We start from the raw sequence: 56256 nt of genomic DNA, 5'->3' as shown, positions 1-56256 counted from the left end.
GCGAAGCACTGTGGGAAGGCTTCAGTGCCGACCAGGTACTGTCGCTGGAAGAGGCATTCCGCGCCGGTCGCGAAACCATCGAACGCGCCGCCGTGGTGCTGATCGAGCAGGGCGCGCCCCAGCCAATCGTCGTCAAGCGCGCCCACGTGGCGCCGATCTGATGCGGATGGATGCCCCGGCCAGCCCCAGGCATGCCGCGGGCGCCCATCTGTTGTCAGGTAGCAGAGCGTAGGGCCGTCCGGCCTTGCGTGCCAGCCGGCACCGCCGGCGCAGGCAGATCCCAGTTTCCCCGTTTTTTTTCAGTTTTCTTGCAGCCGCATCATTGCTGAGCGCTCGCGCGTGCGGGCGCTTCAGTTCATGCGAGCGCGGGCTGTGCTGTCGCAGCCGCGGCGCCCGGCCGCGACGCGCACTCCTCAAAGATCCGCACCGTGCATTGCGTGCAGATGTCCGGCGAGAGCTGGCCGATGATCGTGTGCAGCGCCTGCCGCTTGGTCGGGAAGATATGGTCGGCGCCGAGCTTGTCGGTAAAGCCGGTCTGCGCCCAGGTCTGCAGCACCTGTGTGCGCGGGCGGTGGAAGTACAGGTCGCCACCCAGCGCGCGCCGCTCGGTCAGTTCGTATTCCCACATCTCGGCGCCGGCCATGTCGATGAAGTTCATGCTCTTGGTCATCGCCAGCAGGTGCGTCTGGCCGGCGTTGACCGTGCGCAGCCAGTGCAGGCGATCCGTCACGTACTGCACGGCGCCAAAGTAGATCGCGCCTTCCATGCGCAGCAGCTTCAGCTGCGGGCATTCCGGCTGCGGGCGGCGCAGCTCGTCCAGCGGCGTGAAACGCCGGTCGGGATCGTCGGCATCCGGCACCAGGCTGCGCACCGCCGGCCGCGAAGTGCGGTACAGGTAGGCCACCAGCGACAGCACGGTGCCGAGCAGCACCGCCATCTCCAGCCGGATCACCAGCGTGGCGGCGAAGGTGCCGATGGCAATGGCGAACTCTGTGCGGCTGAGCGTGAAGATGCGGCGCAGCCGCGCGATGTCGAGCAGGCCCCACGCCACCAGCAACAGCATCGCGGCGATCGCCGCCATTGGGATCTGGGCCAGCAGCGGGGCGCTGACAGCCACCAGCGCCACCAGCCACAGTGCCGAGAACACGCTGGCCAGCGGCGTGCGCGCGCCGGCTTCGAAGTTGGGCACCGAACGGTTGAGCGAGCCGCACGAGATATAGCCGGAGAAAAAGCCGCCCGCGATGTTGGACAGGCCCTGGCCGATGAATTCGCGGTTGGCGTCGATATGCTGGCCGGAGCGCAGCGCCACCGCCTTGGCGATCGAGATCGACTGGCCCAGCGCGACGATGGTCAACGCCGAGGCGATGCCGAGCAGGTCGGGCAGCTTGCGCCAGTCCACGTCGGGAAGATGGAAGTGCGGCAGCGCCGACGGAATCGGCCCGACCACATTGACGTGCTGGCCGCCGCCCAGGCCGGCCTGGTTCAGCAGCAGCGCCACGCCATAGCCCGCCAGCAGGCCCACCAGCATGAACGGCAGGCGCCGCCACAGCCGCTTGCACAGCAGCGTCACCGCGAGCGTGACCGCGCCTACCGTGGCCGCGCCCCAGTTGATGGTGTCGAGGTTCCCGAACAGGTGGCGCAGCACGCCGAACGCGCTGGTGCCGGTCGGCACCGCCAGCCCGAACAGGTCCTTGAGCGCATACAGACCGATCAGCGTCGCCGCGCCGCAAGTAAAGCCAAGCAGCACTGACGGCGAGATAAAGTTGGCCAGCGAGCCCAGCCGCAGCGTGCCCACTGCCAGCTGCAGCACGCCCACCACGATGGTGACCGCCAGCGCCAGCCCGATATAGGCCGGGCTGCCGGCAAACGCGAGCGGGCTCAGCATCGCGAACAGGGCCAGCGAATTGGCGTTGGTCGGCCCCGACATCACATGCCAGCTTGAGCCGAACAGCGCCGCCACGATGCACGGCACCACCGCGCTGTAGATGCCGTATTGCGGCGGCAGGCCGGCCAGCGTGGCGAAGGCCACCCCCTGCGGCAGCACCAGCACGGCGCCCAGCAGGCCGGCCACCAGGTCGGCGCGCAGGGTGGTCTTGTCGACGCGCTGGCTCCATGGGAACAGGCGCGGCAGGAGGGATCCGGATCGGGGCGCAGGCATTGGCAATGAAAGGGAAAACTGGCTCAGCCGGCCTCGTCGACGCGATCAGGCGGAGGCGCGGCAAGGGATTCTGGCGGGTATGTGGGCAGCTTTGGCTGCGGCGCCAGGCCGGCCAGCATGGCGTCGAGGGCGCGGTAGACCTCGGTCAGCCGCTCGGCGCCGACCCGCTGCGCCAGTTCCTGGTAGCGTGCATCGATCAGCGGCTCCATCTGCACGATGATGGCGCGCGCCGACGGCGTCAGGCTGACCAGCTGGCGGCGCTGGTCGGTGGCGGAGCGGGTGCGTTCGACCAGCCCGGCGTCTTCCATGCCGCCCAGCATGCGGGTCAGGCTGGGGCTCAGGATCAGGCAGGCATCGGCCAGCTGGTTGGGCTCCATCGGCTCGCGTTCGTTGAGCGTGCGCATCACGCGCCATTGCTGCTCAGTGATGCCGAACTGCCGCAGGATCGGGCGAAAGCCGGCCAGCAATGTCTCGCGCGCTTGCAGCAGCAGATGAGGAAGGTTGCGATGGCGGAACATGGCCTGGCTGGTGTGGCTCATGCCCGCAGTGTAGCGGGCACGGCGCCGCGGGGCGAGCGGGGCTTGTCCGGACTTGCCCGAACCCGCGCGCGGCGCCAGAGCGGCTTCAGCGGCAGTCGATCGTGGCGACCACGGGCGTGTGGTCCGACGGCTGTTCCCACGTGCGCGGCACGCGGTCGATCACGCAGGCGCTGCAGCCGTTGGTCAATGCCGGCGACAGCAGGATGTGGTCGATGCGCAGGCCCGCGTTGCGGCGGAATGCCATCATGCGGTAGTCCCACCACGAGAAGGCCTTCTCGGGCTGTTCGAACTTGCGGAACGCATCGGCCAGGCCGAGCTCCACCAGGCCTGCAAACGCGGCGCGCTCCTGCGGCGAGACCAGGTTCTGGCCTTCCCATTTCTTGGGGTCGTGCACGTCGCGGTCTTCCGGCGCGATATTGAAGTCGCCCAGCAGCGCGAGCCTGGGGTAGCGCTGCATCTCCTCGCGCAGCCAGGCCGTCATCGCATCCAGCCACTTGAGCTTGTAGACGAATTTGTCCGAGTCCAGCGCCTGCCCGTTGGGAAAATAGGCGCAGACCAGTCGCAGGTCGCCGTACGTGGCCGCGATCACGCGCTGCTGCGCGTCCTCGAAGCCGGGGATGTTGCGCACCACGTCGACGGGGCCGGGCATGCTGGCATCGCGGGCGAGAATGGCCACGCCGTTGTAGGTCTTCTGCCCGGTGAAGATGCTGTGGAAACCGGCGCTTTCCAGCTCGGCCAGCGGGTACTTGTCGTCCGGCAGCTTCAGTTCCTGCAGGCACAGCGCGTCGATCGGCGCGCCGGCCTGGTCCTGCTCGGCCAGCCATTGCAGCACCTGCGGCAGGCGCACCTTGAGGGAATTGACATTCCAGCTGGCGATCCGCAGCGGACCGCTCACAAGCAGGGCCGCCGCGCTCATGCCGTCATCCCGCCGTGACGCAGCAGCGCGTCGATCTGCGGCGCGCGGCCGCGGAAGGCGACGAACGAGTCCATCGCCGGGCGGCTGCCGCCCACCGACAGGATCTCGCGCTGGTAGCGCGCACCGGTCTCGCTGTCGAGCACGGTGCCCGACAGTTGCGCGGCCTCCTCGAACGCCGCGTACACGTCGGCTGACAGCACCTCGGCCCACTTGTAGCTGTAGTAGCCCGCCGCATAGCCGCCGGCGAAGATATGGCTGAAGGTATTCGGCCAGCGCGACAGCGGATGCTGCGGCACCACGTGCGCGCGGTCGTTGATCTGGCGCGACAGGTCCAGCACCGAGGTGGCGCCGGCCGGGTCGAAATCGGTATGCAGGTGCATGTCGAACGATGAGAACACGATCTGGCGCAGCGTCATCATGCCGTTCTGGAAGTTCTTGGCGGCCAGCATGCGGTCGAACAGCGCGCGCGGCAGCGGCTCGCCGGTGTCGACGTGCCGGGTCATGCCGGTCAGCACCTCGTATTCCCAGCAGAAGTTCTCCATGAACTGCGACGGCAGTTCCACCGCGTCCCACTCCACGCCGTTGATGCCCGACACGCCCAGCTCGCCGACCTGCGTCAGCATGTGGTGCAGGCCGTGGCCGAACTCATGGAACAGGGTGATCACTTCATCGTGCGTGAACAGCGCGGGCTTGCCGCCCACCGGTGCCGAGAAGTTGCAGGTCAGGTAGGCCACCGGGGTCTGCACGCCGCCTTGCTCCAGCACCTTGCGCCCGCGCGCGTCGTCCATCCAGGCACCGCCGCGCTTGCCTTCGCGCGCGTACAGGTCGATGTAGAACTGGGCCAGCAGCGTGCCGTCGGCGGTGGTGACGCGGAAGAAGCGCGCATCCTGGTGCCAGGTCTGCGCCTGCTCGGGCTCGATGCGCACCGAGAACAGCTTCTGCACGACGCCGAACAGGCCTTCGAGCACCTTCGCTTCCGGGAAGTACTGCTTGACCTCGTGCTCGGAGAACGCATAGCGCTGCTGGCGCAGCTTTTCCGAGGCATAAGCCACGTCCCACGGCGCCAGCTCGGGCAGGTTCAGCTCGGCGGCGGCAAAGGCCTTGAGCTCGTCCCAGTCCTGCTCGGCGTAGGGGCGCGCCTTGACGGCGAGTTCGTCGAGGAACTTCAGCACCTCGGCCGGCGATTCGGCCATCTTCGGCACCAGCGAGACTTCGCCGTAGCACTGGTAGCCGAGCATCTGCGCCTCTTCGCGGCGCAGCGCCAGCTGCTCGCGCATATTGGCGGTGTTGTCCCAGTCGGCCTGGCTCTGGCCGTGCTGCGGGCCCAGCTCCGAGGCGCGCGTGACGTTGGCTTCGTACAGCGTCTGGCGCAGCGCGCGGTCGTCCGCGTACTGCAGCACCGGGAAGTAGGAGGGGAAGTGCAGCGTGAATTTCCAGCCGGCCTTGCCTTCCCTCTCTGCGGCATGGCGGGCGGCTTCCCTGGCGTCGTCGGGCAGCCCGGACAGGCGGGCTTCGTCCTCGACATACAGCCCGTAGGCGTTGGTGGCGTCCAGCACATGGTCGGAGAAGGCCTTGGACAGCTGGGCCTGCTGCTCCTGGATCCCGGCAAAGCGCGGCTTCTTGTCCTCGGGCAGCTCGGCGCCGCCCAGGCGGAAGCCGCGCAGCTCGTTCTCGATCAGCTGGTGGCGCGCCGCGCTCATGCCGGTGAACTCGGGGCTGGCGGCCAGCGCCTTGTACTTGTCGTACAGCGCCAGGCTCTGGCCGAGCGAGGACCAGAACTCGGTCATGCGCGGCAGGTTTTCAGTGTGTGCGCGGCGCAGCTCGGGTGTGTCGGCCACCGCGCTCAGGTGGCTGACCACGCCCCAGGCGCGGCCCAGCGGCTCGGTGGCGGCTTCCAGCGCCTGCACGGCGTTGGCCCAGTCGGCGGGCGTGGCGGGGTCTTCGGCGCGCGCGACGGCCTGCTGCGCGCGCTCCAGCAGCACGTCCAGCGCCGGGCTGATGTGCTCAGGCCGGATCTCGGCAAAGCGGGGCAGGTCGGAAAAGTCCAGCAGAGGATTGGTAGCGTTGGCGGCTTGGTCCATGGCGTGTTCTCGGTTGGCTGGCCTCGGTCAGGCAATATTCCCGCAGATGGGGCCGGGGCGCCGGATTTTCCAGTGCCCCGGGTGGCGTATCGTACGCCGGGCGTTGCGCCGGACCTCAGCCGGCGGCGCGCTCGGCGGCTTCCAGCGTGTTGACCAGCAGCATGGTGATGGTCATCGGGCCGACACCGCCCGGCACCGGCGTGATATAGCCGGCCACTTCACGCACGCCGGCAAAGTCGACGTCGCCGCACAGCTTGCCGTTGTCGTCACGGTTCATGCCCACGTCGATCACCGCCGCGCCGGGCTTGACCATGTCGGCCGTGATCAGGTTGCGCTTGCCGACCGCGGCCACCACCACATCCGCGTCGCGGGTGTGGGCGCCGATGTCGCGCGTCTTGCTGTTGCAGATGGTGACGGTGGCGCCGGCCTGCAGCAGCAGCATCGCCATCGGCTTGCCGACGATATTGGAGGCGCCCACCACCACGGCGCGGGCGCCGCGCAGCGGGAACTGGATCGATTCCAGCATCTTCATGCAACCGTAGGGCGTGCACGGGCGGAACAGCGGGGCGCCGGTCATCAGCGCGCCGGCATTGGCCACGTGGAAGCCGTCGACGTCCTTTTCCGGGGCGATCGCTTCGAGCACCTTGTGGCTGTCGATATGCTTGGGCAGGGGCAGCTGCACCAGGATGCCGTGGATGTTCGGGTCCTGGTTCAGTGCCTCGATGCGGGCCAGCAGTTCCGCCTCTGACAGGTCGGCCGGGTAGCGGTCGAGCGAAGAGTGAAAGCCGTTGTCCTGGCACGCCTTGACCTTGTTGCGTACGTAGACCTGGCTGGCCGGGTCCTCGCCGACCAGGATCACGGCCAGGCCGGGCCGGTGACCGCGCTCGGTCAGGCGGGCGGCGCGCAGGGCGGCTTCGGAGCGGATGTGTTTGGCAAGGGCGTTGCCGTCGATCAGTTGGGCAGGCATGGAGGCAGGGCGGGATTGTGGCCGGGAGGTGGAGGCGCCGCCCCGCGCCGGGGCGCGGGAGGGCCAAAGGCGGAATTATAAAGGGTGCGTGGGGCTTGCCGCACGGAGCTTGACCCGATGCAAGGGCTGCGCCGCGGGAGCGCTGGTAGCATCGGCCGCATGCACACCACGCTTGCGTCCCTGCTGTCCTACCCGTTGCTGGTCTTGCTGTCCCTGGCAGGGCTGCTGTGGGCCCTGACGCGCCGGCCCTGGCAGCTGCTGCGGCGCAATGCGCTGCAGAACGCCTGGCTGGGTGCGATGGTGCTGGTGGCGCTGCTGTGGACGGTGCGCGCAACGCTGGCCGGCGGCCTGGTGATCCAGCTGCTCGGCGCCACGCTGATGGTGACGCTGTTCGGGCTGCCGCTGGCGCTGCTTTCGCTGTTCGTGGTGGATGTGCTGTCGCTGCTGGGGCTAGAGTACCTGGCCGGCCACGGCTGGGCCCAGTTCGATTGGGCCTCGCTGTGGGCGCGCTACGTCTGGCTGGCGCTGCTGCCGGCGCTGATCTCAGCGGCGCTGCAGGCGGTAATGCGGCGCCTGCTGCCGCGGCATCCGTTCGTCTTTATTCTCGGACACGGGTATTTCACGGCTGGCCTGGCCGCGCTGGGCGCCGGCGCGGCGCAAGCCGGCTGGCGGCACCTGATGGTGCCCGGGTCGCCCCTGAGCGTTGCCGACACACTGGTGGCGGCCATCATTCTGGCCTTTGGCGAGGCTTTCCTGACCGGCATGCTGGTGGCTATATTTGTGGTCTATCGGCCACAATGGGTGATCACATTCCGGGACGAGGAATACCTGAGCGGCTGACGGGGAAGACAGGAAGCGGCAGGAAGGCGCGGCACCGGATGGTGCGCGGGGAGGGCAGGCGGTGCGGCCGCGGGCCGCACCGGGTAGTGCAGAGGCGGGCGCCAGCCGCTCAGCTGTTGCGCGACAGCGCCAGGCGCAGCAGGTCGGCGACGGTGTTGACGTTGAGCTTTTCCATGATATTGGCGCGGTGCGCCTCGACGGTCTTGATGGAAATGCCCAGGTCGTCGGCGATCTGCTTGTTCAGGCGGCCGGCCACGATGCGCTCCAGCACCTGCTGCTCGCGCGTGGTCAGCTTGCCCAGCAGGTCCTTGGCGGCGCGCTGCTCGCGCGCGGTGGAGTGGTCGGTGCGGGCCTTGGTCAGCATGCGCTCGACCAGCGCGCGCAGCTCGGACTCATCGAAGGGCTTTTCGATGAAGTCGATCGCGCCGCGCTTCATCGTCGATACCGCCATCGGCACGTCGCCGTGGCCGGTGATGAAGACGATGGGAATGTCGATCTGCTCGGCCAGCATGCGCTCCTGCAGCTCCGGACCGCTCATGCCGGGCATGCGCACGTCCAGGATCAGGCAGGACACCTGGCTGGCATCGTAGGCGGCGAGGAACTGCTCGGCGCTGGTGAAGCTGCGCACCTGATAGCCATTGCCCTCCAGCAGCCAGGTCAGCGAGTCGCGCATGGCTTCATCGTCGTCGACGATGAATACGGTCTCGCCGCGGTGGGGCGTGGGGTTTGGCGTTGCGGTCATGTAGTCTCCTGGGGACAACAATTCATTGCTGCGAAGTGTAACCGGCAGCGGCCCTCTGTGGCGAGACAGGCCCCCCACAACCGTGGAGGAATCGGGGCGGCCGGAATTTTCTGGAATCCCTTGGCAGGTCCGGGGCGCGACGGCGCTCTGCGGTCCGGCTTATTGTTCGGCCAGCGCCGATTGCAGCGGCAGCATGATCTTAAATGTACAGCCGATGCCGTCGACATTGTTCTCCACCCACAGGCGGCCCTGGTGCGACTCGATGATCGAGCGGCAGATGTTCAGCCCCATGCCCATGCCGTCGGACTTGGTGCTGAAGAAGGGTTCGAACAGCCGCTCTTTGGTGGTCTCGTCAACGCCCGGGCCCTGGTCGATCACGTCGATATGGACGTTGTCGCCAATCTCGCCTGGCTCCACCCGCGCGTGCAGCCGCACCACGCCGCCGGCGCGCAGGGCGGGCAGGCCGGCCATGGCCTCGACCGCGTTCTTGAGCAGGTTTACCAGCACCTGTTCGATCAGCACCGGGTCGACATAGACCGTCAGCGGCGGCGTCGGCAGGCGGGTCAGGATGGTGACGCGGCGGCGCGTGGCCTCCAGGTCGGCCAGGCCCACCGCGTCGGCGACGATGTCGTGCAGCGCGGCCTCGCGCCGCTGCGGCTGGCTGCGCTTCACGAAGCCGCGGATGCGGCTGATGATGGTGCCGGCGCGCACTGCCTGCGCCGAAGTCTTCTCCAGCACCGGGATCAGGTCCTCCGGCGTGCTGCGGCCCGAGTGCAGCCGCGCCACCGCGCCCATGCAGTAATTGTTGATGGCCGCCAGCGGCTGGTTCAGCTCGTGCGCCAGCGACGAGGCCATCTCGCCCATGGTGGTCAGCCGGCTGGTGAACTGCAGCCGCTCTTCATGCTGGCGCGCCATTTCCTCGGCGGCCTTGCGCGCGGTGATGTCGGTGGCGATCTGCATCTGCGCCAGGTGGCCGTCGACCCACTGGATATAGCGGCGGCGCACTTCGAACCATTTCTGCATGTCCGGCACGAACACCTCGCGCGCGTCCGACGCGTACGGCATCAGCTCGGACGCGGGCAGGCCGGCGTAGGCGTCGACGTAGTCGGTGTTGTCGCTGGAGACCTGGTCCTTGTCGAGCTCGTCGCCGGCCAGCTTCAGGTGGCCCTCGGCCTCCCAGCCGAACAGCTGCCGGTAGTAGCGATTGGCAAAGAGCAGTTCGGCCTTGTCGGTGGCCAGCACCGACACCGCGGCGTCCAGGCTTTCCAGCACCGTGGTGAAGCGGTCGTGCGCGGCGGCCAGTTCCTCGCGCGCGCGCTTGGGCTCGGTGATGTCCGTCATCGAGCTCATCCAGCCGGTATGGCGGCCGCGGCTGTCCACCAGCGGCGACACGTACATGCGCGCGTAGAAGCTGCTGCCGTCGCGGCGCATCACGCGCATCTCATAGCCGCCGGCGGGCGACTTGCCCTGCAGCGTCAGGTCGATCTGCTTCTGCATTTCCTGCTGGTCGTTGGGCGGCCAGTAGGGGAAGGGCGGCAGGCGCCCGACCAGGTCGTTCTCCTGCCAGCCGGTCATGCGGCAGAAGGCCGGGTTGACGTAGGTGATGCGGCCGTTCAGGTCGAGCGCGCGCAGCCCGATCAGCATCGAGTTTTCCATCGCGCGCCGGAACGAGGTTTCGGCCAGCAGCGCGCGCTGCGCCTCGGAGCGGCGGCTGGTGTGGCGCCACATGCTCCACAGGCTCCACAGCAGGAAGCAGGACAGCCCCACCACCAGCCACAGCAGCATGTTGTTGGGCAGGTTCGATGCCGGCGGGTAGGCGTCGGCGCGCAGCGACAGCGAGTGGCCCGGCGGATCGAGCAGCACCTCGTACGACAACGCATTGCCCGGCACCGGCCGCAGCGAGGTGCTGGCGCGGGTCTGGTTGTTCTTGTCGATCAGCGAGAAGCGGTAGCGCTCGGTCAGTTCGGGCGGCAGCAGGTGGGTCAGGATGCCGTTGATCGAGTACAGCGCACCCAGCGTGCCGAGGAACTCGTTGTCGCGCACGATCGGCACTTCCATCAGCATGAAGCTGTCGCCGCGGTCGTTGACCAGCGGGCGCGAGTAGACCACGCGCTGGGTCTCGCGCGCGGCGTCGAAGGTGTCGAGCACTTCGGGCTCGAGCGGCTGGTCCTGGTTCTCGCGCAGGCGGCTGGCGAATTCCGAGGTCGACGGCAGCGACCAGCGGCCGCGCTTGGTGGCATCGAGCCAGTTGATGAAGACGATCTCGGGGTTTTCGCGCAGGATTTCCTGCGCCGCGGTGCGGTAGGCGCCTTGCTCCAGCTGCGCGGCGGCGATGTCGCGCGCCAGCGAGGCCAGCTGGTCCTGGTTGCTCAGCAGGGACAGGCGCACGCGCTGCTGCGCCCAGGCGGCGTCGCGGTACAGCGCGTCGCGCTGCTGCTGGCGCTCGGTCTCGTGCAGCGACCACAGGATCACGCCCATCGCCACCGTGAAGAGCACAATGGCAACCAGCGGGATGAACATGAACCAGCTGGTGGCCACCAGGTTGCGCGAGCGCAGCCACCACAGGCCGCGCGGCGGCGCCACGGGGGCATTGTCATCCGGGCCCAGCACCTCGATCGGACCCAGCCCGGCCGCCGGGGAAGGGGCGTGCGGGCCGTGCGGGCCATGCGCGGGGTCGCCGCCGGCCGCCTTGGCTGTACCCGACACGTCGGAGGGAAGCGCGGCTGTACGCAGGCTGCGGAAAAAACGATCGAGGCGGCTGAAAAACGGCATGGGAGGGATTGACGGCTGACCGACCAGTGTACCGAGATTATTGCGGTGCGTCGCTTGGGGAAAGCGCCAATGAAATTCCGGCGGTGCCGGTCGCGGCAGGCAGGCTTGTGGGGTAGGGCAGGCGGGGCTGGCGGTGATTCTTTGTGCGCCGCCACATAATTCCACATTATAAAAAACGATATCGCAATTTGAAAATTTCGCTTGTGCTCGACTTTCGCCTTCCATAGAATCGGTTCGACCCAAGAATGCGGGCGGTAGCCATGCGTCTGCCACGCGGAGGAACCGGAACAGTTTCCCCGGCGGCGGCCCCGATGCAAGGCAGCATGGCGCCGGAATCCGCAAGTCGGTGCGAGTCATACGTAGAGTCGTGTCCGGGCGCTGCCAGCGCGGGCGCGGAAGCAAAGAATTCACCCAGGAGACAGTCATGTCCGCCGTACCAGAGCAGATTCTCGGCGCCTCGAGCGCCAACGACGCCGATCCCCAGGAAACCCATGAATGGCTCGACGCCCTGCAGGGCGTCCTGGCCGCCGAAGGTCCGGCGCGCGCCGCCTTCCTGATCGACAAGCAGATCGAATACGCACGCGTGAACGGCGTCACCCAGCCGTTCCACGCCGAGACGCAGTACATCAACACGATTCCGGTCGAGCAGCAGGCCCGCATCTCCGGCGACCAGGACATCGAGCACCGGATTCGCTCGTACACCCGCTGGAACGCCATGGCGATGGTGCTGCGCGCCAACAAGCACACCAACGTCGGCGGCCACATCTCGTCGTTTGCCTCGGCGGCCACGCTGTATGACGTCGGCTACAACCACTTCTGGCGCGCCCCGTCGGAACAGAGCGGCGGCGACCTGGTCTTCGTGCAGGGCCACTCGGCCCCGGGCGTGTATTCGCGCGCCTTCCTGCTGGGCCGCCTGACCCAGGACCAGCTCGACAATTTCCGCCAGGAAGTGGACGGCAAGGGCATCTCGTCGTACCCGCACCCGTGGCTGATGCCGGATTTCTGGCAGTTCCCGACGGTGTCGATGGGCCTGGGCCCGATCATGGCCATCTACCAGGCCCGCTTCATGAAGTACCTGGACAGCCGCGGCCTGGCCAAGGCCGGCGACCGCAAGGTCTGGGCCTTCCTGGGCGACGGCGAGACCGACGAGCCGGAATCGCTGGGCGCGATCGGCATGGCCGGCCGCGAAAAGCTCGACAACCTCGTCTTTGTCATCAACTGCAACCTGCAGCGCCTGGACGGCCCGGTGCGCGGCAATGGCAAGATCATCCAGGAGCTGGAGTCCGAGTTCCGCGGCGCGGGCTGGAACGTGATCAAGGTGGTCTGGGGCAGCAAGTGGGATTCGTTGCTGGCGCGCGACACCAAGGGCCTGCTGATGAAGCGCATGATGGAATGCGTTGACGGCGAGTACCAGACCTTCAAGGCCAAGGACGGCGCCTACGTGCGCGAGCACTTCTTCAACACGCCTGAGCTCAAGGCGATGGTGGCCGACTGGTCCGACGACGACATCTGGCGCCTGAACCGCGGCGGCCACGATCCGCACAAGATCTATGCCGCCTACAAGGCTGCCAGCGAGCACAAGGGCCAGCCCACGCTGATCCTGGCCAAGACCATCAAGGGCTATGGCATGGGCGACGCCGGCCAGGCCATGAACGTGGCCCACCAGCAGAAGAAGATGCCGGTGGACGCGATCCGCAAGTTCCGCGACCAGTTCAACATCCCGGTCACCGACGACAAGCTGGAAGAAGTGCCCTACGTCACCTTCGAGGAAGGCTCGAAGGAACTGGAATACATGCGCCAGGCGCGCATGAACCTGGGCGGCTACCTGCCGTCCCGCCGCCAGAAGGCCGAGGCGCTGCCGGTGCCGCAACTGTCGGCATTCGACGCCCTGCTCAAGGCCACCGGTGAAGGCCGCGAAGTGTCCACCACCATGGCCTTCGTGCGGATCCTGAACACGCTGCTGAAAGACAAGCAAATCGGCAAGCACGTGGTGCCCATCGTCCCGGACGAGTCGCGCACCTTCGGCATGGAAGGCCTGTTCCGCCAGGTCGGCATCTGGAACCAGGAAGGCCAGAAGTACGTGCCGGAAGACCACGACCAGCTGATGTTCTACAAGGAGTCGCAGACTGGCCAGGTGCTGCAGGAAGGCATCAACGAAGCCGGCGCCATGTGCGACTGGATCGCCGCCGCCACGTCGTACTCGACGCATGGCGTGCAGATGATTCCGTTCTACATCTACTACTCGATGTTCGGCATCCAGCGTATCGGCGACCTGTGCTGGGCCGCGGCCGACATGCGCTCGCGCGGCTTCCTGCTGGGCGGCACTGCCGGCCGCACCACGCTGAACGGCGAAGGCCTGCAGCATGAAGACGGCCACTCGCACGTGTTCCACTCGGTCATCCCGAACTGCATCTCGTACGACCCGACCTTCCAGTACGAACTGGCGGTCATCATGCAGGACGGCCTGCGCCGCATGTACGCCGAGCAGGAAGACGTCTACTACTACCTGACGGTGATGAACGAGAACTACGAGCATCCGGAAATGCCGGCTGGCGTAGAGCAGGACATCGTCAAGGGCATGTACCAGTTCCGCAAGGGCGTCGAGAACAGCAACGCGCCGCGCGTGCAGCTGCTGGGCTCGGGCACGATCTTCCGCGAGGTGATCGCCGCCGCCGACCTGCTGAAGAAGGACTGGGGCGTCGAGTCCGACCTGTGGGGCTGCCCGAGCTTCACCGAGCTGGCCCGCGACGGCCAGGCCGCCGAGCGCTTCAACCTGCTGCACCCGGCCGAGACCCAGCGCGAAGCGTTTGTCACGCAGAAGCTGAAGTCGGTCCGCGGCCCGGTGATCGCGTCCACCGATTACGTGCGCACGTTTGCCGAACAGATCCGTCCGTTCGTGCCGCGCCGCTACGTGGTGCTGGGCACCGACGGCTTCGGCCGCTCGGATACGCGCGAGAAGCTGCGCCACTTCTTCGAAGTGGACCGCTACTGGGTCACGCTGGCCGCGCTCAAGGCGCTGGCCGACGAGGGTGCGATCGGCCGCGACAAGGTCGCCGAGGCCATCAAGAAGTACAACCTCGACCCGAACAAGCCCAACCCGATGTCGGTCTGATCCGGCAGCCAGCACCAACCCCCGCAGTACGGCAACGCCGTGCCGCGGGCGCCCCGGCCAGAGGCCGGACGGCGCCTTGCGGCATGGCGGCGTGACAGAAGCGGGCGGCGAAGGTAATCTCGCCGCTTGCGGACGTCGCGCGTGCCGGCCTGCCCAGGAGACACTGAATGAGTCAAGCGATTGAAATCAAGGTGCCGGATATCGGCGACTATGACGCCGTTCCCGTCATTGAAGTGCATGTGAAACCCGGCGACAGCATCAACGCGGAAGACGCGCTGGTGACGCTGGAGTCGGACAAGGCCACCATGGACGTGCCCTCGCCGCAGGCCGGCGTGGTGAAGGAAGTCAGGATCAAGGTTGGCGACAACGTGGCCGAAGGCTCGGTGCTGGTGATGCTGGAGCCGGCCGGCCAGGCCGCTGCGGCGCCCGCAGCCGCACCGGCGCCGGCACCTGCTGCCGCAGCCCCGGCCCCGGCCCCGGCGCCCGCCGCGGCACCTGCCCCGGCCCCGGCTCCTGCCGCGGCGCCGGCCGGCGGTGGCGGCGTCATCGAAGTCAAGGTGCCCGATATCGGCGACTACGACGCCGTGCCGGTCATCGAAGTCCACGTCAAGCCGGGCGATACCATCAACGCCGAAGATGCCGTGGTGACGCTGGAATCGGACAAGGCCACCATGGACGTGCCATCGCCGCAGGGCGGCGTGGTCAAGGAAGTCAAGGTCAAGGTCGGCGACAACGTTGCCGAAGGCACGCTGCTGCTGATCCTGGAAGGTGCCGCTTCGGCTGCCGCCCCGGCTCCGGCCGCTGCCGCTGCCGTTGCCCCGGCTCCCGCCGCCAGCGCTCCGGCTCCCGCAGCCGCCCCGGCACCGGCACCGGCCGCGGCGCCTGCCGCCGCCCCGGTCGCCGCTGGCGTAACCGGCAAGGCCGCCCACGCCAGCCCCTCGGTGCGCAAGTTCGCGCGCGAGCTGGGCGTCGACGTGTCGCGCGTGCCGGGCACCGGTCCCAAGGGCCGCATCACCCAGGAAGACGTGCAGAGCTTCGTCAAGGGCGTGATGAGCGGCCAGACCGCAGCGCCCGCACAGGCTGCCGCGGCTGGCGCCGGCGGTGGCGAGCTTGGTCTGCTGCCGTGGCCGAAGGTCGATTTCACCCGCTTCGGCGAGGTCGAAAGCAAGGCCCTGTCGCGCATCAAGAAGATCTCGGGCGCCAACCTGCACCGCAACTGGGTCATGATCCCGCACGTCACCAACCATGACGAAGCGGACATCACGGATCTGGAAGCCTTCCGCGTCCAGTTGAACAAGGAAAACGAGAAGGCCGGCATCAAGGTGACGATGCTCGCGTTCATGATCAAGGCCACGGTGGCGGCGCTGAAGAAGTTCCCGAACTTCAATGCATCGCTGGACGGCGACAACCTGGTGCTGAAGAAATACTTCAACATCGGTTTCGCCGCCGACACCCCGAACGGCCTGGTCGTGCCGGTGATCAAGAACGCCGACACGAAGGGCGTGCTGGAGATCAGCCAGGAGATGAACGAACTGGCCAAGCTGGCGCGCGACGGCAAGCTCAAGCCGGACCAGATGCAGGGCGGCTGCTTCTCGATCTCGTCGCTGGGCGGCATCGGCGGCACGTATTTCACGCCGATCATCAACGCGCCGGAAGTCGCCATCATGGGCGTGTGCAAGTCGTACCAGAAGCCCGTGTGGGACGGCAAGCAGTTCGTGCCGCGCCTGACGCTGCCGCTGTCGCTGTCGTGGGACCACCGCGTCATCGACGGTGCCGAGGCCGCGCGCTTCAACACGTACTTCGGGCAACTGCTGGCGGACTTCCGCCGGATCCTGCTGTAAGCGGGGTGGTGCCGGGCGGGCGGGGCGACAGCCTGGCCTGCCCGGCGCCCCACGCGCAACCGGGAGCGAGCCATGACTACCTGTGTGGTTGTCAGGAAGGGCGCCGAAGTGGCGATCGCCGCAGACGCGCTGGTCACGTTCGGCGATACGCGCCTGTCGCGTGCCTACGAGCGCAACCAGAAGGTGTTTCCGGTGGGCGACGGCTTTATCGCGCTGGCCGGAACCACGGCGCACTTCCCGGTGATGCGCACGCTGCTGGCGGGCCTGGGCGAAGAGTGCCGGCTGGGTTCGCGCGACGACGTGTTCCGCACCTTCCTGAAGGTGCACGAGAAGCTGAAGTCGGACTACTTCGTCAACACCAAGGAAGACGAGGACGATCCCTACGAGTCGTCGCAGATCGTATGCCTGATCGCCAATCCGGCCGGCATCTTCGGTGTCTACTCGTACCGTGAGGTCTTTTCGTTCGACCGCTTCTGGGGCATCGGCTCGGGCCGCAACTACGCGCTGGGCGCGATGCATGCGGTCTATGACCGGCCGGACCTGGACGCGGGCGAGATCGCGCGCATCGGCGTCGATGCGGGCGTTGAGTTCGACAAGAGTTCGGCGGGGCCGATCGAGGTGCACACCGTGCGGCTGCACCAGGGCGATGCCCCGACGGCGGCTGGCGGTACGACTTCCGGCAATGCGGCACCCGACAGCACGGCAACCAACAACGACGGCGCGCCCTGAAGCCGAAAGGCGGGCGCGCATAGAGGAGCAAACATGAGTGTGATCGAAGTCAAGGTGCCGGATATCGGCGATTTCGACGCGGTGGAAGTGATCGAGGTGCTGGTCAAGGCCGGCGACACGGTCGAAGTGGAACAGTCCCTGATCGTGCTGGAGTCCGACAAGGCCAGCATGGACGTGCCGTCGTCGGCCGCCGGCAAGGTCGTCGACGTCAAGGTCAAGGTGGGCGACAAGGTCGGCCAGGGCGCGGTGATCTGCACCATCGAGGCCCAGCAGGCCGCGGCCGCCCCGGCGCCCGCGCAAGCCCCGGCACCGGCGCAGGCCCCCGCACCCGCGGCGGCCGCACCGGCACCCGCGCCCGCTGCTGCCAGCCACGGCGGCGGCGCCGATATCCAGTGCGAGATGCTGGTGCTGGGCGCCGGCCCCGGCGGCTACTCGGCCGCCTTCCGTGCCGCGGACCTGGGCATGAACACCGTGCTGGTGGAGCGCTACGGCACCCTCGGCGGCGTCTGCCTGAACGTGGGCTGCATCCCCTCCAAGGCACTGTTGCACAACGCCGCCGTGATCGACGAAGCCAAGGCGCTGGCCGCCCACGGCATCCTGTTCGGCGAAGCCAAGATCGACCTGGACGGCCTGCGCCACTACAAGAACCAGGTGGTCGGCAAGCTGACCGGCGGCCTGGCTGGCATGGCCAAGGCACGCAAGGTGCAGGTGGTGCGCGGCGTCGGCAACTTCCTCGACCCGCATCACCTCGAGGTGGAGCTGACCGAAGGCGAAGGCAAACAGACCACCGGCAAGAAGACCGTGATCCGCTTCGAGAAGGCCATCATCGCCGCCGGCAGCCAGGCGGTGAAGCTGCCGTTTATTCCCGAAGATCCGCGCATCGTCGATTCGACCGGCGCGCTGGAGCTGCCTGAAGTGCCCAACAAGATGCTGGTCATCGGCGGCGGCATCATCGGCCTGGAAATGGCCACGGTGTACAGCACGCTGGGTGCCGACATCGACGTCGTGGAAATGCTCGACGGCCTGATGAACGGCGCCGACCGCGACCTGGTCAAGGTCTGGGAAAAGAAGAACAAGGATCGCTTCGGCAAGGTCATGCTGAAGACCAAGACGGTCGGCGTGGAAGCGAAGCCGGACGGCATCTACGTCAGGTTCGAAGGCGAGGCCGCCCCGGCCGAGCCGCAGCGCTACGACCTGGTGCTGGTGTCGGTGGGCCGCTCGCCCAACGGCAAGCGCATCAGCGCCGAGAAGGCCGGCGTCGCCGTGACCGACCGCGGCTTTATCGACGTCGATAAGCAGATGCGCACCAACGTGCCGCATATCTTTGCGATCGGCGATGTCGTCGGCCAGCCGATGCTGGCACACAAGGCCGTGCACGAAGCCCACGTGGCCGCCGAAGCCGCGCATGGCGAGAAGGCCTACTTCGACGCCAAGCAGATCCCGTCGGTGGCCTTCACCGATCCGGAAGTGGCCTGGGCCGGCGTGACCGAGGACGAGTGCAAGGAGAAGGGGATCAAGTACAGCAAGGGCGTGTTCCCCTGGGCGGCTTCGGGCCGCGCCATCGCCAACGGCCGCGACGAGGGCTTCACCAAGCTGATCTTCGACGAGGAAACCCATCGCGTGATCGGCGGCGGCATCGTCGGCACGCATGCCGGCGACCTGATCAGCGAGGTCTGCCTGGCGATCGAGATGGGCGCCGATGCGGTGGATATCGGCAAGACCATCCACCCGCACCCGACGCTCGGTGAGTCGATCGGCATGGCGGCCGAGATCTATGAAGGCACGTGCACGGACGTGCCGCCGCCGCGCAAGCGCTGAGTGCCGGTTGCTGCAAACGGAAAAGCCCGCCTGAACTGGCGGGCTTTTTTATAGGCTATTATGCAATTAACCGCCATGATTTTGCCGGCGCCCGCGAGTTCTGGCTACCACGGGCGCCGGCGTCCCGGCCAGGGCGCCTGTTGCGACGGAAGCGGCACACGGCCTTCGAAGGCTATACTGAACTCAGCCGACATGCACCCCAAGGCGACCGATGGCGGGACTGCAAATTCGCACGCGGCCGATCGCTTGCCGCCTGATGCCTGCTGGCGCGGACCGGTGGCCACCCCCAGTGGCCATCGTTTAGCTGACAAGGAGGCACGACGTGTTCAGGCATCTTCTTGTTGCGGTAGACGGCTCCGCTCTGGCCGAAGCGGCCTTTCGCAAGGCACTGGCGTTTGCGCAGGAGACCCACGCCAGCCTTACGGCAGTGCGCGCCTGCGCGGATTTCCACATCACGGCTTACCACACCGAAATGCTCACCGACACCCGAGAGCAGTTCGAAGAGGCAGTCCTCGAGGACGCATCGAAATACCTCGACGGCATCGCGCGAGAGGCCGCCGCGGCAGGCGTGCCCTGTGATACCAGCAGCGTGATCGACGATCACCCCTACGATGCCATCATCAAGGCTGCAGAAGAAAAGGGCTGTGACCTGATTGTCATGGCATCGCATGGACACCGGGGCGTGAAGGGGCTGTTGATCGGCAGCGAAACCCTGAAGGTGCTGACCCACAGCAAGATTCCGGTGCTGGTATATCGCTGAACGTTCGTGATTCCCCGATGGTTCCCGGATATGGGCGCCATAAAGGAGCCGCCATGAGCAATCGCCGTTATGTCGTGACGATCGACCAACCCAGGGACGTTGCCGACGAGCAGATGGCAGAGTACATCAAGCATGCCATCGCCGGCTGGGGTGGCGGATTGCCTCCGCCCCCGGCGGACAGCCCGTTCTTCGACCTGGATGTGTTGTCGGTAACCGTGATCAGCAAGCAGCACAAGGACCATCCATGAAGGATGCGTCCCGTTCAGGGACCTACCCCGGCCGTTACTGGCATTTCGTGGACGACGGCCGCATGCAATGCGATCTGTGCCCGCGCCACTGCCGCCTGCATGGCGAGCAGCGCGGTGCTTGCTTCGTGCGCCAGCGGGTCGGCGATCGGATGGTGCTGACCGCCTATGGCCGCTCATCGGGCTTCTGTATCGACCCGATCGAGAAGAAGCCGCTCAACCACTTCTACCCGGGCAGCGCCGTCCTGTCGTTCGGCACGGCCGGCTGCAACCTGGCCTGCAAGTTCTGCCAGAACTGGGATATCAGCAAATCGCGCGAGATGGAGACCCTGGCCGATGCGGCCATGCCTGAAGCGATCGCCGCAGCGGCGGCGGCACATGGTTGCAAGAGCGTGGCCTTCACCTACAACGACCCGGTGATCTTCGCCGAATACGCCATGGACGTGGCCGATGCCTGCCACGAACTGGGCATCAGGGCGGTGGCGGTGACCGCCGGGTATATGGGCGCCGAGGCGCGGCGTGATTTCTACGCCAGGATGGATGCAGCAAATGTCGACCTGAAAGGCTTTACCGATGCGTTCTATGTTGCCTTCACGGGGGCGCACTTGGAGCCGGTACTGGAGACGCTCCAGTACCTGAAACACGAAACCGATGTCTGGCTCGAGATCACGACGCTGCTCATCCCCGGCAAGAACGACGGCGATGACGAGATTCGCGCCGAGGCCCGGTGGATTGCCAGGGAACTGGGCCCCGACGTCCCGCTGCACTTCACCGGATTCCATCCGGACTACAAGATGCGCGACGTGCCGCCGACACCATGTTCCACCCTTGCGCGCGCTCGCGAGCACGCGCTGGCGGAGGGATTGCATTACGTCTACACCGGCAATGTCCACGACACCGCCGGTGCCACCACCTATTGCCCCGCTTGCCGCGCGCAGCTGATTGTGCGCGACTGGCATGCGATCGAAAGCTATCGCCTGACTCCCACGGGAACTTGCCCGGACTGCTGTACGCGGATTGCAGGATGTTTTGGGAAATTTGAGCGTCAGTTTGGGCGGCGGCGGATCCCGGTGCGCATCGGAGAATAGGCCGGCATGCAGGTCAAGGCCCGAAACCGGCCAGCTCTCCTGCCGGACCAGGCATCCTGGCCACAGCCGCTGATCACTGGCGACCAATCTGGTGGAAGCGTGAAGAACAAAAAAAGCCCGACCTGTAGAGGTCGGGCTTAACGATACTTTGGACAAGGAGACCGCGGTACCGAGGAGACATCGGCAGACAAGGCAGCGCCGGTGCAACTCGGGCAGGGCACTACCTTCATCGTTGGCAAAACACACCGCAAACGCCAGGCGTCGATATGCTTTGCCAACGGACCGGCCGCAGCCGGTCCATCTTCAACTCAGACAGCTATCAGGCAGCCGTCGTCTTCTTCGCCGTGGCCGTACGGGCCGTGGCGCTGGCTTGCTGGGCAGCCTTGGTGGCGGCCGTGGCTGCAGCCTGGAAGTTGGTCTCAGCGATTTCGACCGCTTGCTTGGTCGCCTTCTGCACCGACTCGTAGGCGTTGTTGGCAGCGGAGATCGCCGACTTCACGATGGCCACGGTCGATTCCGAACCGGCCGGGGCGTTCTTGGCGAAGTTTTCGACCAGGGCTTGCACCTTCTTCGTGCCTTCGGCCAGTTGGGCTTCGGCTACCTTGGTGAACTCGCTCTGGGTTTCCGAAGCGATTTCATACAGGTGACGGGTGTAGGCCAGGGTCTTTTCTGCGACCGGCTGCACGGCTGCGGCCTGGATGGCCAGCAGTTCCTGTGCGTCCTTGGCCGACAGCGCCTTCTTGGCGTTGTCAACGCTTTCTGCGAACGTGGTCTTGACGACCTGCAGGTTCAGTTCGACGAGCTTCTCGACGCCTTCAAATGCCTTGGTGGTCAGGCCGAACAGCGTTTCGAGGTTGGCCTTTTGTGCTGCTGCAACTTGTTCCGGGGTGAGGATCATTGCTGGTCTCCAGTGGTGAACTTCAAGGTCAAGCAAATTAAGCCGCCTAGATGTCAGGACCGTGACGGTGTTGAACCCGCTTCGGCCAGCCCAGGCGTATGGGTAGGTTCAGGCGCATTTCTTGGTTTGGTGCGCCGCAACAATTCCCATTTTAGGGATGCCGGATGCAATGTCAAGTGGATTTTGTGCGATGCACAAAATATTGCTGCGAAGGTGCTCGGAAGTGGCTGCACCGTCATCCGGTAGCCCTCCGGGCGATGGTGGGGCAGGGGTGCTACCATCGCAAGTTGCCCGCGCCCCGCGGCTGGCCGCCGCCGGGAATCCAACAAGACGTGAACAGAATCGCCAGGCCACTCCATGCTCGCCTTCTACGCCGACCACTTTGTGCTGCCTTTGCCACCCGGGCACCGCTTCCCGATGTGCAAGTACAGCATGCTGCGCGACGCTGTCTCGGCGCAGGTGCCGGGCCTGCGCCTGGCGGAGGCCCCGCGCGCCGGCGACGATGCCCTGTTGCTGGCGCACACACCCGAATACGTGCAGGCGGCCTCGGCTGGCACGCTCGACGCGGCGCGCCAGCGCGAGATCGGCTTTCCGTGGTCCGAAGCCATGGTGGAGCGCTCGAGGCGTTCGGCCGGCGCCACCATCGAGGCCTGCCGGACGGCGCTGTGCGAGGGCATCGCCGTGAACCTGGCGGGCGGCACACACCACGCCTATGCCGACAAGGGCGGTGGCTTCTGCGTCTTCAACGACGCCGCCATCGCGGCCCGGGTGCTGCAGCGCGATGGCGGGGTGCGCCGCGTGGCCGTGATCGACCTGGACGTGCACCAGGGTAATGGCACCGCATCGATCCTGCAGGGCGATCCGTCCGTGTTCACGCTGTCGCTGCACGGCGAGAAGAACTATCCGTTCCGCAAGGAAGCCAGCGACCTGGACGTCGGCCTGCCGGACGGCTGCGACGACGATGTCTATGCGCAGGCGCTGCAGGCCGCGCTGGATACGCTGTTCAGCCGCTTCGAACCGGAGCTGCTCATCTACCTGGCTGGCGCCGACCCGCATGAGGGCGATCGCCTCGGACGGCTCAGGCTGACCACAGCGGGCCTGGCGCGGCGCGACCGCCTGGTGTTCGATGCCGCGCAGGCTCGCCAGTTGCCGGTGGCGGTGGCGATGGCGGGTGGCTACGGCAACCAGATCGAAGATACCGTCGCCGTCCACGCGCAGACCGTGCGCCTCGCCGCGCAGTATCACGCGCGTCGCGCGCAGCTTGCGGTGGCGTCATGAGCGATGTGATGGAGCCGGGCCGCGCTGCCGCGGCAAGCCCTGGCGCCACGCTATGGGTGGCGTCGATGCCGTGGCTGTTCGTGCTGATCTGGAGCACGGGATTTATCGTGGCCAAGTACGGCATGCCCTACGCGGAGCCGATGACCTTCCTGTTCCTGCGCTTTGCCGGCGTGCTGGTGCTGATGGTGCCGTTCGTGGTGCTGGCGCGCGTACCGCTGCCGCGCCTGCCGGGCACGGCGGCGACAGACTGGCGCGCGGTCGGTCATATCGCGGTGGCTGGCCTGCTGCTGCAGGCGGGCTACCTGGGCGGCGTATGGGCGGCGATCAAGCTTGGCATGCCGGCGGGCGTATCGGCGCTGATCGTCGGCATGCAGCCGATCCTGACTGCGGCGATCGCCACGCGTATGGGCGAGCGCATCGGCGCGCGCCAGTGGCTGGGGCTGCTGCTGGGCATCGCGGGCGTGGCGCTGGTGGTGGCCAACAAGCTGGGGGCTAGCGGGCTGACGCCGGCAAGCCTGGCGCTGGCGGGCGGCGCTTTGCTCAGCATCACCGTCGGCACGGTCTACCAGCGGCACTTCTGCCCGGTATTCGACCTGCGCATGGGCTCGGTGATCCAGTTCGCCGCGGCCGCGCTGGCGTGCGTGCCGTTCATGTTCCTGTTCGAGACGCGCGTGGTGCAGTGGAATGCCGCCATGCTGGGCGCGCTGGCGTGGTCGGTGGTGGCGCTGTCGATCGGCGCGATCTCGCTGCTGTTCCTGCTGATCCGGCAGGGCGCGGCGACCAAGGTGTCGAGCCTGATGTACCTGACGCCGCCCACCACCGCAGTGATGGCCTGGCTGCTCTTCGGCGAGCGCTTTCCGCCGCTGGCCGCCGCCGGCATGGTGCTGGCAGCCCTTGGTGTCGCGCTTGTCATCCGCCGCTAGCCGCCGCGCGTTCGTTTCGCTGGTGCGGCTGTTTCAGAGTAATCCCATTCCGTCCTGTTGCCCGTCCTGTCTCTTTCCCGCCCCATGAAACCGCAAGCCGAATCGCGCAGTGCCTATCCGTACTACCAGCCGATCACCACGCGTTGGATGGACAACGATGTCTATGGCCACGTCAACAACGTTGTCTACTACAGTTATTTTGACACCGTGGTGAATACCTACCTGATCCGGCAGGGCGTGCTCGATGTCGCATCGGGCGACACCATCGGGCTGGTGATCGAGACGCAGTGCAACTACTTCTCGTCGCTGAGCTTCCCCGAGACCGTGGTAGCGGGATTGCGCGTGGCCAGGCTTGGCACGTCGAGCGTGCGCTATGAAGTCGGGCTCTTCAGCGGCGACAACGAGATCGCCGCCGCGCAAGGGCATTTCGTCCACGTCTATGTCGATCGCGCCACGCGCCGGCCGGTACCGCTGCCGGGCGCGCTGCGCGAGGCGCTGCTGCCGTTGGTGGTGACGGGCGCGCAAGCGTAAGGGCGGGGCAACAGGAGATGAACAAGATGTCCCACGAGATGCAACTCGGTTCGCAGGACGCCGCGGACTGCGTGGATCGCGCGATCCTCACGCGGCGTTCAGTGCGGGCCTTTCTCGATACGCCCGTGCCGCGCCGCACCGTCGAAGAGATCCTGGCCGTGGCCAGCCGCGCGCCTTCGGGCACCAACACGCAGCCATGGCGCGTCTATGTGCTGTCCGGCGAGGCCAAGGCGAAGCTGTGCGCCGATGTGCTGGCCGCCTACGAGGACCCGGAGCGCGACAGCAAGTACCTGGAGGAGTATCCGTACTACCCGCGCGAGTGGTCCGATCCCTATCTGTCCAGGCGGCGCAAGGTGGGCTGGGACCTGTACGGCCTGCTGGAGATCAGCCGCGAGGACAAGGCGCGCATGCATGAACAGCACGCGCGCAATTTCCGCTTCTTTGACGCGCCGGTGGGGATGATCTTCACCATCGACCGCATCATGGAGCAGGGCAGCTGGCTGGATTACGGCATGTTCCTGCAAAGCATCATGGTCGCCGCCAGGGCGCGCGGGTTGGATACCTGCCCGCAGGCAGCGTTTGTGCAGTACCACAAGATCATTGCCAGTCACCTGCGGCTGCCACCCGAGGAAATGGTGGTGTGCGGCATGTCGCTGGGGTTTGCCGATCCGGAGGCAATTGCAAACCGGCTGACCACGGAACGTGAACCGGTTAGCGGGTTCGCGCGTTTTCTCTCATAGTGAAATCTGTTTCAACATGTAACGATGGATGCCGATATAGCTAGCGACTTTCCCGTTTTGGCTGCGTCGTTACCAAGGGGTAGTAAGGTGAATAGGACTGCGCTTGGGTCAAGCGCACCGTGGTTCGATAGCGAACGTGATGCATTGCATACTTTTTTCGCAATGTGGAAATGTTTGGCAATCGAACTTTAAGGAGCGTCTGTAAGTCTTTAATCTTGCTAACAATTTCTTTCTTTCCTACACTAGCGCCATCCCTGATGCGCTGAACGAATCATGTTCCGGTCTGATTCCATTTTTTCCAGATTCTTCGGCTCCACGCCCCTGTCCGCCGTTGCCGCCGCGGTCCTGGTGTCGGTGTCGATGGTTGCGGCGCCTGTGGCCGACGCGGCCACCACGTCCGCAAGCACCCAAAAAACGTCTAAAAAGCAAGCAAAATCGGCTAACGCCGAGAAAAAGAGTGCTTCGAAGACGGCTACCAAGAGCTCTCGCAGCAAGGTGGCCAAGAGCGAGGCAACGCCCTCGCGCAGGGTCATCGTATTGAAGAACGGCAAGCGCCACGTCGTGATGGCGCAACGCGCGGCACCGGTGCGTGCCGCGTTTACGCCCGCCAAGCCCTCGCTGGGCGAAGCCATGGGCCTGCGCGGCACGGACGATGCCCTGGCGCTGCGCTCCAGCGTGGCCCTGGTGATGGACCAGAACTCGAACGAAGTGCTGTTCCAGAAGAATGCCAGCGCCGTGCTGCCGATCGCCTCGATCACCAAGCTGATGACTGCGCTGGTGGTGATGGACTCGCGCTTGCCGATGGACGAAGTGCTGACCATCTCCGAGGATGACCGCGACACCGAGAAGCACAGCAGCTCGCGCCTGCGCTTCGGTACGCAGCTGACGCGCCAGGAACTGTTGCTGCTGGCGCTGATGTCGTCCGAGAACCGCGCCGCCTCGGCGCTGGGCCGCAGCTATCCGGGCGGCCTGCCGGCCTTCGTGCAGGCGATGAACCGCAAGGCCCAGGAGCTGGGCATGAACGACAGCCACTTTGTCGATTCCAGCGGCCTGTCGAGCAGCAATGTGTCCAGCGCGAATGACCTGGTGCGCATGGTCAATGCCGCGTACCGCAACCCGACCATCCGCGAGTTCTCGACGCAGACCGAGCATGAGGTCAACGTGCTGGGCCGCACCCAGCACTATGTCAGCACCAATCGCCTGGTGCGCGGCGGCAACTGGGAGATCGGGCTGCAGAAGACTGGCTTTATTTCCGAGGCAGGCCAGTGCCTGGTGATGCAGGCCAAGGTTCAGGGCCGCAATGTGGTGATGGTGTTCCTGGACTCCGTCGGCAAGCTGTCGCGCTTTGCCGATGCCAACCGCGTCAAGGAGTGGCTGGAGCATTCGCCGTCGCTGTCGTCGCCGCAGCCTCCGCGTGGCTTCCCGTCGTCGCCGAACCTGACGCAGGGCCCGGGCAGCGCGCACGCGGTGCTGGCCTCGCAGCAATCGCGCGGCATCTGACGCAAAGCGCCTGACCGGAAAAAACGCGCCGTCCTGCGGCGCGTTTTTCATTGGTGCCGGCAGCAGCCGTCAGAGCAGCTTGCCCGGATTCATGATCCCGGCGGGATCGAACACGGCCTTGATCTCGCGCATCAGGCGCAATTCCAGCGGATCCTTGACGGCCAGGAAGGCATGGCGCTTGAGCTGGCCGATGCCATGCTCCGCGCTGATGCTGCCGCCATAGCGCATCACTTCGTCCAGCACCGCATCGGTCACGGCGTCGCCCTGGGTGGCCGCCCAGTCCTTGGGCGCTCCTGCCGGGCGCGACAGGTTGTAGTGCAGGTTGCCGTCGCCGAAGTGCCCGAAGACAAAGGGCCGGATGGCGGCATCGAGCGCACGCAGCCGCGTTTGCATCGAGGCCATGAAGGCCGGGATCTGTTCGATCGGCAGCGACACATCGTGCTTCAGGTGCGGGCCGTCGGCGCGTTGCGCTTCCGAGATTTCCTCGCGCAGCTTCCACAGCGCCTGCAGTTGTGCGAGCGAGGCAGATACGGCAGCATCGAGGCACAGTTCGCGCTCGAGCGCTTCACCGATGACGCGCTCGAGCAGCGCGTTCAGTGCCGCTTCGTCGGTGGTGTCGGCCAGTTCCACCAGCACATAGGCGGGGTAGCGCTGCGCGAACGGCTCCTGCACGCCCTCGGCATGGGTCAGCACCAGGTCCAGGCAATCGCCGGTAAAGAACTCGAACGCCTGCAGGCGCGCGCCGCATTGTTCGAACAGCAGTTCATAGAGGGCCAGCGACTGCGCGGGCGAAGCCACTGCCGCCAGCACCACGCAGCGGGTATCGGTGCGCGGGAACAGCCGCAGCGCCGCGGCGGTGATCACGCCGAGCGTGCCTTCGGAGCCGATCAGCAACTGCTTCAGGTCGTAGCCGGTATTGTCCTTGCGCAGCGTGCGCAGGCCGTGGAACACCTCGCCGTTGGGCAGCACCGCTTCCACGCCCAGCACCAGCTCGCGTGTCATGCCATAGCGCACGACGTTGACACCACCGGCATTGGTCGCCAGGTTGCCGCCGATCTGGCACGAGTCTTCGGCCGCCAGCGACAGCGGCAGCAAGCGGTTGGCGTCCTGCGCTGCGCGGCGCAGGTTGCCCAGGATGCAGCCGGCCTCGGCGACCAAGGTGTTGGCGACGGTGTCGAGCGAGCGCACTGCGTTCATGCGGTCCAGGCTCAGCACCACGTTTTGCGCCTGCGCGTCGGGCGTGGCGCCGCCGCACAAGCCGGTATTGCCGCCGCGCGGCACCACGGGCACCGCCGCCTGCTGGCACAGCGCCAGCGCGCGCGCGACCTCATCCACGGTGCGCGGCCGCAGCACGGCCTGGGCCTGGCCGCGGTAGATGCCGCGCCAGTCGGACAGCCACGGAGCGATGTCGTCAGGGTTGGTCAGGACGGTGTCGGCGCCGAGGGCTTCGGTGAGCCGCTGGGCGAAGGGTCCGTTTTGCATGATGGCGGTGTGGTCTCAGGAAAGGGAAGGGTGGCTGGCGGCGGGGGCTGCCGGCGAGGCATCGGCGCGCGCGCGCAACGAAAGGCCCAAGCGGCGCGCGGCGCATTGCAGGTGCGCCACGGCTGCTGCGCGGGCCGCGGTGGCGTCGCCGCGGCGGATGGCATCGACGATCGCTTCATGCTCGGCATGCACGGCCTCGGCCAGTCCTGGCTGGCGCAGCGTATTGGCGCGTGCGGTAGCCACGGCCTGGTGCAGCTGCAGGTTCAGGTATTGCAGCAGCTGGCGGTAGTACGGATTGTGCGTGGCGGCGGCAATGCCGATATGAAAGGCCGCGTCGATATCCGCAGCCGGCTGCGGATCGTAAAGATGGGCATGCAGGCGCTGCAGCAGCGCGCTCAGCGCGGCCACGTCCTCATCGGTGCGCCGCACGGCGGCCAGCGCCGCGGCGGCGCCTTCGAGGTCGATGCGCAGGTCGTACAGGTCGGCCAGCCCGCTGGCGTCGATATCGGGTTCGCGCGGCAACTGGAAGCCGGATGCGCCGGTGCGTGAGCGCACCGTGCAGCCAACCCCCTGGCGGGACTCGACGAAACCCTGCGAGCGCAGGTGTTCCGTGACTTCGCGGATCACCGCGGCGCTGACGCCGTACTGCTCGGCCAGTTGCCTGCCGGTCGGCAGCCGGCTGCCGACGGGGTAGGCGCCGCTTTCGATATCGGCGCGCAGCTGGCGGATGACCTGTTCGGTGAGGGTGACGGCGCGGGTTCGCATAGCGGCCGATTATAAGGTTTGCTGGTTATCTGAAAACCAAGGGTAAACCATTGTGTTAGGCCGGCCGGTGCTCCAAAGCAAAACGCGTGGACCGCCGTGATGGCAGACCGCGCGTTGGCGGGGAAGGTGCAGCCGGTATCAGGCCGCGGCTTCGGTCACGTAGCCCATGCCGCGCGAGATCAGCAGCGCCGTGTCCTTCAGGTTCTGCAGCCAGCTGTCCTGCAGCCGGTCTGCCGGCGCCGACAGCGACAGCCCGGCCACCAGCCGGCGCGAGTCGTCATAGATGCCGGCGGCGATGCAGCGCACGCCAAGCTCCAGCTCTTCGTTGTCGCGCGCATAGCCGTTGGAGCGCACCCAGTTGAGTTCGCGCTCCAGCTTGGTCAGGTCGGTGATCGAGGTGCGGGTGTGCCCGGCCAGCCCGGTGCGGGTGGCGTAGTTGCGCACGCGCGCCGACTCATCGGCCGCCAGGAACAGCTTGCCGACCGAGGTCAGGTGCAGCGGGGCGCGGCCGCCGATGGCGCGCACCACCTGCATGCCCGAGCGTTCGCTGTAGGCGCGCTCGATATAGACGATCTCGTCGCCCTGGCGCACCGACAGGTTCACGGTCTGGCCGGTGACGCGGTGCAGCGCGCGCATCGGCGCCAGCGCCGCGTCGCGCACCGACAGGCGCGCCTTGACCAGGTTGCCCAGCTCCAGCAGACGCATGCCGAGACGATAGCTGCCGGGGTCGGAACGGTCGACAAAGCGGCAGGCCACCATGTCGTTAAGGATGCGGTGAGCGGTGGAGGGATGCAGCCCCGTGGCCAGCGACAGCTCTTTCAGGCTGACCGGGTCGGCGTGCTGCGCGAGGGCGTCCAGCAGAGTCATCATGCGCTCGATGACCTGGATGGACGTCTTGCCGGGTGACTTGTCTGCGTCGGACATAGTTGGGAAAAGGAGAAATGTTGCCTTGCGGCATTTTTAAGCGTCTGCCTGATTCTATCTCGCATCGTGAAAATTTCAATAGGTGAAATGACATTACGGTAAGAAACGGCCCGTGATGTCGCGTCGGAAAGTGCTGTGCATTGCACCGGATTCACGGCGCCGGTGAACGGTTTGTGCGCCACGCTCGACGCCAAGCGCGCATAATTGCGGGGTTTCGGGGTCTGGAGAAGTCAACAATGCGAGTCGGTCTGTTCGCCACCTGCCTGGTGGACCTGATGCGTCCGGAGATCGGGTTTTCCGTGCTCAAGCTGCTGGAATCCGCCGGCTACGAGGTCATGGTGCCCGAGGCCCAGACCTGCTGCGGCCAGCCGGCCTACAACTCGGGCGAGCGCGCGGTGTCGCGCGACCTGGCGGAAAAATTCCTGCGCGAGTTCGAGATGTTCGACTACATCGTGGTGCCGTCGGGCAGTTGCGGCGGCATGATTCGCCACCATTACGCCGACTTGCTGCGCGACGACCCGGAGCTGAACGGCCGCTATGAGCGCCTGCGCGAGCGCGTGTTCGAACTGACGGAGTTCCTGGTCAATGTGGCCAGGGTCGATACGCTGCCGTCGACATTCTCCGGCCATGTCACTTACCACGATTCCTGTTCCGGCCTGCGCGAACTGGGTGTCAAGCAGCAGCCGCGCGAACTGCTCTCGCGCCTGCCGGGCGTGCAGTTGACCGAAATGAAGGACTGCGAGGCCTGCTGCGGTTTCGGCGGGACCTTCTCGATCAAGTACGGCGATATCTCCACGGCCATCGTCGACGAGAAGTGCGCCAACATCAAGGCCAGCGGCGCCGATGCCGTGGTGCTGGGCGACCTGGGCTGCATCCTCAATATCGAAGGCCGCCTGCGCCGCACCGGCGACAGCAGCACGCGCGTGCTGCATATCGCGCAGGTGCTGGCCGGCGACGCCTGACATCCGGAGGACGCAACGATGCAAGTCCGCAGCATGGAATTCAAGGCGCGCGCCGGCCAGAAGCTGGCCGACCAGCGCCTGCAGCAGAACCTGAAGAAGCTTTCGACCAAGTTCGTCACGGCGCGCGCCGACGCGATCCGCGATATCGATTTCGACGCCACGCGCGAGGCCCTGAAAGAGCGCCGCAACCGCGCACTGGAGAACCTCGACGTTTGGCTCGCCACCTTCGAAGAAAACGCGACCGAGCGCGGCGCCACGGTGCTGTTTGCCGAGACCACCGCCGACGCCGCGCGCCTGGTCGCAGAGATCGCGCAGAAGCACGGCGTGAAGAAGGTCATCAAGAGCAAGTCCATGGTGACCGAGGAAATGCGCCTGAACCAGGTGCTCGGCGAGATGGGTGTGCAGAGCATCGAGACCGACCTGGGCGAATACATCCTGCAGATCAACGACTCGGAGCCGCCGTCGCACATCATTGCGCCGGTGGTGCACAAGGACAAGGACGAAATCGCCGACCTGTTCGCCAGGGTCCACCACAAGCCGCGGCTGACCGAGATCCCGGAGATGACGCGCGAGGCGCGCGAAGTGCTCAGGCCGGAGTTCCTGAGCGCCGACATGGGCGTCACCGGCGGCAACTTCATCATTGCCGAAACCGGCTCGGTGGCGGTGGTCACCAACGAGGGCAACGAAGGCATGTGCACGGTCATGCCGCGCGTGCACGTGGCCGTGACCGGCATCGAAAAGGTGCTGCCGACGCTGGAAGACCTGGCCACGGTGATGCGCCTGCTGCCGCGCTCGGCTACCGGCCAGGCCATCTCGAATTACTTCTCGCTGCTGACCGGCCCGCGCGCCGAGGGCGAGCGCGACGGCCCCGAGCATATGTACTTCGTGCTGGTCGATGGCGGCCGCACCGGGCTGATCGGCGGCGACTTCCAGGAGATGTTGCGCTGCATCCGCTGCGGCGCGTGCATGAACCACTGCCCGGTCTACCAGAAGATCGGCGGTCACGCCTACGGCTGGGTCTACCCGGGCCCCATGGGCAGCGTGCTGACGCCCAGCTATGTCGGCCTGGCCAATGCCGTGGACCTGCCGCAGGCCGCGACCCTGTGCGGCGAGTGCAACCGCGTATGCCCGGCGTCGATCCCGCTGTCGGACCTGCTGCGCAAGCTGCGCGAGAAGCAGATGGAACGCGGTCTGCGCCCGTGGCAGGAGCGCTTCGCGCTGCAGGCGTGGGGCTACGTCGCCAAGCGCCCGGAGCTCTATGCCTTTGCCACCCGCATCGGCGCCTGGCTGCTGGGCCGCATGGGCGGCAGCAACAGGCTGATCGCCAGCCTGCCGATGGCTGGCAAGGGCTGGACCGAAACCCGCGACATGCCGGCCCCGTCGGGCCGCACGTTCCGCGAACTCTACAAGGAAAGGAGGGCGCGTTCATGAGCGCAGCCAACAGCGAGACACTGGCACGCATGCGTGCCGCACTGGACCAGCACCTGGCGGGATCGATGCCCGCCGCCGACCTGGTGCGTGCGTGGCGCGAGGCCGGCAGCGGGCTGGCGCTGCCGCCGGTCTACGGCCAGGCGATGGAAGAACTGCTGCGCCGGATGGAGATGTCCGCGGTGTTCGCGCAGGACAGCTGCTCGTTCTCGAGCACGGCGGTGACAGACCAGCTGGGGCGCTGGCTGGACAAGGCCGCCACGGCCTGACGCCACCGGCGCAGCGCGTCAGCGCTTCATCATCGCCGTCAGCGTATCGACGAATTCCAGCGACAGCCGCGACAGCGGTTCGGTCTGCATATGGAAAATCTGCACTGAGGCATTGACCTTGGTGCGCACCGGCACCGCGACAATATTGGGCCAGGCCGCGCCAAACACGGTCATGGCGTCAACCAGCGCGATGCCGGCGCCGGCCTGCGCCAACGCGCGCGCCACATGCGCCTGCTCCACCTGGACGCGCATATCGGGCTGGTCGCCCTCGTTGCCGAACATCTCATGCACCAGCAGGCCGAACGGGACTTCCGGCCCGTAGCCGATCAGGTCTTCGCCGATCAGGTCGGCCGGGCGCACCCACTTGCGCGCGGCCAGCGGGTGCCCTGCCGGCACCAATGCCAAGATCGGGTTCTTCACCAGCAGGCGAGCTTCCAGGTTGGGATGCACCAGCGGCATGTTCGACACCGCCAGGTCCACCTGTCCCGACAGTAGCGCACGCAGCATATTGCCCGGAATCTGTGTGCGCACCACTACCCGCACCGCCGGGTGCGCCGCGCGGAAGCCCGCGATCGCGCGCGGCAACACGGTCTGGCCCAGGTTGGGACTGCATGAGATGCGCAGGCTGCCGGTGCGGTTGGCGGCAAGGTCTTCGGCGATCTCGTTGACGCGCTCGATGCCTTCATAGACCGCATTCACTTCCCCCAGCAAGCGCCGCGCTTCCGGCGTGGGGTAAAGCCGTCCCTTGGTGCGGCGGAACAACTCCAGTCCAAGGCGTTGCTCGGTGTGCGACATCAGCCGGCTGATTGCCGGCTGCGACACATACAGCAGCTTGGACGCACCGCTGATCGAGCCGGTCAGCATGACGGCGCGGAACACCTCGATCTGGCGCAGGTTCATTTTCATAGTATTAACCTGATGTTAAGGCTGGCGGACATATAAGCATATGACAGTCAATGGCGCCAACCCTACACTGAACTCCATCGACACACGCTGAGCATTTGCAACGCAGACCCCGCACCAGATTGAATCGCGACGGCCCAATGCGGTGCAAGATGTGCAAGATGCACCGGCAGTGTGCAGGCATAAACCTGGAGGAAAGGACTGTATGAGCGACATCCATCTCACCTATCTCAACGGCAAGGACATCGCCCGTCTGGAGATGACCGACGCCGAGATCCTGGACGCGGTCGAACAGGCGCTGGTGGCGCAGGGCAACGGGCAGACCGTGATCGAGCCGCGCGTGCACCTGATTCCCGACCCCGCCTTCAACGGCCACTTCAATGTGCTGCGCGGCTACGTGGCGCCACTGGGGCTGGCCGGCGTCAAGATCGTGGGTGACTTCGTCGACAACTACAAGCTTGGCCTGCCATCGGAAATGGCCATGCTCAACCTGTTCGATCCGCGTACCGGCGTGCCGGTGGCGATGGTCGACGCCACCTTCATCACCGATGCGCGCACCGGTGCGCTCACCGCGCTCGGGGCCAAGCATCTGGCGCGCCGCAACAGCAAGGTGCTGGGCCATATCGGCGCGCGCGGCACCTCTTACTGGAACGTGCGCCTGCTCGACAGCCTGTTCGACTTCGACGAGATCCGTGTGCACTCGCGCCGCCCGGAAAGCCGCAATGCCTTTGCCGCGCGGCTGGAACGCGATCTCGGCAAGAAGATCGTGGTGACCGAAGACTGGGAATCTTGCGTGCGCGATGCCGACATCGTGGTCGAGGCTTCGCGCCTGGAGCGCCCGACGCCGATGCTCAAGACCGAATGGATCAAGCGCGGCGCCTTTGTCGTGCCCTACGGCACCATGAGCGCGGTCGAGTTGTCGCTGACCGACATCATGGCCAAGCTGGTGGTGGACGACTGGGGGCAGTGCAAGGGGGGCATGTTCGGCTCGCTGCGCGCGCATGTGGAAGCCGGCAAGCTGTCGGAACAGACTCTTTATGCCGAACTGGGCGAGATCGCCGCGGGGCGCAAGCCGGGCCGCCAGAGCGATGACGAGACCAATCTGTTCTGGCACCGCGGGCTGTCCCTGAGCGATATCGCGCTGGGCCACGCCATCCTGAAGAAGGCTGAAAGTCGCGGCCTGGGCCAGAGGCTGGTCTACGCATGATCGCCAGCGCCCGCATGTACTCGGTGAGCGCGCCGGCCGGGCAGGCATGGCGTGCGCTGCTGGCGCACGTGGCCGAGCGCGCCGGCGTGGACCTGCCGTATGTCGAGCACGCCGCACCCGCCCCGGTCAGCGCGCTGTGGGCGCGGCCGGATTGCGGCTGCGTGTTCATGTGCGGCTATCCCTATGCCAGCGCGCCGGTCTCGCCGCAACTGCTGGCGGCACCGGTGCCGGCGCTGCCGCGCTATGGCGGGCGCCCGGTTTACTTCACCGAGTTCATCGTGCGCGCCGATGCGCCTGAGCAGACACTGGCGCAGACCTTCGGCGGCAAGCTGGCATGCATGCTGCCTGAGTCCAACTCGGGCTACAACGCGCCGCGCCACCACCTGATGCGGCTGGCGCCGGCGGGAAAGCGCGCGCTGTACCGGGCCACCGAGGTGCCCACGCCGACCCCGCGCGAAGTCATCGCAGCGGTGATCGGCGGGCGTGCCGAGGTGGGTGTGGTCGACGGCTACGTACTGGACCTGCTGCGCCGCTTCGAGCCCACGCTCGTGGCGCAACTGAAGACGCTGGAGGTCACCAAAGCCACGCCGATCCCGCCGCTGGTGGCCGCGGCGCAGATCGATCCGCGACAGTGCGCGCGCGTGCGCGCAGCGCTGCTGGCGCTGCATGAAGACGCAGCGGGTACGGATCTGCTGGCCATGCTGGGGCTGGCACGCTTTGCTGCGGTGCAGCCGGCCGACTACGCCGTGTTGCCCGCCATGGCGCGCGAAGCCGACCAGGCGGGGTTTGCATTGACCGATGCCGGACCCGGCGCTGGCATGTCGCTGCCTGGAGCCCGCGCAATATAACCAGAATGCCGGCGCGGTGGGGGAGCCAAGCCTGATAACTGCCGAATAGGGGAACTGTGATGAAGTCCGCTGTGAAACCCGCTGTAGAAGCTGCTGTAAAGCCCGCCATGCAGGCAAGCCTGCGGCGCATGGCCATGCATTGCGTGCTTGCCTGCGTGGCGGCCTGCGCGCCGTGGCTTGCGGCCATTCCCGCGCTTGCCCAGCCGCCGGGCTATCCCGTCAAACCGGTGCGCATCGTGGTGCCGTTTGCTGCCGGCGGCCCGGCCGACGTGCTCGGCCGGGCGGTGGGAGAGGGCATTGCCAAGGCCATTGGCCAGAGCGTGCTGGTCGACAACAAGGCCGGCGCAGCGGGCACCATCGGCGTCGACATGGTGGCCAAGGCAGCGCCTGACGGCTATACGCTGGCGGTCGTGCCGGTGGGCAATATCGCGGTGAACCCCACGCTGATGCCGCACCTGCCGTACAAGCCGACAGACCTGGCGCCGGTGGCAATGCTGGCCACCGTCGAGAACGTGCTGGTGGTCAATGCGGCCACGCCGGCCCGGTCGCTGGCGGACCTGCGCAAGCTGGCCATGCAGAAGCCAGGCGAACTGAGCTTCGCGTCGCCCGGCGCGGGCAGCCAGGCCCACCTGGCCGGCGAATTGCTGCAGCTCGATGCCCATATCAAGCTGAACCACGTCCCGTACAAAGGCATCAGCCCGGCGATGACCGACGTGGTCGGCGGCCAGGTGACGATGATGTTCGCGCCGCTTTCCGTGGCGTTGCCGTATATCAAGGCCGGCAAGCTGCACGCGCTGGGGGTTGCCAGTGCCAGACGCTCGGCGATTCTGCCCGAGGTGCCGACCATCGCCGAACAGGGTTTCCCGAAATTCGAGGCGGTTTCCTGGTACGCGTTGATGGCGCCGGCCGGCACGCCCGCGGAAATCGTGCGCAAGCTCAGCCAGCATGTCGATGCCGTGCTGGCTGACCCCTCGCTCAAGGAGAGGCTGGCCACGCTGGGCATGGAGGCGGCGGGCGGCACGCCGCAGCAGCTTGCCGCCACCATCCAGAAGGAAAGCACGCGCTGGGCCGGCGTGATTCGCCAGCGGAACATCACCGTCGACTGAGTGTTGATCGCGCTTCGCCTGGCGCGCCTGGCGCTCGCGGTGCCGCAAAACAAAACGGGGAGCCCAAGGCTCCCCGCTTCTTGCACGCTACAGGTCTTCAACCAAGCAGCAGCGCGTCGTCGTCCAGTTGCTCGTGCCGTGTCTGCTCGAACATGCGCAGCAGGTCCGGCACATCCAGCCCCTTGCGCTTGTCTCCCGACACGTCCAGCACTACCTGGCCCTGGTGCAGCATCACCGTGCGCTGACCGTAGTCCAGCGCCTGGCGCATGCTGTGCGTCACCATCATCGTGGTCAGCTTGCTTTCCTCGACGATGCGCGCGGTCAGCTCCAGCACGAAGGCCGCGGTCTTCGGGTCCAGCGCGGCGGTGTGCTCGTCCAGCAGCAGGATGCGCGACGGCTGCAGCGAGGCCATCAGCAGGCTCACTGCCTGGCGCTGGCCGCCGGAGAGCAGGCCGATGCGGTCGGTCAGGCGGTTTTCCAGGCCCAGGTTGAGCAGGCGCAGCTTCTCGCGGAACAGTTCGCGCGAGGCGCGGTTCAGCGCCGGGCGAAAGCCGCGGCGGCTGCCGCGGGCCATCGCCAGCGCCATGTTTTCCTCGATGGTCAGCGCCTCGCAGGTGCCGGCCATCGGGTCCTGGAACACGCGGGCCACTAGGTGGGCGCGGTCCCATGCGGGCTGGCGCGTGACGTCGGTTTCAGCGATGGTGATGCGGCCGGAGTCGACCATCTGGTCGCCGCTGATCGCGTTCAGGAAGGTCGACTTGCCGGCGCCGTTGGAGCCGATCACGGCCACGAACTGGCCGCTGGGGATCTCCAGGCTGAGGCCGCGCAGCGCGCGGGTCTCGATCGGGGTGCCCGGGTTGAAGGTGAGCTTCAGGTCTTGTGCACGCAGCATCTCAGGCACCTCCGTTCTTGCGGGCGAACAGCTTCTTGCGGGTCGCCGGCAGCACCAGCGCGATCGTCACCAGCGCGGCGGTGACCAGGTTCAGGTCCTGCGCCTTGAGGCCGATGAAGTCGCTGTTCAGCGCCAGCGCGATAAAGAAGCGGTACAGGATGGCGCCCAGCACCACGGCCAGCGTGGTCCAGATCAGGCGGCGTGCCGGCAGGATGGTCTCGCCGATGATCACCGCGGCCAGGCCGATGACGATGGTGCCGATGCCCATGGAGATATCGGAACCACCCTGCGTCTGCGCGAACAGCGCGCCGGCCAGTGCCACCAGCGCGTTGGACAGCGCCATGCCGGCCAGCGTGGCGCGGCCGGTAGGGATGCCCTGGGCGCGGGCCATGCGCGGGTTGGCGCCGGTGGCGCGCATCGCCAGGCCCAGCTGCGAGCTGAAGAACCAGTCCAGGCCGACCTTGGCCACCACCACCACCACGAACAGCACCAGCGGGCGCAGCACGTAGTCGGGCAGCCACTCGGGCTGCAGGATGGTGAACAGCGTCGGTTCGGTGATCAGCGGCACATTGGGGCGGCCCATGATGCGCAGGTTGACCGAGTACAACGCGATCATCATCAGGATACTGGCGAGCAGATCCATGATCTTCAGGCGCACATTGAGCCAGCCGGTGATGAAGCCGGCCAGCGCGCCCGCCACGATCGCCGCGGCGGTGGCCACGAACGGGTCCTGGCCGGCGGCGATCAGCGTCGCGGCCACGGCGCCGCCGAGCGGAAAGCTGCCGTCAACGGTCAGGTCGGGGAAATTGAGGATGCGGAAGGAGATCAGCACCCCGAGCGCCACCAGGCTGAAGATCAGGCCGATCTCCAGGGCGCCCAGAAGGGAAAAGAGGGACATGGGGGAATCCTGTTGCAGGGGCCGGCGGCTGCCTTGGCGCCGCCTTCGGGGCGGGTGGGCCGGCGCGCCCGTGTGGGGCTGCCGGCCGCCTCGCCCTGTTCTGTCCCGCCGGGCCGGGTAGGCCAGGCGGAGCATCCGCCGTCTTGCGACGGCGGGTTTGCAGTGCTTACTTGATGACCGTCTTCGCTTCCTTGACCAGCTCCGGCGACAGCGTGACGCCTTGCTTGGCGGCGGCGCCGGTGTTGACGAACAGTTCCAGGTTGTCGCTGGTCTGCGAGGCGATCGCGCCCGGCTTCTCGCCCTTCAGGATGCGCACCACGACCTTGCCGGTCTGGTGGCCCAGGTCACCGTAGTTGATGCCCAGCGCGGCCACGGCGCCACGCTTGACGCTGTCGGTATCGGCTGCGATCAGCGGGATCTTCGACTCGTTAGCGACCTTGACCAGGGACTCATACGCCGACACCACGTTGTTGTCGGTGTTGGTGTAGATCACATCGACCTTGCCGACCAGGCTCTTGGCGGCCGGACCGATGTCCACGGTACGCGGCGCGGCGGCTTCCTTGAGCGTCAGGCCGTCCTTGGCCAGCAGCTCCTTCAGTTCCTTGACCACCACCACCGAGTTGGCTTCGCCCGGGTTGTAGACCATGCCCACGGTCTTGGCCTTGGGCACCACGCGCTTGATCAGGGCGACCTGCTTGTCCAGCGGCAGCTTGTCCGACACGCCGGTCACGTTGGTGCCCGTTGCCGACCAGCTCTTGACCAGCTGCGCGGCGACCGGATCGGTCACGCCCGAGTACACCACCGGCACGGTCTTGGTGGCGGCAACCACGGCCTGGGCCGACGGGGTGGCGATGGCAACGATGGCGTTCGGGTTGTCGCCGACGAACTTGCGGGCGATCTGCGCCGCGGTGCCGGTGTTGCCCTGGGCGCTCTGGTATTCCCACTTCAGGCTCTTGTCGGCGTCATAGCCGGCGGCCTTCAGTTCGGCGCGCACGCCATCGCGGATGGCGTCCAGCGCGGGATGGTCGACGATCGACAGCACCTTGACGGACTGGGCCTGCACGGCGCCGCCGTACAGCAGTGCGAGCGCCACGGCGCCGCCCAGGATGGACTTGGTTGCTGCGAGACCCTTGATGGACTTCATTATCTGTTCTCCCCCGAAGCTCGGTTCTGGATTGGATACGGCCGCGGATGATTCGGTCCGCCGTCCTGGCCCGCGCGCATGCTGGCGTACGGTGCCGGTCCGGGCGGGCGCGGCGGCTTCCTGCGGCGGGAGGGAGCGTGCGCGGGCGCGTCGGATGCGACAGCGATAAGCCTGCGAGGATACCATTTCCCGCGCACGAAATGGATAGTCATCATGCGGATGTGAGGCATCGCATGCTGCCAGACGCCTGCTATCCGCCATCGGGGCGCATTTTATTGCGCGGGATTCATGATTTGCTTGTGGATTACCCCGATTGCGGCGACCACATCTTCATGCAATTGCGCGTTCCAGGCGTCGAGGTTTTCCTTGAGCTGGGCCAGCGTGGTGGCGCCGACGATGGTGCTGGCGGCGAACCAGCGCGAGTAGCACCAGGCCAGCGCCAGGGTGGCAGGGGACAGGCCCGCACTCTTTGCCAGTTCGACATAGCGGGCCGAGGCCGCCATGGTCTCCGCGCGCATGTAGCGCGGGCTCCAGTCGGCGGGGAAGCGCGACAGGCGGCCCTTGGCCTCGGCGTTGAACACCGGGTTGGCCGCATCGCCCGCCAGGTATTTGCCGGTCAGCTGCCCGAACGCGAGCGGGCTGTACACCAGCAGGCTGACATCGGTGCGGAAGCACGCCTCGTCCAACCCCTGCTCGAAGCTGCGGTTGACCAGGTTGTACGGGTTCTGGACGGTGGCGATGCGCGGCAGCCCGTGCTGCTCGGCCAGGCGCACGAATTCGGCCAGGCCCCACGGGGTCTCGTTCGATACGCCCACGCAGCGGATCTTGCCGGCGCGCACCAGCTCGCCCATGACTTCCAGCTGGGCCCGGATCGAAGTGCACTCGCGCTCCTTGGCCGGATCGAAGCTGAGTTGCCCGAAGATCGGCGCACTTCGCGCCGGCCAGTGGATCTGGTACAGGTCGATATAGTCGGTCTGCAGCCGGCGCAGCGATTCGTCCACCGCGGCGCGGATGCCTGCCGGCGTCAGGTCGTCGCCGTTGCGGATCCACGGCATGCGGCCCGGGCCCGCCACCTTGGTGGCCAGCACCACGCGGTCGCGCGGCTGGCGCCTGAGCCAGGTGCCGACGATGCGCTCGGTCTGGCCGTAGGTGCCGGCGCTTGGCTTGACCGGGTACATCTCGGCCGTGTCGATGAAATTGACCCCGCGCGAGAAGGCGTAGTCCAGCTGGCTGTGGCCTTCGGCTTCGGTGTTCTGCTCGCCGAAGGTCATGGTGCCGAGGCAGATGCGCGAAACCTGCAGGTCGCTGCGGCCGAGTCGGATGGTTTCCATGGCGGTCTGCGTGTCGTTGGCGCAGGAGGGGCTCAGCCGCGCAGCGCCGCCGCGCACTCGCGCACCAGCGCCGGGCCGCGGTAGATCAGGCCGCTGTAGACCTGCACCAGCTTCGCGCCGGCGTCGATCTTGGCGCGCGCATCGGCGCCGCCAAAGATGCCGCCCACGCCGATGATCGGCACCGCGTCGCCGACCACGCCGCGCAGCGCGCGCACCACGCGGGTCGACGCTTCAAACACTGGGCGGCCGGACAGGCCGCCGGCTTCCTCGGCGTGCGGCAGGCCCTTGACCGCCTCGCGCGAGATGGTAGTGTTGGTCGCGATCACGCCATCGATCTTGTGCCGGACCAGCGCGTCGCCGATATTGCCGATCTGGTCGGCATCCAGGTCCGGCGCGATCTTCAGCGCCAGCGGCACATAGCGCTTGTGCCGGTCGGCCAGGCGCTGCTGCGCGTCCTTCAGCGTCGACAGCAGGCTGTCCAGTTCGCTGGCGCCCTGCAGCTGGCGCAGGTTCTTGGTGTTGGGCGACGAGATATTCACCGTCACGTAGCTGGCGTGGGGGTAGACGCGCTCCAGGCAGTACAGGTAGTCGTCGTTGGCGCGCTCGATCGGGGTATCGGCGTTCTTGCCGATGTTCAGCCCCAGCACGCCACCCTCGGCCTTCCAGCGCGATGCCTGCACGTTGGCGACGAAGGCATCGACGCCGCCGTTGTTGAAGCCCATGCGGTTGATCAGCGCATCGGCCTGCGGCAGCCGGAACATGCGCGGGCGCGGGTTGCCCGGCTGGGCGCGCGGCGTGACCGTGCCAACTTCGACAAAGCCGAAGCCCAATGCGGCCAGCCCGTCGATATAGGCGCCGTCCTTGTCCAGTCCAGCGGCCAGCCCGACCGGGTTGGGAAAACGCACCCCCATGACCGTGCGCGGATCATCGGCAATCTTGTTGCCGATGCAGCCGCCGAGGCCCATGCGATGGGCGCGCAGCAGGTTGTTCAGCGTGAAATGGTGGGCGTCCTCCGCATCCATCGAGAACAGGGCGGGGCGAAACAGGGGGTAGAGCGCGTTGAGCACGTGGGAGGCGGCCGGCGGGGCGGCGCGGAAGTCAGGTCCAGGCCGGCATTGTAGCGGCTGGGCCGCCTGCCCGCGCGCTGGACCAGGCTACTCGTGAGTGGCCGGCGGTGCCGGGCTGCCCTCAACTCCATCCCCGGCTTCGTCCTCGAATGCGTGCCAGTGGTTGCCGGTCAGCACCTGCAGCGGCCGGAAGCGTGCCTTGTAGGCCATCTTGCGGCTGTCGGCGATCCAGTAGCCCAGGTAGAGATGCGGCAGGCCCAGTTCACGCGTCTGGCGGATCTGCCAGAGGATGTTGTAGGTGCCGTAGCTGGCGTTGCGTTCGAGCGGGTCGTAGAAGGTGTAGACCGACGACAGCCCGTCGTCGAGCACGTCGATCATGCTGACCATGCGCAGGCACCCGGCCTCGGGCGAGCCCGGCGGTTCGCGGAATTCCACCAGGCGCGAATTGACGCGGCTCTGCAGCAGGAACTGCTCGTACTGGTCGCGGCTGTCCTGGTCCATGCCGCCGCCGGCGTGGCGCATCGACTGGTACAGCAGGTACAGCGAATAATGCTCTTCGACATAGGTCAGCGGCGCGACCAGTGCCTGCAGGTGCTGGTGGCGGCTCCAGGCGCGGCGCTGCGAGCGGTCCGGCGTGAACTGGTCGACCACCACGCGGCACGGCGTGCAGGCGTGGCATTCGTCGCAATACGGCCGGTAGGTGAAGATGCCGCTGCGGCGAAAGCCGGCGCGCACCAGGCGCGAATAGACGTCGGCATTGATCAGGTGCGCCGGGGTGGCCACCTGGGAGCGTGCCATGCGGCCGTCGAGATAGCTGCAAGCGTAGGGCGCCGTGGCGTAGAACTGCAGCGCGGAGAGCGGTAGTTCCTTCAGCTTGCTCATGACTCAGGGGGCTCCGGGCGGGACGGTGCGTTTGCGCGGGCAGCTTCGGACAGTCAGCCTTGGCGTCCCGTGCCAGGATTCAGCCGGCCGGCGCGGCTGGCGTCCCGGCCCAGCGCTCCAGCACCGATTTGTCGAACCGCCACGGACTGATCGCCGGCTGCGCCGTCGCCGCCCGCACATGGGCCACGAATTCGGCGCGGGGGATCGGGTGCGCACCCAGCGAGGCCAGGTGGTCGGTTTCCTGCTGGCAGTCTATCATCGCCACGCCGTGGTTGCCGAGGAACGCGCACAGCGCCGCCAGCGCGATCTTGGAGGCATCGGTGCGGTGCGCGAACATCGATTCGCCGAAGAACATGCGCCCCAGTGCGACCCCGTACAGGCCGCCTACGCGCTCGCCGCGATACCAGCTTTCGACCGAATGGGCCATGCCTTTGCGGTGCAGCGTGCCATACGCGCCAATGATGTCGTCGGTGATCCAGGTGCCGTCCTGGCCGTCGCGCGGCGTGGTTGCGCAGGCGCGCATCACCGCCAGGAAGTCGTCGTCGACGCGGATCTCCCAGTCAGCATCGCGCAGCACGCGCCGCAACGTCTTGCGCAGGTTGACCGAGATGCGCAGCGCCGGCGGGGCCAGTACCATGCGCGGATCGGTGCTCCACCACAGCACCGGCTGGCCGCTTGAATACCACGGGAAGATGCCCTGGCGATACGCCAGCAGCAGCCGCTGGGGCGACAGCTCGCGGCTGGCGGCGAGCAGCCCCGGGGCCTCGGAATCAGGCCCGAGCGCGTGCGCTACCGGGGGAAACGGATCTTGTGGGTCCAGCCAGGCAATCATGCGGGCTGCGCCAGAGGGCGATGCGCGGCTGGCCCGCCGCTCAGGGGGTAACCGTGGCCCGGCTGGTCAGCGGGCGCATGGGCTTGTCGATGTCCAGGCTGTGCAGCCGGAAGCTGCTGTCCTGCAGTCGGCCGGCGGCGCGGTCGGCAAAGAAGCAGCGCAGCGTGTGGATGACGGTGGGGAAGGCCAGTTCATCCCAGGGCACATCGGCTTCTTCCACCAGCTTGACCTCCAGGCTTTCCTCGCCGGGGGCGATATCCAGGTCGTCCAGCGTGGCCAGGTAGAACAGATGCACCTGGTGCACATGCGGCACATTCAGGATCGAGAACAGCTCGCCGACCTGCACGCGCGCGCCGGCTTCTTCCAGTGTCTCGCGCGAGGCGGCCTGCGCGGTGGTCTCGCCGATCTCCATGAAGCCCGCCGGCAGGGTCCAGAACCCATAGCGCGGCTCGATCGCGCGCTTGCAAAGCAGGACCTTGTCTTCCCACACCGGGATCGTGCCCACGACGTTGCGGGGATTGACGTAGTGAATGGTGCCGCAGTTGTCGCAAACACTGCGCGGGCGGTTGTCGCCGTCAGGCACGCGCAACACGACCGCATGACCACAGTTCGAGCAGAATTTCATGAGGGGCGTCCGGGAGGAATGGCGAAAGTGTATCACCCTCGCGGAGGAGGTCGGCAGGGGTGATTGGGGCATTGGGGTACCAATGGTCAACGCCGCCTGATACTGCGCAGAGGCCGGCATTGAGACACCAGCGTGGCGTGCCGGCGTTGGGTTGCAGCAGAAAACAAAAAACCCGCCAGGGGCGGGTCTATCTGCTTTGACGGTGCCGCGCATGATACGCATCATGCGGTTGGTTGCGGGGGCAGGACTTGAACCTGCGACCTTCGGGTTATGAGCCCGACGAGCTGCCAACTGCTCCACCCCGCGTCCGTCGAAGAAAAGATTATATGGCATCCGGTTGCGCAATGCAACACCTGTTTGAAGATACTTTCCAGGGGCGCGCATTGCCGCCTGCCATAACGGTTAGATCGCCGGCACGGGGCTTAGGTTCAGCCGTTGTTGGCGTTATCGCTTGTGCGCTGCCACAGCGCGGCTTCGAACTCGAAGCTGTCGCGTTGCTGCAGGTCGTCGCGCTGCCAGATCACGCGTTCGCGGCGCACGGTCAGCATCCAGGTGGTAGTGGCCAGCGGGCTTGGGTGCGAGAACGCGCGCGGGGTCAGCACGGCGCCGCAGGGGCCATGCTGCGGGTCGCGTACGGAGGTATAGCGGATCATGCCAAGGCCGGCTTCGCGCGCGATGCGGCCGAAGGCCTGGCAGGCCTCATGGTGGTCGGGGTCGGTCCAGATGGCCCGGTCCTGGTCGAAGGGCGGTGCGTCCAGCGCCACGCCCGCAGTGTCGACGCGCACTTCGAACAGTGTCTGCGCGCGGGCGTCGATGCGCGGCAGCGCTGGGCTGTCGTTGAGGAAGCGCCAGCGCCAGTAGCCGAGTTCGGCGCAGGCGGTACGGATTTCGTTGGCGCCGTAGAACACGCCGGGGTCCTGGCTGGCGCGAAAGCGCGAGCCCCAGGGCGAGGGCGGATAGCGGAACGGGGTGAACAGCAGGTAGTGCAGATGGCGTGCCTCGGCGGGCACGGCGGGTTTGCCGGCGTCCAGCACGGCTTCCAGCACAGCCTGTTCTTCCAGGCTGTCGACCAGCGGCATGGTGGATACAACATGCTGGGCTTCCACCGCCCGCCACAGTGTGAGCGCGAACTGCCGGCGCTCAGATGCGACCGCGGGTGGCGTCCAGGTAGTGAACGACACGGACCAGACCTTCCGTTGTGCGGATCAATTCGAGGGGCTTGCCGCCCAGTGCCAGGTTTTCATTGGTCAGCCATAGCCGGGCCTGGTCGCCGTGGCCCAGGATGGCATCCAGCGAGCGGAACAGGCGCACGAACAGGACGCCGAACTCCCATTCCTTGCGGTGCGCATCGAGCACATAGCCGCCCGATGCCATGCGCGACACCGAGGCCGTGCTGATGCCCAGCACGCTCGCCACCATGGCCTGGCTGATGCCGAGAAAGCCAGCGGCGCGCATGACCGCCTTGGTCAGCGTGGTGCCGGGGTCGGGGCCGCCGGCGGGATCGGTTTCCGGAATCCGCCTGGATTGCATCGCCTTTGCTCCTGTTTCTTGAGAAATATTATAGGCGATGTATTTCAGAAGGGAAGTGCTTGCTGAAAAAAGCAGCAGCTTGCGGGGCGATTTGTTGTTTTTCGGCTAGTAGGTCTCGATATGCAGCCGGCCTTCCGATTTCATCGTGGTCTCCAGCGCCTTCCAGTTAAGACCGGCGCTGGCGCAGACCGTTTCAAAGGCGGCCAGCACACCTTCTTCCATCCCCTTCAGGCCGCAGATATAGACATGGCCATTGGCGTCGCCCAGCAGCGCGGCGACGCTGCCGGCGGCCTCGCGGATCGCATCCTGCACGTAGCGGCGCGGTGTTGCCGGGTCGCGCGAGAAGGCGAAGTGGATATCGAGGAAGTCCTTGGGCAGCTTCAGCAGCGGGCCGAAGTAGGGCAGTTCGTTGGCGTTGCGCGCGCCGAAGAACAGCAGCCGGCGCCCGCTGAAGTGCGCCATGTTGCGGCGCATGCGTTCTGTCATGGCGCGCATTGGCGCCGAGCCCGTGCCGGTGCAGATCATCATCACGCTGGCCGCGGCGTGGTTGGGCATCAGGAAAGTCGATCCGAACGGGCCCACCACCTGCACCGTGTCGCCCTTGGCCAGGTCGCACAGGTAGTTGGAGGCCACGCCCAGCACCGGCTTGCCGTCGTGGTCCTGGTCCACCCGTTTAACGGTCAGCGCCAGGTTGTTGTAGCCCGGGCGTTCGCCGTCGCGCGGGCTGGCCACCGAGTACATGCGGATGTAGTGCGGCTTGCCCGACGCATCCGTGCCCGGCGGCTCGATGCCGATCGACTGGCCTTCCAGGATCGGGAAGAAGTGCGTGCCGAAATCCAGCACGATATGGTGGATGTCGCTGGACGCGTCCTCGGCGGTCAGCCGGTAGTTGCCGGCCACGGTCGCCGCGACCGGCGCGCGCACGCCGTGCAGGTTCACATAGGGATGGGCAGCCGACCACGGCGCACGCGCCGAGGTGTGGTGGCTGGTTTCGACGGACTGGATGGCGGTGTCCGTGGCCGCAGCGGATGCCGTGCCGCTGTCGGCGCTGGCATCCGGCGACTCGCCCAGGTTGGCGAGATCCGGCAACGGCACCTCGGCAGGCAGTTCGTCCCACAACAGCTGCGCCTCGATCGGGTAGGCCTGGCCGCGCAGCATGGTGCGCCAGTTGTCGATGGCGCCGGTCGGGCAGGGCGACAGGCAGGCATTGCAGCCGTTGCACACGTCGGCCCTGACCACGTAGTTGCGGTCGTCGTGGGTGATTGCATCGATCGGACAGGTGTCCTCGCACGTATTGCAGCGGATGCAGATTTCCGGATCGATCAGGTGCTGCTTGATGATGTCGGGGGCGCCCATGGCGTGTCTCCGGTGTCTCCCTGGCCTGCCTTGTTGTTCGGATTCAGTTGAAACGCACGTACTCGAAATCCATCGGCTGGCGGTTGATGCCCACCGCCGGCGGCGCGATCCAGTTGGCGTACTTGCCGGGCTCGGTCACGCGGCCCATCAGCGAGGCGACAAAGGCGCGGTCTTCCTCGGTGGCCAGCCAGTCGCGCTCGTTGGCCTGCCATTCGGCCTCGGAAATCAACTGGCCCTCGGGCGAGACGTGGACATTGGCCAGCGTGCCGATCTTGCGGTTGAAGGCCTTGTGCGGCACGGTCAGGCGGAACGCGATCCCGGCCTTCTCGATGACCTTGTTCCAGCGCGCCACGCCGCCCATGCTGTCCTTGATGTAGTCGTCGCGCAGCACTTCATTGAGCGCGTTGAGCATCGGCACTTCGCGCTCGCCCAGGTGGCCGTCTCGCACTTCCAGTACGCGGTAGACATCGCCCTTGAGCACATGGTCGTCGGCGCGCTTGCCTTCCTCGAAGCGGCCTTTCAGGCCCGCGCTGTAGAAGGTGGCGGCGTTGGACGACTGGTCGGCGCCGAACAGGTCGATGGTGACGCTGTAGTGGAAGTTCAGGTAGCGCTGGAGGGTCGGCAGATCGATCACGCCGGCGGCTCGCACCTCGGCCGGGTCTTCGATGCCGCGCTCGCGCATCACCTCGCAGGTTCGCTGGATCACGCGCGAGACGCCCGATTCGCCGACGAACATATGGTGCGCCTCCTCGGTCAGCATGAAGCGCGTGGTGCGCGCCAGCGGATCGAAGCCGGATTCGGCCAGCGCGCATAGCTGGAACTTGCCGTCGCGGTCGGTGAAGTAGGTGAACATGAAGAACGACAGCCAGTCCGGCGTGCGCTCGTTGAAGGCGCCGAGGATGCGCGGATTGTCCTGGTCGCCCGAGCGGCGTTCCAGCAACGCCTCGGCTTCCTCGCGGCCGTCGCGGCCGAAATAGCGGTGCAGCAGGTACACCATCGCCCACAGGTGGCGGCCTTCTTCCACGTTGACCTGGAACAGGTTGCGCAGGTCGTACAGGCTGGGCGCGGTCAGGCCCAGGTGGCGCTGCTGCTCGACCGAGGCGGGCTCGGTATCGCCCTGCGTGACAATGATGCGGCGCAGGTTGGCGCGGTGCTCGCCCGGCACGTCCTGCCAAGCGGCTTCGCCCTTGTGCTCGCCGAAGTGGATCTTGCGCTCGGGGTCGGCCGGCTGCAGGAAGATGCCCCAGCGGTAGTCCGGCATCTTGACGTGGTCGAAATGCGCCCAGCCCGATGGATCGACCGACACCGCGGTGCGTAGGTACACATCAAAGTTGTGCGAGCCATCGGGACCCATGTCGCGCCACCAGTCGAGGAACGCCGGTTGCCAGTGTTCCAGCGCGCGCTGCAGCGCGCGGTCGTCGGACAGGTTGACGTTGTTGGGAATCTTCTGGCTGTAGTCGATGCTCACGTGCTGTCTCCTGTGTTGTCTGGTGGGGATGCGTGCTACACGCGGTCCCAGTCGAAGCGCGCCTTGTTGCCGCTGCCGAAGACCTTGAGCGCGCCGTTTTCGCCGACGGCGTTGGGGCGCTGGAAGATCCAGTTCTGCCATGCGGTCAGGCGGCCGAAGATGCGCGTTTCCATGGTCTCGGCGCCGCCGAAGCGCAGGTTGGCTTCCATCCCGGTGAGTGCATCGGGCGACAGGCTGGCGCGCTCTTCCAGTGCGATGCGGATCTCGTCCTCCCAGTCGATATCGTCCGGCGCGGCGGTGATCAGCCCGAGCGAGTCGGCACTGAGCGCATCCAGCGGCGCGCCGATGTGTTCCTGCACCGCCGTGAGCGTGGGCTCGTCGCCATAAAAACGTGCGGCCAGCCGGGTTTGCCCGTTGGGCATGGGGTAGTGGCCGAAGTTGAGCGCGGAGACGAACACGCGCGGTGCATCGTCGGGGGCGTCGGGCAGGTGCAGCATGTAGCTGCGGTCGGCGGCCAGGGCCAGTTCCAGCAGCGTGCCGGCAAAGCAGGAATCCGGCTCGATCAGCGCGATCAGGCTGCGCGAGGACACGTCAAGCCGCGCCAGCGTGCGGCGCAGCATGCCGATGGTCTCGCGCACGAACCAGTGGCCGGCGTGTGCCTGCAGCAGTGCATCGGCCGCCAGCACCGCGGAGGGGGCGCCATCGGTCTTCAGTACCCAGATGCCGATATCGAGATGGTTGGCGCGCAGCGTCAGAATGGCGTCGTCAAGTTCGCGCGCCATCTTCAACGGCCACCATTGCGCGCCGGCCGCGACCAGGCCGGCGAGATCGGTCTGCTGGTGCTTGTCCGGCCCGAATACGGTCAGCGTGGCCCTGCGTGCCGCGGCATCGACATGCACGCGCACGGTCTCGTAGCGGTAGCCGTCCGGCTCGACGGTGCGCGACAGCGGCGTCAGCGTGATGCCGTGGTGGCCCTGCGGGCGATCGCTGGTGGCCGCCAGCGCCGCCGCGCGCTCGGCGATGTGCTCGGCAAAGCGGGCCGGCTTGACCACGTCGTCGACCAGCTTCCAGTCCTTGGCGCGCTGCCCGCGCACCCCCTCGGTGGTGGTGCAGAAGATATCGGCGTGGTCGCGGCGCACATGGCGCTTGTCGGTCACGCGCGTGAGGCCGCCGGTGCCGGGCAGCACGCCCAGCAGCGGCACCTCGGGCAGGCTCACCGCGGACGAGCGGTCATCGACCAGCACGATCTCGTCGCAGGCCAGCGCCAGTTCATAGCCGCCGCCGGCAGTCGTGCCATTGCAGGCGGCGATGAACTTCAGCCCCGAGTGCCGGCTGGCATCCTCGATGCCATTGCGGGTCTCGTTGGTGAACTTGCAGAAGTTGACCTTCCACGCATGCGAAGACTGCCCCAGCATGAAGATATTGGCGCCCGAGCAGAAGATGCGGTCGCGCGCGCTGGTGAGCACCACGGTGCGCACTTCCGGGTGCTCGAAGCGGATGCGCTGCAGTGCGTCGTGCAGTTCGATGTCGACGCCAAGGTCGTAGGAATTGAGCTTCAGTGCGTAGCCGGGGCGCAGGCCGCCTTCCTCGTCGACATCCATGGCAAGCGTCGCGACGGGGCCGTTGAAGGTCAGTTTCCAGTGGCGGTACTGGTCCGGATGGCGCTCGAAGGTGACGGGTGCAGGCGCGTCTGCGGCGTCTGCGTTGCTGGGGCGTTGCAGGGCGGTTGCCGGCGTGGACATGGCTGTCTCCTGAGTGCACTATAGTGCCTTGCGGCTTTTGATGAAATATAGTGCATGGAGACGGCCGGTGCAATGACTTTGTCAGCCCGTCAGTCACACTGGCCCGCTCGTGGGCGGGATCAGGCGCCGGCGGCCTGCAGCTGGGCGCGCAGTTGCTGCAGCGAGGTGGCAGCGTCCTGGCCGCTGGTGTCGATCGAAATATCGGCGCGGTCATAGAGCGGCGCGCGTGCCTGCAGGATGCGGCGCAGGTCGGCCATGGCCTCGCGGTTGCCTTCCATCGGCCGCATGTCGCCCTGGGCCACCACGCGCGCCATGTGCTCTTCCGGCGAGGTGCGCACCCAGATGGTGTAGCACTGGGCCAGCAGCAGGTTGAAGGTGGCCGGTTCCGAGACCAGGCTGCCGGGCGTGGCCAGCACCATGCGGTCGTGCTCGCGCAGGCTCCGCTCGAGTGCGCGCATTTCATAGCGGCGGTAGGCGGCCTGGCCGTACAGCGAGTGGATCTCGGACAGGCTGGCGCCCGCTTCCTGTTCGATCACGGTATTCAGTTCGACAAAGGGCACGTCCCGGGCGGCTGCCAGTGCGCGCCCCAGCGTCGACTTGCCCGCGCCGCGCAGGCCGATCAGCGCGATGCGGCGGTGGCGTGCATCGCCGGACTCTTCTGGTGCCAGCGCGTGGCGGCTGGCCTCGCGCACGCGCGCTAGGTCGCCGGCGGGCAACTGCGCCAGCCATTGCACCATCTGTGCGAACTCGGTGGCCTGCTGCCCGTTGAGGCTGTCTACTTCGGCCAGCACCACCGGCAGCGGCACATCGAGCGCGCGCGCCACCTGCCGCAGCAGCAGCACCGAGGCATTACCGGTGCCGGTTTCCAGGTTGGCCAGGTAACGCTCGGAGACGCCGGCGCCGCGCGCGAGGTCCTTGCGCGACATGCCGCGCGAGGCGCGCAGCGACCGGATGCGCTCGCCCAGCTGCGTCAGGTAGGGATCGCGTTCGCCGTTGGCGGCAGGCGCGGGACGCGTGTCGGCCGCGCCGGCGCTGTCGGCATTCTCGGCATTGGCGGCGGGCAGCGGGGCGGAATCGCGGCGCATGGTGGCGGTCGGGTTGGGTCTGGCAAAAAATGCAAGGGCGCATTATACGGGCAGCTGGCAGTCAGTCCTGGCGCGCCAAGTGGCGCCTCAGGCGTCTGTCATCGATAAGCCCTGTTCTATAGTGCATTCCCTTGCTTGCATAATAGTTGATATGAAATAAAATGCATCAACAAGCGGATGCCGGCGCGCCAGCTGCCGGACACCAGAACAGCGACTGGCCTGACGCCGGCGCGACACCAGCCGGATAGCGGCGGGCACGCGGCGCGCGACACCAAGGAGTGGAGACATGACGCCCCCCAATACCGCCGCCGGTGCAGCGAGTGCCGCCACGGCGCTGCCGCCACGCTATAACGCCGCCGAAGACCTGTTGTCGCGCAACCTCGGGGCGGGGCGCGGCGGCAAGACCGCCTATATCGACGACACCACCTCGCTGACCTATGCCGAACTCGATGTCCGCGCCCGCCGCTTTGCCGGCGCACTGCGCGAGGCCGGCTTCCGGCAGGAAGAGCGCCTGTTGCTGTGCGCGCTCGATACCATCGATTTCCCGACGGTGTTCCTCGGCTGCCTGTTGGCGGGCGTGGTGCCGGTGGCCGTCAATACCCTGCTGACCGCGGACGACTACGCCTACATGCTTGGCCACAGCGGCGCGCGCGCGGTGGTGGTATCCGAGCCGCTGCTGCCGGTGATGAAGGCCGCGATCGACAAGAGCGGGCTGTCGCCGACGGTGATTCAGGCTGCGCCGCACGGCGACGCCGCGCCGGCGTGCAGCGTCGGCGCGATGCTGGCGCGCACGCGCTCCCCGGCGCCGGCGGCAAGCACTGGCCCGGACGACATGGCGTTCTGGCTGTACTCGTCCGGTTCCACCGGCCGGCCCAAGGGTACCGTCCACACCCACGGCAACCTGTTTCACACGGCTGACCTGTATGCGCGGCAGGTGCTGGGCATCCGCGAGGATGATGTGGTGTTTTCTGCCGCCAAGCTGTTCTTTGCCTACGGGCTGGGCAATGCGCTGACCTTCCCGATGTCGGTCGGCGCCACCACCGTGCTGATGGCCGAGCGGCCTACGCCGGCGGCCGTGTTCAAACGGCTGCGCGAGCAGCGTCCCACGGTGTTTTGCGGCGTCCCAACGCTGTTTGCGGGCATGCTGGCCGCGCCCGATCTGCCGCCGCGCGCCGAGGTGGCGCTGCGCGTCTGCACCTCGGCCGGCGAGGCGCTGCCGCGCGATATCGGCGAACGCTTCCTGGCGCATTTCGGCAGCGACATCCTGGACGGCATCGGCTCCACCGAGATGCTGCATATCTTCCTGTCGAACCGGCCGGGCGAGGTGCGCTACGGCACTACCGGCGTGCCAGTGCCTGGCTACGAGCTGAAGCTGCTGGACGAGCATGGGGAGCCCTGCGCGCCCGGCGAGATCGGCGATCTCTATATCAAGGGCCCGAGTGCCGCGCTGATGTACTGGTGCAACCGCGACAAGAGCCGCGATACCTTTGTCGGCGAATGGACGCGCAGCGGCGACAAGTACCTGCGCGATGCCGATGGCTACTACACCTATGCCGGGCGCAGCGACGACATGCTCAAGGTGGGCGGCATCTACGTCTCGCCGTTCGAGGTCGAGGCCGCGCTGGCTCAGCATCCGGCCGTGCTTGAGGCGGCGGTGATCGGCGTGGCCGATGCCGATGAGCTGGTCAAGCCCAAGGCGTTCGTCGTGCTGCGGCCCGGCCAGCAATGGCATGACGGCATGGCGGCGGAACTGCAGGCCTTTATCAAGTCGCGCCTCGCGCCGTACAAGTACCCGCGCCAGATCGAATGCGTGCCCGAGCTGCCCAAGACCGCGACCGGCAAGATCCAGCGCTTCCGGCTGCGCCAGCGCGAGCAAGCCGCGCGCGCCTGACAATCCTTTCCTGAACCGATGCAACAGAACAAAGTGCCCATGCCAGGCAGCCTGGTTGAAATTCCATTCGACAACCGCCGTATCCAGATCGAATGCCAGTGGCTGCGGCCTGAACGCAGGGAGCGCCCGCTGGTGGTATTCCTGCACGAGGGCCTGGGGTCGGTGAGCATGTGGCGGGATTTCCCGCGCGAATTCTGCGAAGCCGGCGACTACCGCGGGCTGGTGTTTTCCCGCTACGGCTACGGGCGTTCCACACCACGGCCGCACCCCGAGAAGTGGCGGCCCGATTTCATGCACAGGCAGGCGCGCGAGGCGCTGCCCGCGCTGTTCGATGCGCTCGACATCGGCCCCGGCCGCGCGCACGGCGTGCCCTGGCTGCTGGGCCACAGCGACGGCGGCTCGATCGCGCTGATCTACGCCGCCAGCTTCCCGCAGGCGGTGGCCGGCATCACCGTGCTGGCGCCGCATATCGTGGTCGAAGACCTGTCGGTGCGCAGCATCGCCGCGACGCGCCAGGCCTACCTGGAGACCGACCTGCGTCAGCGGCTGGCGCGCCATCACGAGGATGTCGATTCGGCCTTCTGGGGCTGGAACGATATCTGGCTCGATCCCGATTTCCGCCACTGGGACCTGCGGCCGCTGCTGTCCGGCCTGCAGTGCCCGGTGCTGGCGGTGCAGGGCGAGGACGACGAGTACGGCACCATGGCGCAGATCGAGGGTATCCATCGATATGCCCCCCAAACCACCTTGCTTAAACTCGCGCGATGCGGGCATTCGCCACACCGGGACCAAAAAGAACCGTTGACGCTGGCTGCCGTTCGGCATATAAATCTGCATACTTCAAACCTAAAATAATTCGGCTTCCCGCCCGTTGCGAAGGGTCCTCACGGTGCATGCGCCAGCGCGGGACACGGCAAGGGCAGGGGTGACCGGCAACGGTCCAGCGAGCCACCGGCTTGATCACCAGGAGACACCATGCGTCGCTTCACCTCGCGCAGGCTTGCGCCTGCCTGCCTTGCCGTCGCCACCGTCTTTGCCATGGCCAGCGCGTCCGCGCAGCCGGCGGCCCCCGCGCCCGCGGCGCCGGGCGGCAAGATCAAGGTCGGCTTCATGCTGCCGTACACGGGCACCTATGCCGCGCTGGGCACCGCCATCGAGAACGGTTTCCGCATGTACGTGCAGCAGCAGGGCGGCAAGCTCGGCGGGCGCGACATCGAGTACTTCAAGGTCGACGATGAATCCGATCCGGCCAAGGCGCCGGAGAACGCCACCAAGCTGGTCAAGCGCGACCAGGTCGACGTGGTGGTCGGCACGGTGCATTCCGGTGTGCAGATGGGCATCGTCAAGGTGGCCAAGGAAAACAACACGCTGCTGATCATCCCCAACGCCGGCGTGGACGAAGCCACCGGGCCGCTGTGCGGGGCCAATATCTTCCGCACCTCGTTCTCCAACTGGCAGCCTGGCTACGCCATGGGCCAGGTGCTGGGCGAGCGCGGCCTGAAGAAGGTGGTGACGCTGACCTGGAAGTACGCCGCCGGCGAGCAGTCGGTGAAGGGCTTCAAGGAAGCATTCGAAGCCAAGGGCGGCAAGGTGGTGAAGGAACTGAACCTGCCGTTCCCCAATGTCGAATTCCAGGCGCTGATCACCGAAGTGGCCTCGCTCAAGCCCGACGCCGTGTTCGTGTTCTTTGCCGGCGGCGGCGCCGTCAAGTTCGTCAAGGACTGGGCCGCGGCGGGACTCAAGGACAAGATCCCGCTGTATGGCTCGGGCTTCCTGACCGACGGCACGCTCGAGGCGCAGGGCACTGCCGCGCAGGGTCTGGAAACCACGCTGCATTACGCCGATGGCCTGACCAACCCGCGCGACAAGAATTTCCGCCTGGACTATGCCAAGACCTACAAGCTGCAGCCCGACGTGTACGCGGTGCAGGGCTACGATGCCGCCCAGCTGCTGGCGGCCGGCGCCACCGCGGTGAAGGGCGACATGACGCGCAAGGCCGACCTGTACAAGGCCATGGGCGCGGCAAAGATCGACAGCCCGCGTGGTGCCTTCACGTTGTCGAAGGCACATAACCCGGTGCAGGACTTCTACTTGCGCAAGGTCGACGGGCGCGAGAACAAGGTCAGCTCGGTTGCGGTGAAGGCGCTGGCTGATCCTGCGCGCGGCTGCCGGCTGTAAGGCCATCCAGGCCTGCCGGTTTGCTCCCCTCTCCCGCTTGCGGGAGAGGGGCGGGGGAGAGGGCAGGAGCCCCCAACGAAGTGAAGGCCTTCGCATCCCGCAAGCGCCGGCCCTCTCCCCCAACCCCTCTCCCGCGCGCGGGAGAGGGGAGCCTGCCACCGGCACGCGTGGCGCTGTCGGACATTTGGTGCATTACCCCGCATGGATATCGTCTCCTTCCTGATCCAGTGCCTGAACAGCGTGCAGTACGGCCTGCTGCTGTTCCTGGTCGCCAGCGGCCTGACGCTGATCTTCGGCATCATGGGCGTGATCAACCTCGCCCACGGCAGCTTCTACATGCTGGGTGCTTACCTGGCCTTCACGCTTGCGGGGCTGACCGGCAACCTGTTCATCGCCATTCCGCTGGGCATCGTGCTGGCGGTGGCGTTCGGCTACGTGCTGGAGTGGGCCTTCTTCAGCTACCTGTATGAGCGCGATCACCTGCAGCAGGTGCTGATGACCTACGGCCTGATCCTGGTGTTCGAGGAACTGCGCAGCATCCTGGTCGGCGACGACGTCCACGGCGTGCAGGTGCCGGCGCTGCTGGACGGCGCGCTGGCGATCGGCAACGACATGACTTACCCGGTGTACCGCCTCTTTATCTCCGCCATCTGCCTGGTGGTGGCCGTGGCGATGTACTACGTGATCCGCCGCACCCGGCTGGGCATGATGATCCGCGCCGGCGCCACCAATCGCGAGATGGTGCAGTCGCTCGGCATCAATATCACGGTGCTGTACCGCTTCGTGTTCGCGCTGGGCGTGGCGCTGGCGGTGCTGGCCGGCATGATTGCAGCGCCGGTGTCGTCGGTCTATCCGGGCATGGGTGCGCAGGTGCTGATCGTCTGCTTCGTGGTGGTGGTGATCGGCGGCATCGGTTCGGTCAAGGGGGCGCTGGTGGCATCGCTGTTGCTGGGTTTTGTCGAT

The 56256-nt window shown here is 66.8% G+C and carries 50 protein-coding genes and 1 tRNA gene (2 of these 51 running past the window's edge); 24 read left to right on the top strand and 27 right to left on the bottom strand.

Translation table 11 applies throughout. The features are described from left to right. Nucleotides 1–161 carry the 3' portion of a DUF1488 family protein gene (locus DN412_RS07000; RefSeq protein WP_018006788.1) on the top strand. 103 nt of this gene lie to the left of the window's left edge, so only the last 161 of its 264 coding nucleotides appear in the window; the start codon falls outside the window, past its left edge; the stop codon is at nt 159–161. Between the two features lie 194 nt (nt 162–355). Here DN412_RS07000 and DN412_RS06995 read toward each other — a convergent pair whose 3' ends face one another. The 5 genes from DN412_RS06995 to folD form a co-directional block, all read right to left on the bottom strand. Next, the gene (locus DN412_RS06995) at nt 356–2158 is read right to left on the bottom strand and encodes a SulP family inorganic anion transporter (RefSeq protein WP_115013840.1); all 1803 of its coding nucleotides are present in this window, start codon (nt 2156–2158) and stop codon (nt 356–358) included. A gap of 23 nt (nt 2159–2181) precedes the next feature. Beyond that, nucleotides 2182–2697 carry a homoprotocatechuate degradation operon regulator HpaR gene (gene hpaR / locus DN412_RS06990; RefSeq protein ID WP_115013839.1) on the bottom strand — a complete coding sequence of 172 codons (516 nt, stop codon included), beginning with the start codon at nt 2695–2697 and terminating at the stop codon, nt 2182–2184. An 85-nt stretch (nt 2698–2782) separates the two neighbouring features. Continuing rightward, complete coding sequence (xth, locus tag DN412_RS06985; RefSeq protein ID WP_208647575.1) at nt 2783–3613, bottom strand: exodeoxyribonuclease III; 831 nt, start codon at nt 3611–3613, stop codon at nt 2783–2785. After that, nucleotides 3610–5694 (bottom strand): M3 family metallopeptidase, encoded by a 2085-nt coding sequence (locus DN412_RS06980; RefSeq protein WP_115013838.1) that lies wholly within the window; start codon nt 5692–5694, stop codon nt 3610–3612. Before DN412_RS06980 ends, xth begins: the two co-directional genes overlap by 4 nt. Nucleotides 5695–5809: 115 nt before the next feature. After that, the gene (gene folD / locus DN412_RS06975) at nt 5810–6661 is read right to left on the bottom strand and encodes a bifunctional methylenetetrahydrofolate dehydrogenase/methenyltetrahydrofolate cyclohydrolase FolD (RefSeq protein WP_115013837.1); all 852 of its coding nucleotides are present in this window, start codon (nt 6659–6661) and stop codon (nt 5810–5812) included. Nucleotides 6662–6820: 159 nt separating this feature from the next. Between folD and DN412_RS06970 the strand changes: the two genes are divergently transcribed. Further along, nucleotides 6821–7501 carry a hypothetical protein gene (locus DN412_RS06970; protein WP_115013879.1) on the top strand — a complete coding sequence of 227 codons (681 nt, stop codon included), beginning with the start codon at nt 6821–6823 and terminating at the stop codon, nt 7499–7501. A 109-nt stretch (nt 7502–7610) separates the two neighbouring features. Here the strand turns inward: DN412_RS06970 and DN412_RS06965 are convergent, their stop codons facing one another. Together DN412_RS06965 and DN412_RS06960 are read right to left on the bottom strand one after the other, a co-directional pair. Beyond that, nucleotides 7611–8243, bottom strand: a complete 633-nt coding sequence (locus DN412_RS06965; RefSeq protein WP_078195967.1) for a response regulator transcription factor — start codon at nt 8241–8243, stop codon at nt 7611–7613. Between the two features lie 159 nt (nt 8244–8402). Beyond that, entirely contained in the window at nt 8403–11015 is a 2613-nt protein-coding gene (locus tag DN412_RS06960; protein ID WP_115013836.1) for a PAS domain S-box protein, read from the bottom strand. A 424-nt stretch (nt 11016–11439) separates the two neighbouring features. On the opposite strand from DN412_RS06960, the gene aceE reads away from it, so the two are divergent. From aceE to amrS, 7 genes are all read left to right on the top strand, one after another. Beyond that, nucleotides 11440–14127: a pyruvate dehydrogenase (acetyl-transferring), homodimeric type gene (aceE, locus tag DN412_RS06955; RefSeq protein ID WP_115013835.1), complete on the top strand. Its 2688-nt coding sequence runs from the start codon at nt 11440–11442 to the stop codon at nt 14125–14127. A gap of 167 nt (nt 14128–14294) precedes the next feature. Then, on the top strand, nt 14295–15968 hold the full coding sequence (gene aceF / locus DN412_RS06950; protein ID WP_115013834.1) for a dihydrolipoyllysine-residue acetyltransferase: 1674 nt from the start codon (nt 14295–14297) through the stop codon (nt 15966–15968). A gap of 72 nt (nt 15969–16040) precedes the next feature. Beyond that, nucleotides 16041–16697: an Ntn hydrolase family protein gene (locus tag DN412_RS06945; RefSeq protein WP_115013833.1), complete on the top strand. Its 657-nt coding sequence runs from the start codon at nt 16041–16043 to the stop codon at nt 16695–16697. A 33-nt stretch (nt 16698–16730) separates the two neighbouring features. Beyond that, the gene (lpdA, locus tag DN412_RS06940; RefSeq protein ID WP_115013832.1) at nt 16731–18515 is read left to right on the top strand and encodes a dihydrolipoyl dehydrogenase; all 1785 of its coding nucleotides are present in this window, start codon (nt 16731–16733) and stop codon (nt 18513–18515) included. 322 nt (nt 18516–18837) lie between these two features. Next, on the top strand, nt 18838–19275 hold the full coding sequence (locus DN412_RS06935) for a universal stress protein (protein ID WP_115013831.1): 438 nt from the start codon (nt 18838–18840) through the stop codon (nt 19273–19275). Between the two features lie 53 nt (nt 19276–19328). Next, nucleotides 19329–19523: a hypothetical protein gene (locus DN412_RS06930; protein ID WP_078195973.1), complete on the top strand. Its 195-nt coding sequence runs from the start codon at nt 19329–19331 to the stop codon at nt 19521–19523. Beyond that, on the top strand, nt 19520–20608 hold the full coding sequence (gene amrS / locus DN412_RS06925; protein ID WP_115013830.1) for an AmmeMemoRadiSam system radical SAM enzyme: 1089 nt from the start codon (nt 19520–19522) through the stop codon (nt 20606–20608). The genes DN412_RS06930 and amrS overlap by 4 nt, the downstream gene beginning before the upstream one ends. A 319-nt stretch (nt 20609–20927) precedes the next feature. On the opposite strand, the gene phaP1 is transcribed toward amrS, so the two are convergent. Further along, nucleotides 20928–21506 (bottom strand): TIGR01841 family phasin PhaP1, encoded by a 579-nt coding sequence (gene phaP1, locus DN412_RS06920; RefSeq protein ID WP_115013829.1) that lies wholly within the window; start codon nt 21504–21506, stop codon nt 20928–20930. 357 nt (nt 21507–21863) lie between these two features. Between phaP1 and DN412_RS06915 the strand changes: the two genes are divergently transcribed. The 5 genes from DN412_RS06915 to pbpG all read left to right on the top strand — a co-directional run bounded on the left by DN412_RS06915 (nt 21864) and on the right by pbpG (nt 26478). Next, nucleotides 21864–22784 carry a histone deacetylase family protein gene (locus DN412_RS06915; RefSeq protein WP_115013828.1) on the top strand — a complete coding sequence of 307 codons (921 nt, stop codon included), beginning with the start codon at nt 21864–21866 and terminating at the stop codon, nt 22782–22784. Next, nucleotides 22781–23707 carry a DMT family transporter gene (locus tag DN412_RS06910; RefSeq protein WP_115013827.1) on the top strand — a complete coding sequence of 309 codons (927 nt, stop codon included), beginning with the start codon at nt 22781–22783 and terminating at the stop codon, nt 23705–23707. Before DN412_RS06915 ends, DN412_RS06910 begins: the two co-directional genes overlap by 4 nt. An 84-nt stretch (nt 23708–23791) precedes the next feature. Then, nucleotides 23792–24238, top strand: coding sequence for an acyl-CoA thioesterase (locus DN412_RS06905; protein ID WP_115013826.1), 447 nt, complete (start codon nt 23792–23794; stop codon nt 24236–24238). Nucleotides 24239–24255: 17 nt separating this feature from the next. Next, entirely contained in the window at nt 24256–24978 is a 723-nt protein-coding gene (locus DN412_RS06900; protein ID WP_115013825.1) for a nitroreductase, read from the top strand. A 273-nt stretch (nt 24979–25251) separates the two neighbouring features. Further along, nucleotides 25252–26478 (top strand): D-alanyl-D-alanine endopeptidase, encoded by a 1227-nt coding sequence (pbpG, locus tag DN412_RS06895; protein ID WP_133303030.1) that lies wholly within the window; start codon nt 25252–25254, stop codon nt 26476–26478. A 69-nt stretch (nt 26479–26547) separates the two neighbouring features. Here pbpG and DN412_RS06890 read toward each other — a convergent pair whose 3' ends face one another. The 3 genes from DN412_RS06890 to DN412_RS06880 all read right to left on the bottom strand — a co-directional run bounded on the left by DN412_RS06890 (nt 26548) and on the right by DN412_RS06880 (nt 29649). Then, nucleotides 26548–27960, bottom strand: a complete 1413-nt coding sequence (locus DN412_RS06890; RefSeq protein WP_115013824.1) for an FAD-binding oxidoreductase — start codon at nt 27958–27960, stop codon at nt 26548–26550. Between the two features lie 15 nt (nt 27961–27975). Beyond that, nucleotides 27976–28725: a FadR/GntR family transcriptional regulator gene (locus tag DN412_RS06885; protein WP_115013823.1), complete on the bottom strand. Its 750-nt coding sequence runs from the start codon at nt 28723–28725 to the stop codon at nt 27976–27978. A 138-nt stretch (nt 28726–28863) separates the two neighbouring features. Beyond that, nucleotides 28864–29649, bottom strand: coding sequence for an IclR family transcriptional regulator (locus tag DN412_RS06880; protein WP_115013822.1), 786 nt, complete (start codon nt 29647–29649; stop codon nt 28864–28866). Nucleotides 29650–29885: 236 nt separating this feature from the next. Here DN412_RS06880 and DN412_RS06875 point away from each other — a divergent pair, with 236 nt between their 5' ends. The 3 genes from DN412_RS06875 to DN412_RS06865 are packed head-to-tail and all read left to right on the top strand — an operon-like array spanning nt 29886 to nt 32308. Beyond that, complete coding sequence (locus tag DN412_RS06875; protein WP_115013821.1) at nt 29886–30611, top strand: (Fe-S)-binding protein; 726 nt, start codon at nt 29886–29888, stop codon at nt 30609–30611. Nucleotides 30612–30629: 18 nt separating this feature from the next. Next, the gene (locus DN412_RS06870) at nt 30630–32042 is read left to right on the top strand and encodes a LutB/LldF family L-lactate oxidation iron-sulfur protein (protein WP_115013820.1); all 1413 of its coding nucleotides are present in this window, start codon (nt 30630–30632) and stop codon (nt 32040–32042) included. Then, nucleotides 32039–32308 (top strand): hypothetical protein, encoded by a 270-nt coding sequence (locus tag DN412_RS06865; protein ID WP_115013819.1) that lies wholly within the window; start codon nt 32039–32041, stop codon nt 32306–32308. The genes DN412_RS06870 and DN412_RS06865 overlap by 4 nt, the downstream gene beginning before the upstream one ends. Nucleotides 32309–32326: 18 nt before the next feature. On the opposite strand, the gene DN412_RS06860 is transcribed toward DN412_RS06865, so the two are convergent. Further along, nucleotides 32327–33214, bottom strand: coding sequence for a LysR family transcriptional regulator (locus DN412_RS06860; RefSeq protein WP_115013818.1), 888 nt, complete (start codon nt 33212–33214; stop codon nt 32327–32329). Between the two features lie 202 nt (nt 33215–33416). On the opposite strand from DN412_RS06860, the gene DN412_RS06855 reads away from it, so the two are divergent. The 3 genes from DN412_RS06855 (at nt 33417) to DN412_RS06845 (ending at nt 36372) form a co-directional block, all read left to right on the top strand. Further along, nucleotides 33417–34418, top strand: coding sequence for an ornithine cyclodeaminase family protein (locus DN412_RS06855; protein WP_115013817.1), 1002 nt, complete (start codon nt 33417–33419; stop codon nt 34416–34418). Next, on the top strand, nt 34415–35266 hold the full coding sequence (locus tag DN412_RS06850) for a phosphate/phosphite/phosphonate ABC transporter substrate-binding protein (RefSeq protein ID WP_115013816.1): 852 nt from the start codon (nt 34415–34417) through the stop codon (nt 35264–35266). The genes DN412_RS06855 and DN412_RS06850 overlap by 4 nt, the downstream gene beginning before the upstream one ends. 128 nt (nt 35267–35394) lie before the next feature. Next, nucleotides 35395–36372 carry a Bug family tripartite tricarboxylate transporter substrate binding protein gene (locus DN412_RS06845; RefSeq protein ID WP_425267403.1) on the top strand — a complete coding sequence of 326 codons (978 nt, stop codon included), beginning with the start codon at nt 35395–35397 and terminating at the stop codon, nt 36370–36372. 97 nt (nt 36373–36469) lie between these two features. Here DN412_RS06845 and DN412_RS06840 read toward each other — a convergent pair whose 3' ends face one another. The 15 genes from DN412_RS06840 to DN412_RS06770 all read right to left on the bottom strand — a co-directional run bounded on the left by DN412_RS06840 (nt 36470) and on the right by DN412_RS06770 (nt 51224). After that, nucleotides 36470–37264 carry an ABC transporter ATP-binding protein gene (locus tag DN412_RS06840; protein WP_078195989.1) on the bottom strand — a complete coding sequence of 265 codons (795 nt, stop codon included), beginning with the start codon at nt 37262–37264 and terminating at the stop codon, nt 36470–36472. A gap of 1 nt (nt 37265) precedes the next feature. Further along, a complete protein-coding gene (locus tag DN412_RS06835; RefSeq protein WP_078195990.1) occupies nt 37266–38162 on the bottom strand; it encodes an ABC transporter permease in 897 nt (298 codons plus the stop codon). 166 nt (nt 38163–38328) lie between these two features. Next, on the bottom strand, nt 38329–39306 hold the full coding sequence (locus DN412_RS06830) for an ABC transporter substrate-binding protein (RefSeq protein WP_115013814.1): 978 nt from the start codon (nt 39304–39306) through the stop codon (nt 38329–38331). Nucleotides 39307–39578: 272 nt separating this feature from the next. After that, entirely contained in the window at nt 39579–40637 is a 1059-nt protein-coding gene (locus tag DN412_RS06825; protein WP_115013877.1) for an aldo/keto reductase, read from the bottom strand. 32 nt (nt 40638–40669) lie between these two features. After that, nucleotides 40670–41704 (bottom strand): quinone-dependent dihydroorotate dehydrogenase, encoded by a 1035-nt coding sequence (locus DN412_RS06820; RefSeq protein ID WP_115013813.1) that lies wholly within the window; start codon nt 41702–41704, stop codon nt 40670–40672. An 87-nt stretch (nt 41705–41791) separates the two neighbouring features. Then, nucleotides 41792–42586, bottom strand: a complete 795-nt coding sequence (locus tag DN412_RS06815) for an arginyltransferase (protein ID WP_115013812.1) — start codon at nt 42584–42586, stop codon at nt 41792–41794. Nucleotides 42587–42665: 79 nt separating this feature from the next. Beyond that, nucleotides 42666–43418 carry a leucyl/phenylalanyl-tRNA--protein transferase gene (gene aat / locus DN412_RS06810; RefSeq protein WP_115013811.1) on the bottom strand — a complete coding sequence of 251 codons (753 nt, stop codon included), beginning with the start codon at nt 43416–43418 and terminating at the stop codon, nt 42666–42668. A 40-nt stretch (nt 43419–43458) separates the two neighbouring features. Beyond that, nucleotides 43459–44043 (bottom strand): NUDIX hydrolase, encoded by a 585-nt coding sequence (locus DN412_RS06805; RefSeq protein ID WP_161563989.1) that lies wholly within the window; start codon nt 44041–44043, stop codon nt 43459–43461. 230 nt (nt 44044–44273) lie between these two features. Beyond that, a tRNA-Met gene (locus DN412_RS06800) sits at nt 44274–44349 on the bottom strand. Nucleotides 44350–44471: 122 nt separating this feature from the next. After that, entirely contained in the window at nt 44472–45224 is a 753-nt protein-coding gene (locus tag DN412_RS06795; protein ID WP_115013809.1) for an RES family NAD+ phosphorylase, read from the bottom strand. Beyond that, the gene (locus DN412_RS06790) at nt 45184–45573 is read right to left on the bottom strand and encodes an MbcA/ParS/Xre antitoxin family protein (RefSeq protein WP_078195999.1); all 390 of its coding nucleotides are present in this window, start codon (nt 45571–45573) and stop codon (nt 45184–45186) included. Before DN412_RS06790 ends, DN412_RS06795 begins: the two co-directional genes overlap by 41 nt. A 105-nt stretch (nt 45574–45678) precedes the next feature. Further along, nucleotides 45679–46929, bottom strand: coding sequence for a benzoyl-CoA 2,3-epoxidase subunit BoxA (gene boxA / locus DN412_RS06785; protein WP_115013808.1), 1251 nt, complete (start codon nt 46927–46929; stop codon nt 45679–45681). Nucleotides 46930–46972: 43 nt separating this feature from the next. After that, the gene (gene boxB, locus DN412_RS06780; protein WP_115013807.1) at nt 46973–48397 is read right to left on the bottom strand and encodes a benzoyl-CoA 2,3-epoxidase subunit BoxB; all 1425 of its coding nucleotides are present in this window, start codon (nt 48395–48397) and stop codon (nt 46973–46975) included. A 35-nt stretch (nt 48398–48432) separates the two neighbouring features. Beyond that, a complete protein-coding gene (gene boxC / locus DN412_RS06775; RefSeq protein ID WP_115013806.1) occupies nt 48433–50139 on the bottom strand; it encodes a 2,3-epoxybenzoyl-CoA dihydrolase in 1707 nt (568 codons plus the stop codon). A gap of 119 nt (nt 50140–50258) precedes the next feature. Further along, nucleotides 50259–51224, bottom strand: coding sequence for a helix-turn-helix transcriptional regulator (locus DN412_RS06770; RefSeq protein WP_115013805.1), 966 nt, complete (start codon nt 51222–51224; stop codon nt 50259–50261). Nucleotides 51225–51510: 286 nt separating this feature from the next. Between DN412_RS06770 and DN412_RS06765 the strand changes: the two genes are divergently transcribed. The 4 genes from DN412_RS06765 to DN412_RS06750 form a co-directional block, all read left to right on the top strand. Further along, the gene (locus DN412_RS06765) at nt 51511–53115 is read left to right on the top strand and encodes a benzoate-CoA ligase family protein (RefSeq protein WP_115013804.1); all 1605 of its coding nucleotides are present in this window, start codon (nt 51511–51513) and stop codon (nt 53113–53115) included. An 18-nt stretch (nt 53116–53133) separates the two neighbouring features. Next, nucleotides 53134–53970 (top strand): alpha/beta fold hydrolase, encoded by an 837-nt coding sequence (locus DN412_RS06760; protein WP_115013803.1) that lies wholly within the window; start codon nt 53134–53136, stop codon nt 53968–53970. 120 nt (nt 53971–54090) lie between these two features. Continuing rightward, a complete protein-coding gene (locus DN412_RS06755; RefSeq protein ID WP_115013802.1) occupies nt 54091–55293 on the top strand; it encodes an ABC transporter substrate-binding protein in 1203 nt (400 codons plus the stop codon). 201 nt (nt 55294–55494) lie between these two features. Beyond that, a protein-coding gene (locus DN412_RS06750) for a branched-chain amino acid ABC transporter permease (RefSeq protein WP_078196007.1) crosses the window boundary here: on the top strand, nt 55495–56256 show its 5' portion. The gene runs 105 nt beyond the window's last position; 762 of the gene's 867 nt are visible here — the first part of the coding sequence; the start codon lies at nt 55495–55497; its stop codon lies off the right edge, out of view.

Origin of the sequence: Cupriavidus lacunae (assembly GCF_003353055.1) — a bacterium.
Taxonomy (GTDB): Bacteria; Pseudomonadota; Gammaproteobacteria; order Burkholderiales; family Burkholderiaceae; genus Cupriavidus; species Cupriavidus lacunae.
The sequence above is the reverse complement of the archived record's forward strand: the minus strand, read 5'-3'. Positions and strand labels throughout refer to the sequence as shown.

Excerpts from the sequence above, each read along its gene's own strand:
- DN412_RS06965 (WP_078195967.1), bottom strand. The coding sequence starts at position 8,243 with ATGACCGCAACGCCAAACCCCACGCCCCACCGCGGCGAGACCGTATTC.
- DN412_RS06825 (WP_115013877.1), bottom strand. The coding sequence starts at position 40,637 with ATGGAAACCATCCGACTCGGCCGCAGCGACCTGCAGGTTTCGCGCATC.
- pbpG (WP_133303030.1), top strand. The coding sequence starts at position 25,252 with ATGTTCCGGTCTGATTCCATTTTTTCCAGATTCTTCGGCTCCACGCCC.
- DN412_RS06755 (WP_115013802.1), top strand. The coding sequence starts at position 54,091 with ATGCGTCGCTTCACCTCGCGCAGGCTTGCGCCTGCCTGCCTTGCCGTC.
- DN412_RS06840 (WP_078195989.1), bottom strand. The coding sequence starts at position 37,264 with ATGCTGCGTGCACAAGACCTGAAGCTCACCTTCAACCCGGGCACCCCG.
- DN412_RS06915 (WP_115013828.1), top strand. The coding sequence starts at position 21,864 with ATGCTCGCCTTCTACGCCGACCACTTTGTGCTGCCTTTGCCACCCGGG.
- DN412_RS06880 (WP_115013822.1), bottom strand. The coding sequence starts at position 29,649 with ATGTCCGACGCAGACAAGTCACCCGGCAAGACGTCCATCCAGGTCATC.
- DN412_RS06960 (WP_115013836.1), bottom strand. The coding sequence starts at position 11,015 with ATGCCGTTTTTCAGCCGCCTCGATCGTTTTTTCCGCAGCCTGCGTACA.
- DN412_RS06845 (WP_425267403.1), top strand. The coding sequence starts at position 35,395 with ATGGCCATGCATTGCGTGCTTGCCTGCGTGGCGGCCTGCGCGCCGTGG.
- DN412_RS06930 (WP_078195973.1), top strand. The coding sequence starts at position 19,329 with ATGAGCAATCGCCGTTATGTCGTGACGATCGACCAACCCAGGGACGTT.
- DN412_RS06870 (WP_115013820.1), top strand. The coding sequence starts at position 30,630 with ATGCAAGTCCGCAGCATGGAATTCAAGGCGCGCGCCGGCCAGAAGCTG.
- DN412_RS06900 (WP_115013825.1), top strand. The coding sequence starts at position 24,256 with ATGAACAAGATGTCCCACGAGATGCAACTCGGTTCGCAGGACGCCGCG.
- DN412_RS06885 (WP_115013823.1), bottom strand. The coding sequence starts at position 28,725 with ATGCGAACCCGCGCCGTCACCCTCACCGAACAGGTCATCCGCCAGCTG.
- DN412_RS06905 (WP_115013826.1), top strand. The coding sequence starts at position 23,792 with ATGAAACCGCAAGCCGAATCGCGCAGTGCCTATCCGTACTACCAGCCG.
- folD (WP_115013837.1), bottom strand. The coding sequence starts at position 6,661 with ATGCCTGCCCAACTGATCGACGGCAACGCCCTTGCCAAACACATCCGC.
- DN412_RS06815 (WP_115013812.1), bottom strand. The coding sequence starts at position 42,586 with ATGAGCAAGCTGAAGGAACTACCGCTCTCCGCGCTGCAGTTCTACGCC.
- aceF (WP_115013834.1), top strand. The coding sequence starts at position 14,295 with ATGAGTCAAGCGATTGAAATCAAGGTGCCGGATATCGGCGACTATGAC.
- DN412_RS06835 (WP_078195990.1), bottom strand. The coding sequence starts at position 38,162 with ATGTCCCTCTTTTCCCTTCTGGGCGCCCTGGAGATCGGCCTGATCTTC.
- DN412_RS06790 (WP_078195999.1), bottom strand. The coding sequence starts at position 45,573 with ATGCAATCCAGGCGGATTCCGGAAACCGATCCCGCCGGCGGCCCCGAC.
- boxA (WP_115013808.1), bottom strand. The coding sequence starts at position 46,929 with ATGGGCGCCCCCGACATCATCAAGCAGCACCTGATCGATCCGGAAATC.
- lpdA (WP_115013832.1), top strand. The coding sequence starts at position 16,731 with ATGAGTGTGATCGAAGTCAAGGTGCCGGATATCGGCGATTTCGACGCG.
- DN412_RS06830 (WP_115013814.1), bottom strand. The coding sequence starts at position 39,306 with ATGAAGTCCATCAAGGGTCTCGCAGCAACCAAGTCCATCCTGGGCGGC.
- aceE (WP_115013835.1), top strand. The coding sequence starts at position 11,440 with ATGTCCGCCGTACCAGAGCAGATTCTCGGCGCCTCGAGCGCCAACGAC.
- DN412_RS06890 (WP_115013824.1), bottom strand. The coding sequence starts at position 27,960 with ATGCAAAACGGACCCTTCGCCCAGCGGCTCACCGAAGCCCTCGGCGCC.
- DN412_RS06850 (WP_115013816.1), top strand. The coding sequence starts at position 34,415 with ATGATCGCCAGCGCCCGCATGTACTCGGTGAGCGCGCCGGCCGGGCAG.
- DN412_RS06855 (WP_115013817.1), top strand. The coding sequence starts at position 33,417 with ATGAGCGACATCCATCTCACCTATCTCAACGGCAAGGACATCGCCCGT.
- DN412_RS06865 (WP_115013819.1), top strand. The coding sequence starts at position 32,039 with ATGAGCGCAGCCAACAGCGAGACACTGGCACGCATGCGTGCCGCACTG.
- DN412_RS06805 (WP_161563989.1), bottom strand. The coding sequence starts at position 44,043 with ATGAAATTCTGCTCGAACTGTGGTCATGCGGTCGTGTTGCGCGTGCCT.
- DN412_RS06970 (WP_115013879.1), top strand. The coding sequence starts at position 6,821 with ATGCACACCACGCTTGCGTCCCTGCTGTCCTACCCGTTGCTGGTCTTG.
- DN412_RS06945 (WP_115013833.1), top strand. The coding sequence starts at position 16,041 with ATGACTACCTGTGTGGTTGTCAGGAAGGGCGCCGAAGTGGCGATCGCC.
- DN412_RS06765 (WP_115013804.1), top strand. The coding sequence starts at position 51,511 with ATGACGCCCCCCAATACCGCCGCCGGTGCAGCGAGTGCCGCCACGGCG.
- DN412_RS06995 (WP_115013840.1), bottom strand. The coding sequence starts at position 2,158 with ATGCCTGCGCCCCGATCCGGATCCCTCCTGCCGCGCCTGTTCCCATGG.
- DN412_RS06980 (WP_115013838.1), bottom strand. The coding sequence starts at position 5,694 with ATGGACCAAGCCGCCAACGCTACCAATCCTCTGCTGGACTTTTCCGAC.
- boxC (WP_115013806.1), bottom strand. The coding sequence starts at position 50,139 with ATGTCCACGCCGGCAACCGCCCTGCAACGCCCCAGCAACGCAGACGCC.
- DN412_RS06860 (WP_115013818.1), bottom strand. The coding sequence starts at position 33,214 with ATGAAAATGAACCTGCGCCAGATCGAGGTGTTCCGCGCCGTCATGCTG.
- aat (WP_115013811.1), bottom strand. The coding sequence starts at position 43,418 with ATGATTGCCTGGCTGGACCCACAAGATCCGTTTCCCCCGGTAGCGCAC.
- DN412_RS06770 (WP_115013805.1), bottom strand. The coding sequence starts at position 51,224 with ATGCGCCGCGATTCCGCCCCGCTGCCCGCCGCCAATGCCGAGAATGCC.
- DN412_RS06875 (WP_115013821.1), top strand. The coding sequence starts at position 29,886 with ATGCGAGTCGGTCTGTTCGCCACCTGCCTGGTGGACCTGATGCGTCCG.
- DN412_RS06910 (WP_115013827.1), top strand. The coding sequence starts at position 22,781 with ATGAGCGATGTGATGGAGCCGGGCCGCGCTGCCGCGGCAAGCCCTGGC.
- xth (WP_208647575.1), bottom strand. The coding sequence starts at position 3,613 with ATGAGCGCGGCGGCCCTGCTTGTGAGCGGTCCGCTGCGGATCGCCAGC.
- phaP1 (WP_115013829.1), bottom strand. The coding sequence starts at position 21,506 with ATGATCCTCACCCCGGAACAAGTTGCAGCAGCACAAAAGGCCAACCTC.
- DN412_RS06760 (WP_115013803.1), top strand. The coding sequence starts at position 53,134 with ATGCAACAGAACAAAGTGCCCATGCCAGGCAGCCTGGTTGAAATTCCA.
- hpaR (WP_115013839.1), bottom strand. The coding sequence starts at position 2,697 with ATGAGCCACACCAGCCAGGCCATGTTCCGCCATCGCAACCTTCCTCAT.
- amrS (WP_115013830.1), top strand. The coding sequence starts at position 19,520 with ATGAAGGATGCGTCCCGTTCAGGGACCTACCCCGGCCGTTACTGGCAT.